The sequence below is a fragment of the Lactococcus cremoris subsp. cremoris NBRC 100676 genome, from assembly GCF_001591705.1.
Taxonomy (GTDB): Bacteria; Bacillota; Bacilli; order Lactobacillales; family Streptococcaceae; genus Lactococcus; species Lactococcus cremoris.
Window position 1 is genome coordinate 1 of sequence record NZ_BCVK01000005.1, and the last position, 57,671, is coordinate 57,671.

59 protein-coding genes, 2 tRNA genes, 1 other RNA gene and 6 pseudogenes (1 of these 68 running past the window's edge) are annotated in these 57,671 nt (G+C 34.9%); 8 read left to right on the forward strand and 60 right to left on the reverse strand.

Annotated features, from left to right (window positions below):
• Positions 1 to 181: 181 nt before the first annotated feature.
• From LLA01S_RS01240 to LLA01S_RS01330, 18 genes and pseudogenes are all read right to left on the reverse strand, one after another.
• Positions 182 to 607 carry a RinA family protein gene (locus LLA01S_RS01240; RefSeq protein ID WP_058203511.1) on the reverse strand — a complete coding sequence of 142 codons (426 nt, stop codon included), beginning with the start codon at positions 605 to 607 and terminating at the stop codon, positions 182 to 184.
• Between the two features lie 246 nt (positions 608 to 853).
• The gene (locus LLA01S_RS01245) at positions 854 to 1,318 is read right to left on the reverse strand and encodes a hypothetical protein (protein ID WP_023189037.1); all 465 of its coding nucleotides are present in this window, start codon (positions 1,316 to 1,318) and stop codon (positions 854 to 856) included.
• Between the two features lie 132 nt (positions 1,319 to 1,450).
• On the reverse strand, positions 1,451 to 1,744 hold the full coding sequence (locus LLA01S_RS01250; RefSeq protein WP_011676526.1) for a DUF1359 domain-containing protein: 294 nt from the start codon (positions 1,742 to 1,744) through the stop codon (positions 1,451 to 1,453).
• 287 nt (positions 1,745 to 2,031) lie between these two features.
• Positions 2,032 to 2,451, reverse strand: coding sequence for a dUTP diphosphatase (gene dut, locus LLA01S_RS01255; protein WP_061777709.1), 420 nt, complete (start codon positions 2,449 to 2,451; stop codon positions 2,032 to 2,034).
• Positions 2,448 to 2,759 carry a DUF7446 family protein gene (locus LLA01S_RS01260; protein ID WP_061777710.1) on the reverse strand — a complete coding sequence of 104 codons (312 nt, stop codon included), beginning with the start codon at positions 2,757 to 2,759 and terminating at the stop codon, positions 2,448 to 2,450. Before LLA01S_RS01260 ends, dut begins: the two co-directional genes overlap by 4 nt.
• Positions 2,756 to 3,331, reverse strand: coding sequence for a DUF1642 domain-containing protein (locus LLA01S_RS01265; RefSeq protein ID WP_061777711.1), 576 nt, complete (start codon positions 3,329 to 3,331; stop codon positions 2,756 to 2,758). Before LLA01S_RS01265 ends, LLA01S_RS01260 begins: the two co-directional genes overlap by 4 nt.
• Positions 3,324 to 3,530 carry a DUF1125 domain-containing protein gene (locus tag LLA01S_RS01270; protein ID WP_011676933.1) on the reverse strand — a complete coding sequence of 69 codons (207 nt, stop codon included), beginning with the start codon at positions 3,528 to 3,530 and terminating at the stop codon, positions 3,324 to 3,326. The genes LLA01S_RS01265 and LLA01S_RS01270 overlap by 8 nt, the downstream gene beginning before the upstream one ends.
• Complete coding sequence (locus LLA01S_RS01275; RefSeq protein WP_032950595.1) at positions 3,527 to 3,916, reverse strand: YopX family protein; 390 nt, start codon at positions 3,914 to 3,916, stop codon at positions 3,527 to 3,529. The genes LLA01S_RS01270 and LLA01S_RS01275 overlap by 4 nt, the downstream gene beginning before the upstream one ends.
• Positions 3,888 to 4,229 carry a hypothetical protein gene (locus tag LLA01S_RS01280; RefSeq protein ID WP_061777712.1) on the reverse strand — a complete coding sequence of 114 codons (342 nt, stop codon included), beginning with the start codon at positions 4,227 to 4,229 and terminating at the stop codon, positions 3,888 to 3,890. Before LLA01S_RS01280 ends, LLA01S_RS01275 begins: the two co-directional genes overlap by 29 nt.
• Positions 4,230 to 4,612: 383 nt before the next feature.
• The gene (locus LLA01S_RS01290; protein ID WP_232034962.1) at positions 4,613 to 4,792 is read right to left on the reverse strand and encodes a DUF1031 family protein; all 180 of its coding nucleotides are present in this window, start codon (positions 4,790 to 4,792) and stop codon (positions 4,613 to 4,615) included.
• Positions 4,793 to 5,212: a RusA family crossover junction endodeoxyribonuclease gene (locus LLA01S_RS01295; RefSeq protein ID WP_021165554.1), complete on the reverse strand. Its 420-nt coding sequence runs from the start codon at positions 5,210 to 5,212 to the stop codon at positions 4,793 to 4,795.
• Entirely contained in the window at positions 5,202 to 5,366 is a 165-nt protein-coding gene (locus LLA01S_RS12590) for a hypothetical protein (protein WP_061777713.1), read from the reverse strand. The genes LLA01S_RS01295 and LLA01S_RS12590 overlap by 11 nt, the downstream gene beginning before the upstream one ends.
• Before the next feature lie 8 nt (positions 5,367 to 5,374).
• Positions 5,375 to 6,265, reverse strand: a complete 891-nt coding sequence (locus tag LLA01S_RS01305; RefSeq protein ID WP_061777714.1) for an ATP-binding protein — start codon at positions 6,263 to 6,265, stop codon at positions 5,375 to 5,377.
• 9 nt (positions 6,266 to 6,274) lie between these two features.
• Entirely contained in the window at positions 6,275 to 7,081 is an 807-nt protein-coding gene (locus tag LLA01S_RS01310) for a phage replisome organizer N-terminal domain-containing protein (RefSeq protein ID WP_061777715.1), read from the reverse strand.
• A gap of 127 nt (positions 7,082 to 7,208) precedes the next feature.
• Positions 7,209 to 7,635: pseudogene (gene ssb / locus LLA01S_RS01315) on the reverse strand (single-stranded DNA-binding protein).
• Positions 7,628 to 8,386, reverse strand: a complete 759-nt coding sequence (locus tag LLA01S_RS01320) for a Rad52/Rad22 family DNA repair protein (protein ID WP_061777716.1) — start codon at positions 8,384 to 8,386, stop codon at positions 7,628 to 7,630. Before LLA01S_RS01320 ends, ssb begins: the two are co-directional and overlap by 8 nt.
• An 8-nt stretch (positions 8,387 to 8,394) precedes the next feature.
• Complete coding sequence (locus LLA01S_RS01325) at positions 8,395 to 8,793, reverse strand: hypothetical protein (protein WP_021165560.1); 399 nt, start codon at positions 8,791 to 8,793, stop codon at positions 8,395 to 8,397.
• Between the two features lie 97 nt (positions 8,794 to 8,890).
• Positions 8,891 to 9,127: a DUF1408 domain-containing protein gene (locus LLA01S_RS01330; protein ID WP_021165561.1), complete on the reverse strand. Its 237-nt coding sequence runs from the start codon at positions 9,125 to 9,127 to the stop codon at positions 8,891 to 8,893.
• Positions 9,128 to 9,229: 102 nt separating this feature from the next.
• Here LLA01S_RS01330 and LLA01S_RS01335 point away from each other — a divergent pair, with 102 nt between their 5' ends.
• Positions 9,230 to 9,508 carry a hypothetical protein gene (locus tag LLA01S_RS01335; RefSeq protein ID WP_011834777.1) on the forward strand — a complete coding sequence of 93 codons (279 nt, stop codon included), beginning with the start codon at positions 9,230 to 9,232 and terminating at the stop codon, positions 9,506 to 9,508.
• On the opposite strand, the gene LLA01S_RS01340 is transcribed toward LLA01S_RS01335, so the two are convergent.
• The 5 genes from LLA01S_RS01340 to LLA01S_RS01360 all read right to left on the reverse strand — a co-directional run bounded on the left by LLA01S_RS01340 (position 9,463) and on the right by LLA01S_RS01360 (position 11,621).
• Positions 9,463 to 9,696 (reverse strand): hypothetical protein, encoded by a 234-nt coding sequence (locus LLA01S_RS01340; protein WP_011834776.1) that lies wholly within the window; start codon positions 9,694 to 9,696, stop codon positions 9,463 to 9,465. The genes LLA01S_RS01335 and LLA01S_RS01340 overlap by 46 nt on opposite strands.
• 153 nt (positions 9,697 to 9,849) lie before the next feature.
• Positions 9,850 to 10,086, reverse strand: a complete 237-nt coding sequence (locus LLA01S_RS01345) for a helix-turn-helix domain-containing protein (protein WP_011834775.1) — start codon at positions 10,084 to 10,086, stop codon at positions 9,850 to 9,852.
• 12 nt (positions 10,087 to 10,098) lie between these two features.
• Positions 10,099 to 10,824, reverse strand: coding sequence for an ORF6C domain-containing protein (locus LLA01S_RS01350; RefSeq protein ID WP_021165562.1), 726 nt, complete (start codon positions 10,822 to 10,824; stop codon positions 10,099 to 10,101).
• A gap of 13 nt (positions 10,825 to 10,837) precedes the next feature.
• On the reverse strand, positions 10,838 to 11,077 hold the full coding sequence (locus tag LLA01S_RS01355; protein ID WP_023349341.1) for a helix-turn-helix domain-containing protein: 240 nt from the start codon (positions 11,075 to 11,077) through the stop codon (positions 10,838 to 10,840).
• Between the two features lie 340 nt (positions 11,078 to 11,417).
• Positions 11,418 to 11,621: a putative transcriptional regulator gene (locus tag LLA01S_RS01360; protein ID WP_021165564.1), complete on the reverse strand. Its 204-nt coding sequence runs from the start codon at positions 11,619 to 11,621 to the stop codon at positions 11,418 to 11,420.
• A 262-nt stretch (positions 11,622 to 11,883) separates the two neighbouring features.
• On the opposite strand from LLA01S_RS01360, the gene LLA01S_RS01365 reads away from it, so the two are divergent.
• Together LLA01S_RS01365 and LLA01S_RS01370 are read left to right on the forward strand one after the other, a co-directional pair.
• Positions 11,884 to 12,696: a helix-turn-helix domain-containing protein gene (locus tag LLA01S_RS01365; RefSeq protein WP_061777717.1), complete on the forward strand. Its 813-nt coding sequence runs from the start codon at positions 11,884 to 11,886 to the stop codon at positions 12,694 to 12,696.
• Positions 12,697 to 12,881: 185 nt separating this feature from the next.
• On the forward strand, positions 12,882 to 13,880 hold the full coding sequence (locus LLA01S_RS01370; protein ID WP_232034960.1) for a tyrosine-type recombinase/integrase: 999 nt from the start codon (positions 12,882 to 12,884) through the stop codon (positions 13,878 to 13,880).
• Between the two features lie 190 nt (positions 13,881 to 14,070).
• Here the strand turns inward: LLA01S_RS01370 and LLA01S_RS01375 are convergent, their stop codons facing one another.
• The 15 genes and pseudogenes from LLA01S_RS01375 to ccpA form a co-directional block, all read right to left on the reverse strand.
• The gene (locus LLA01S_RS01375; protein WP_032950572.1) at positions 14,071 to 15,045 is read right to left on the reverse strand and encodes a substrate-binding domain-containing protein; all 975 of its coding nucleotides are present in this window, start codon (positions 15,043 to 15,045) and stop codon (positions 14,071 to 14,073) included.
• Positions 15,046 to 15,056: 11 nt separating this feature from the next.
• A pseudogene (locus LLA01S_RS01380) lies at positions 15,057 to 16,006 on the reverse strand (ABC transporter permease).
• Positions 16,003 to 17,491 (reverse strand): annotated as a pseudogene (locus LLA01S_RS01385) (sugar ABC transporter ATP-binding protein). The pseudogenes LLA01S_RS01380 and LLA01S_RS01385 overlap by 4 nt, the downstream one beginning before the upstream one ends.
• Positions 17,492 to 17,509: 18 nt before the next feature.
• Positions 17,510 to 17,908, reverse strand: coding sequence for a D-ribose pyranase (rbsD, locus tag LLA01S_RS01390; protein WP_011834764.1), 399 nt, complete (start codon positions 17,906 to 17,908; stop codon positions 17,510 to 17,512).
• A 4-nt stretch (positions 17,909 to 17,912) separates the two neighbouring features.
• A pseudogene (gene rbsK / locus LLA01S_RS01395) lies at positions 17,913 to 18,833 on the reverse strand (ribokinase).
• A gap of 10 nt (positions 18,834 to 18,843) precedes the next feature.
• A complete protein-coding gene (locus LLA01S_RS01400) occupies positions 18,844 to 19,827 on the reverse strand; it encodes a LacI family DNA-binding transcriptional regulator (RefSeq protein WP_011676544.1) in 984 nt (327 codons plus the stop codon).
• Between the two features lie 134 nt (positions 19,828 to 19,961).
• The gene (purB, locus tag LLA01S_RS01405; RefSeq protein ID WP_011676545.1) at positions 19,962 to 21,257 is read right to left on the reverse strand and encodes an adenylosuccinate lyase; all 1,296 of its coding nucleotides are present in this window, start codon (positions 21,255 to 21,257) and stop codon (positions 19,962 to 19,964) included.
• A 214-nt stretch (positions 21,258 to 21,471) separates the two neighbouring features.
• The gene (gene aroD / locus LLA01S_RS01410; RefSeq protein WP_061777718.1) at positions 21,472 to 22,161 is read right to left on the reverse strand and encodes a type I 3-dehydroquinate dehydratase; all 690 of its coding nucleotides are present in this window, start codon (positions 22,159 to 22,161) and stop codon (positions 21,472 to 21,474) included.
• A 96-nt stretch (positions 22,162 to 22,257) separates the two neighbouring features.
• Positions 22,258 to 22,329, reverse strand: a tRNA-Gln gene (locus LLA01S_RS01415).
• Positions 22,330 to 22,433: 104 nt separating this feature from the next.
• On the reverse strand, positions 22,434 to 22,637 hold the full coding sequence (locus tag LLA01S_RS01420; protein WP_011676547.1) for a DUF2969 family protein: 204 nt from the start codon (positions 22,635 to 22,637) through the stop codon (positions 22,434 to 22,436).
• 241 nt (positions 22,638 to 22,878) lie between these two features.
• Positions 22,879 to 23,193: a thioredoxin gene (gene trxA / locus LLA01S_RS01425; protein ID WP_011676548.1), complete on the reverse strand. Its 315-nt coding sequence runs from the start codon at positions 23,191 to 23,193 to the stop codon at positions 22,879 to 22,881.
• Between the two features lie 96 nt (positions 23,194 to 23,289).
• Positions 23,290 to 25,620 carry an endonuclease MutS2 gene (locus LLA01S_RS01430; protein ID WP_061777719.1) on the reverse strand — a complete coding sequence of 777 codons (2,331 nt, stop codon included), beginning with the start codon at positions 25,618 to 25,620 and terminating at the stop codon, positions 23,290 to 23,292.
• A gap of 43 nt (positions 25,621 to 25,663) precedes the next feature.
• Entirely contained in the window at positions 25,664 to 26,224 is a 561-nt protein-coding gene (locus tag LLA01S_RS01435; RefSeq protein ID WP_061777720.1) for a CvpA family protein, read from the reverse strand.
• Between the two features lie 308 nt (positions 26,225 to 26,532).
• Positions 26,533 to 27,498 carry an NAD(P)/FAD-dependent oxidoreductase gene (locus tag LLA01S_RS01440; RefSeq protein WP_011676551.1) on the reverse strand — a complete coding sequence of 322 codons (966 nt, stop codon included), beginning with the start codon at positions 27,496 to 27,498 and terminating at the stop codon, positions 26,533 to 26,535.
• Between the two features lie 133 nt (positions 27,499 to 27,631).
• On the reverse strand, positions 27,632 to 28,627 hold the full coding sequence (gene ccpA / locus LLA01S_RS01445; protein WP_061777721.1) for a catabolite control protein A: 996 nt from the start codon (positions 28,625 to 28,627) through the stop codon (positions 27,632 to 27,634).
• Positions 28,628 to 28,840: 213 nt separating this feature from the next.
• On the opposite strand from ccpA, the gene LLA01S_RS01450 reads away from it, so the two are divergent.
• Positions 28,841 to 29,929: a M24 family metallopeptidase gene (locus LLA01S_RS01450; RefSeq protein WP_061777722.1), complete on the forward strand. Its 1,089-nt coding sequence runs from the start codon at positions 28,841 to 28,843 to the stop codon at positions 29,927 to 29,929.
• A 103-nt stretch (positions 29,930 to 30,032) separates the two neighbouring features.
• On the opposite strand, the gene LLA01S_RS01455 is transcribed toward LLA01S_RS01450, so the two are convergent.
• The 7 genes from LLA01S_RS01455 to LLA01S_RS01485 form a co-directional block, all read right to left on the reverse strand.
• Entirely contained in the window at positions 30,033 to 32,042 is a 2,010-nt protein-coding gene (locus LLA01S_RS01455) for a cell division site-positioning protein MapZ family protein (protein WP_061777723.1), read from the reverse strand.
• A gap of 181 nt (positions 32,043 to 32,223) precedes the next feature.
• Positions 32,224 to 33,378 carry a THUMP domain-containing class I SAM-dependent RNA methyltransferase gene (locus tag LLA01S_RS01460; protein ID WP_061777724.1) on the reverse strand — a complete coding sequence of 385 codons (1,155 nt, stop codon included), beginning with the start codon at positions 33,376 to 33,378 and terminating at the stop codon, positions 32,224 to 32,226.
• A 119-nt stretch (positions 33,379 to 33,497) separates the two neighbouring features.
• An RNA gene (gene rnpB, locus LLA01S_RS01465) (RNase P RNA component class B) lies at positions 33,498 to 33,880 on the reverse strand.
• A 133-nt stretch (positions 33,881 to 34,013) separates the two neighbouring features.
• Entirely contained in the window at positions 34,014 to 34,400 is a 387-nt protein-coding gene (gene gpsB / locus LLA01S_RS01470; RefSeq protein ID WP_061777725.1) for a cell division regulator GpsB, read from the reverse strand.
• A gap of 53 nt (positions 34,401 to 34,453) precedes the next feature.
• Positions 34,454 to 35,458 (reverse strand): DNA polymerase III subunit delta, encoded by a 1,005-nt coding sequence (holA, locus tag LLA01S_RS01475; protein WP_061777726.1) that lies wholly within the window; start codon positions 35,456 to 35,458, stop codon positions 34,454 to 34,456.
• A 1-nt stretch (position 35,459) separates the two neighbouring features.
• Entirely contained in the window at positions 35,460 to 36,038 is a 579-nt protein-coding gene (locus LLA01S_RS01480; RefSeq protein WP_011676559.1) for a hypothetical protein, read from the reverse strand.
• On the reverse strand, positions 36,035 to 38,302 hold the full coding sequence (locus LLA01S_RS01485; RefSeq protein WP_061777727.1) for an FtsK/SpoIIIE family DNA translocase: 2,268 nt from the start codon (positions 38,300 to 38,302) through the stop codon (positions 36,035 to 36,037). Before LLA01S_RS01485 ends, LLA01S_RS01480 begins: the two co-directional genes overlap by 4 nt.
• A 191-nt stretch (positions 38,303 to 38,493) precedes the next feature.
• On the opposite strand from LLA01S_RS01485, the gene LLA01S_RS01490 reads away from it, so the two are divergent.
• Positions 38,494 to 39,279, forward strand: coding sequence for a Cof-type HAD-IIB family hydrolase (locus LLA01S_RS01490; protein WP_061777728.1), 786 nt, complete (start codon positions 38,494 to 38,496; stop codon positions 39,277 to 39,279).
• A gap of 39 nt (positions 39,280 to 39,318) precedes the next feature.
• On the opposite strand, the gene LLA01S_RS01495 is transcribed toward LLA01S_RS01490, so the two are convergent.
• From LLA01S_RS01495 to udk, 3 genes are all read right to left on the reverse strand, one after another.
• Positions 39,319 to 39,711, reverse strand: coding sequence for a hypothetical protein (locus LLA01S_RS01495; protein ID WP_011676562.1), 393 nt, complete (start codon positions 39,709 to 39,711; stop codon positions 39,319 to 39,321).
• Positions 39,712 to 39,848: 137 nt separating this feature from the next.
• A complete protein-coding gene (gene pta, locus LLA01S_RS01500; RefSeq protein ID WP_015082685.1) occupies positions 39,849 to 40,829 on the reverse strand; it encodes a phosphate acetyltransferase in 981 nt (326 codons plus the stop codon).
• A gap of 215 nt (positions 40,830 to 41,044) precedes the next feature.
• Entirely contained in the window at positions 41,045 to 41,665 is a 621-nt protein-coding gene (gene udk / locus LLA01S_RS01505; RefSeq protein ID WP_011676564.1) for a uridine kinase, read from the reverse strand.
• A gap of 296 nt (positions 41,666 to 41,961) precedes the next feature.
• Between udk and LLA01S_RS01510 the strand changes: the two are divergent.
• Together LLA01S_RS01510 and LLA01S_RS01515 are read left to right on the forward strand one after the other, a co-directional pair.
• Positions 41,962 to 42,942, forward strand: a pseudogene (locus tag LLA01S_RS01510) (Gfo/Idh/MocA family protein).
• 57 nt (positions 42,943 to 42,999) lie between these two features.
• Positions 43,000 to 43,072 (forward strand) — tRNA-Arg (locus LLA01S_RS01515).
• 135 nt (positions 43,073 to 43,207) lie between these two features.
• On the opposite strand, the gene LLA01S_RS01520 is transcribed toward LLA01S_RS01515, so the two are convergent.
• Complete coding sequence (locus tag LLA01S_RS01520; protein ID WP_021165578.1) at positions 43,208 to 43,807, reverse strand: transglycosylase; 600 nt, start codon at positions 43,805 to 43,807, stop codon at positions 43,208 to 43,210.
• 670 nt (positions 43,808 to 44,477) lie between these two features.
• Between LLA01S_RS01520 and menA the strand changes: the two genes are divergently transcribed.
• The gene (menA, locus tag LLA01S_RS01525; RefSeq protein WP_014572273.1) at positions 44,478 to 45,437 is read left to right on the forward strand and encodes a 1,4-dihydroxy-2-naphthoate polyprenyltransferase; all 960 of its coding nucleotides are present in this window, start codon (positions 44,478 to 44,480) and stop codon (positions 45,435 to 45,437) included.
• A gap of 24 nt (positions 45,438 to 45,461) precedes the next feature.
• Here menA and LLA01S_RS01530 read toward each other — a convergent pair whose 3' ends face one another.
• The 11 genes and pseudogenes from LLA01S_RS01530 to LLA01S_RS01585 all read right to left on the reverse strand — a co-directional run.
• A complete protein-coding gene (locus LLA01S_RS01530; protein WP_011676568.1) occupies positions 45,462 to 47,000 on the reverse strand; it encodes a ClC family H(+)/Cl(-) exchange transporter in 1,539 nt (512 codons plus the stop codon).
• A 167-nt stretch (positions 47,001 to 47,167) separates the two neighbouring features.
• Entirely contained in the window at positions 47,168 to 47,401 is a 234-nt protein-coding gene (locus LLA01S_RS01535) for a hypothetical protein (RefSeq protein WP_014572271.1), read from the reverse strand.
• Positions 47,402 to 47,772: 371 nt separating this feature from the next.
• Complete coding sequence (locus LLA01S_RS01545; protein WP_011676571.1) at positions 47,773 to 48,087, reverse strand: bacteriocin immunity family protein; 315 nt, start codon at positions 48,085 to 48,087, stop codon at positions 47,773 to 47,775.
• 17 nt (positions 48,088 to 48,104) lie between these two features.
• On the reverse strand, positions 48,105 to 48,524 hold the full coding sequence (locus tag LLA01S_RS12815; protein ID WP_228763937.1) for a lactococcin family bacteriocin: 420 nt from the start codon (positions 48,522 to 48,524) through the stop codon (positions 48,105 to 48,107).
• 95 nt (positions 48,525 to 48,619) lie between these two features.
• Positions 48,620 to 49,453 carry an Rgg/GadR/MutR family transcriptional regulator gene (locus tag LLA01S_RS01555; protein WP_061777729.1) on the reverse strand — a complete coding sequence of 278 codons (834 nt, stop codon included), beginning with the start codon at positions 49,451 to 49,453 and terminating at the stop codon, positions 48,620 to 48,622.
• A gap of 36 nt (positions 49,454 to 49,489) precedes the next feature.
• Complete coding sequence (locus LLA01S_RS01560) at positions 49,490 to 50,230, reverse strand: demethylmenaquinone methyltransferase (RefSeq protein WP_011676574.1); 741 nt, start codon at positions 50,228 to 50,230, stop codon at positions 49,490 to 49,492.
• 98 nt (positions 50,231 to 50,328) lie between these two features.
• Entirely contained in the window at positions 50,329 to 53,034 is a 2,706-nt protein-coding gene (locus tag LLA01S_RS01565; RefSeq protein WP_061777730.1) for a YhgE/Pip domain-containing protein, read from the reverse strand.
• A 260-nt stretch (positions 53,035 to 53,294) separates the two neighbouring features.
• The gene (locus LLA01S_RS01570) at positions 53,295 to 54,728 is read right to left on the reverse strand and encodes a 6-phospho-beta-glucosidase (RefSeq protein WP_061777731.1); all 1,434 of its coding nucleotides are present in this window, start codon (positions 54,726 to 54,728) and stop codon (positions 53,295 to 53,297) included.
• Positions 54,729 to 54,846: 118 nt separating this feature from the next.
• On the reverse strand, positions 54,847 to 55,119 hold the full coding sequence (gene yidD, locus LLA01S_RS01575; protein WP_011676678.1) for a membrane protein insertion efficiency factor YidD: 273 nt from the start codon (positions 55,117 to 55,119) through the stop codon (positions 54,847 to 54,849).
• Positions 55,120 to 55,239: 120 nt separating this feature from the next.
• Positions 55,240 to 56,983 (reverse strand): annotated as a pseudogene (locus LLA01S_RS01580) (1-deoxy-D-xylulose-5-phosphate synthase).
• A 148-nt stretch (positions 56,984 to 57,131) separates the two neighbouring features.
• On the reverse strand, positions 57,132 to 57,671 hold the final stretch of the coding sequence (locus tag LLA01S_RS01585) for a sensor histidine kinase (protein WP_061777732.1). Its footprint extends 831 nt past the window's final position; the window shows 540 of its 1,371 coding nt (coding positions 832-1,371); its start codon lies off the right edge, out of view; the stop codon is at positions 57,132 to 57,134.

Sequence of the window (57,671 nt, forward strand, 5' to 3'; positions counted from 1 at the left end):
AACTTAAATCTCCTAATTAATTTTATTAACTAATAATATCATTAATTAAAAGAAAAATAAATCACCATTTCTAACGTTTTTACTTTTTACATTACTTCATAATACAAGTATATCAGCAAAAACAAGGGTCGAGGTTCCGTTTTTAGGCAATTTCGTGCTAATTTTTGTCCAAAAATATGCCCTAAAAACAGTGTTGCATTTGTCGGTAGATATCATTTCTAAACTTATAGAATATTGTCTTAGCTTTTTTCAAGCCAATATCTTCAATTCCTTCGATATCTAAATATTGCATTACTTGGTACCAGTACAAGCCAGCATATCCACTATATTTTAGCTCAATAACTCTTTTTTCATCAGGAATCAAAGGCTTAAACCAGAAGTCTAATATCTCTAGTTGCTCCTTAAGTTTAAGGTATTCTTCGTCACTCTCAAGCTTTTCTTGATTTATAACATGACTCAACTGTTCCGAACCACCAGAATAAGCTGTACGAATGCCTAAGTTATCAACTTTTTGCTTATAAAGATATCTGCTTTCAATTGATTTTATTCTGGCTTCAAGTCTGCCATTAACGTAATCTCCAATAATTCTATCTAACTTATCTGCCATTCATCAAATTCTCCTTTTGTGGTATAATTAAGTTAGAAAACTTCTTGCCGAAGCCCATTGCCGTGGGCTTTTTTGTTTAATTAATTAATTTAAAATATAATGATATTAGAAACGCAATCCCAAATAATATATTAAAGGTTGCAGTTCCAATACTTATTGGACTTCTTGGCTTTCCAATTGCGTAAGGTGTAATGAACAGGCCAATAATCATTAGTAACACGTAGGCTATGATAATTATATTTGCAATCATTTCTTTTCTCCTTTAATCCCTGCGTCAGTAACAATAAATGTATCGTTATCTCCCATATAGACTGAAATCTTATTTCCAGTTTTATTATCGGTTAAATCAACTTTACGACCAGACATTTTATAAGAAAATGAACCTGTATATTCATAAAATACATCTCCCTTATAATCTTTAATAATGATAGTACGCTGTTGATTCATATCATATTCAATTTTGAGATTCTTCTTGGCCATGTTATATGACGATGAATTAGTATAATTATGATAATATGATGAACCGGATAGTCCAACTAAAGTTAACGCTACTAAAGCTACTAAAACAAAAACTCCATAAGCGACATTATTTTTTCTGTTTTCTCGTAATACTGAACCTAGAATAAACAATCCTAAACCTAGTAATACTCCGATTACCCAAATAATTGTCCAGATAATCCATGACGTTGGTGTTGGTGTGATATAAAACATTTCATTTTCCCTCCAGTTGAGTTTAGCGAGTTCCTAGCTCAGTATGATATAATACGTATGACCAAAAATAAAATGAAAAAGTATTATTTTTTACATGCGAAGCTCGAACCTGGTCAATTCGGGCTTTTTTGTTTACTTAATATCAATTCCAAGTTCTTTAGCCAACTCATTGATAAGAACCGTATTATCTTCAATATTTTGCTCCAACAAAGGGATGAGCGTTCCAACATTAATCTTAACGGAACATTTTAAAACTCCTCCCAAGTTTAATTCAAATTTTGTATCCGTAGATATATGATTATTTTTAAAATCATCTAAAACAATCTTTTGATTTCTAACATGATGAATCAATTTTTGAAGCCTATCAATTTTAGTTTGTGTTTTAGCGATTTGTTCTGAAAAATCAACAGTAATTTCTTGTGGCATATTTCTCCTCCAGTTGAGTTTAGCGAGTTCCTAGCTCAGTATGATATAATATAACTGACCACAAAAAAATATAGAAAATATTTTTTATCACACCCGCTCGAATTTGGTCAATTCGGGCATTTTTATTTTGGAATAAATTATTGGTCTGTGTGCTATAATGGTGATGACCAAAAATAAAAATCGAAGTAATCTTCAGTATTTCGCTCAAGCTAGGTCAGCTTGGGCTTTTTTTCATTCAATCCCTCCCCACCAGTCATTGACCAGCGATATTAGTTTGTCGGTCATTCTCAAACCTCCCCAGTGCTACCAAATCCGCCTGTACGCTTTCCATTTGCGTTGTCATCGTCTATTGTAAGGTATTTGACAAACACCCCTTGCATTATTCTTTGACCTTTAGAAATGGTTACAGGCTCTTTTGAGATGTTCATAAATAAGCCTTTAAATTCTTGCGGATAGTAATCTGAATCGATAATTCCTACTGAATTAATCAATGCAATGCCACGCTTAACTGGATTACTTGAACGGTCGTATAATTTCAATACTTCATCATCTCCAAGTTGAACAGCTAGCCCAGTGCTTACCATTTTAATTTCATCAGGTTGAATCGTAACTGTTTCACTTGCTGAAATGTCATATCCTGCGCTATGTTTTGTCGCTCGTTCTGGAATAGTCGCATTTCCGTCTAGTTTTTTAAATCCTCTTGTCATTCTCCGTCCTCCACAGGCACATCAGTTCTCAAGTATCCTACTTCATCACACCATTTTAAGAATTGAACTCTTAGCTCATCTGGAATAAAAGCAAGGGTGACAACTTTATCACTAGCAGACCAAGAATAAACAGCACTACCGTTTCTTTCAGCATCTTTTTGCATGTTTTGGACAGTCGCTCGAAGAACATCTTCTGTTATAACTTTCCGTTTAAGGCTCATCATCCCGTCTTTATTTATTGTTGTTAAATAAATATCATTTGAAATAGCTGCATTTGCTATAACAATATTTTTATAAACTTCGCTCATTTTTCTACCTCCACAGGCACAGCAAACTGCCAGTAACGCTCATCAATTGACTTGATTTCTTGTTCTGTTAATTTTAATGCATAATCTTTTCCTTTTGTAAATTCTGAGATTATTCCACTTTCCGCTTTTGATACGAAGGTTGAATCGCTGGTTGAATCGCTTAATCCAAAAACTTTTGGTAAATCAATATAGAACAGCTGCGGTTTTTCGACTGTGTAGCCGATATTTCGAGCAATAATATATTTTTCTGGATTATTTTTAACCCACAATCCGGCTTCTTTTAAATCTTTATCATTAGCAGTGAATATATCCTTCAAAGTTTCTGCTATGCTGTTATCAATTTGTTCATCCCATGCAATTGCGTCTGCCACACACTCAGGCACGACTGGCAGGGCTTGCTGTTGGAGTTTCAGCTTATCTTCAAGAAGGAATGCATATTCTTTCCATTCTTTTAATGTTTGAGCACCTTCTGTAAATTTTTTAGCTAATTCAGTGAAATCTACATCTCTTTTAGAAAATGGGTCAATATATGCTTTTTTTGGTCTTTTTACTTCTTCTTCAAACTTAGTCATTTTTCGTGTCCTCCAAATAAATATTTAAATCGAATTGATTTTTAATTTCAGTTTTTTTGATTTTATGGAAAAGGAAACTTGCAGAAAATACTTCGATATCATCTCCAAATTTAAAACGGATAATCATATTTCCATAGCAATCTTTTACATTAACTGTCATTCCTTCTGAAATTGTTTTTAGTAAACTTTCAACTGTCATTTCTTATCTCCTTCCAATAATTCAGGGTTCTCATAGATATTTCCGATGACTTCATAATTCAATTTATTTGTACTCGCCCAGAATTCTTGCCGATATAACCTATTTCCTTCAAAAATAATTGAATATCCATATTTTGGAGAATATTCAAGATAACCGATTTTGTCATCAGGAGCTAAGAATATAGCATTCAGTTTTAAAATGTCACCTTCATAAATTTCAACGCCATTTTTATCTTTTAATCCTGTTGACTGCATAAATTCAACGTCTTCATCAGCGCCAGTACAGAAATGGTCAAAACGATAATTAATGCTATCGTCGAAATATTCAACCTCTCCATAACTCATACGCTCATCTTGTTTATCCCAAGCTCTTAATTTTGGTATCATCTAGCTGCTCCTCTCCCATAAAAACCATATCAACGGTTTCGTTGTAAAGATCGACTCCAGGGCTATTGAATGGAAATTCATCACATTCAGGACAAGAGATACTATCTACTAAATCAGGAATTGAGTCAGTGAATTCAAGTGCAGTAATAAAAGTTGGAGCGTTGATATAATATGCTTCTTCTCCACCGCCTTTTATTTCAGCTTGATAATATTCTTCACTTTCATAAGCACCTAAACTTACTGGGTGAAGTTGTTGAGTAAAGTAATGGCAATTTACATATTCAATTTCTTTGTTGCAATTTTTACACTTCATCTCATCCCTCACTTCACAACTCTGTCAAAGAGTTCACATGCATGGTATCTTCCATTTATTTTTACAATTCTAAAATCATCACGCTTAACTGATTTTTTAGTGAACTGGTCTTTTTCAACCGTTATGTATTTGTCAGTAACTTCGATAACTTTTAAGAATTTTGTGTCGCGGAAGCATATTTTATCTCCACGCCTTATTTCATTTTTGCTGAACATATTACTACCTCATATTTTAGCTTCTAAGCGCTTTTGCCTAGTTCGTGATAAATTTTATCCATGAAACAGTTTAAGCGCTCAATGTAACCGTAATTTTCATGAATTATAGCTATCCAAACACAACTAATGATTCTGTCAGTTGCTTATCCATAAAATTAAACAGTTGATTCAAGTCATATCTTTTCCGTTGTTGAAAACAGATTTAATATCTCGATAAATTTCAACCAGCTCATGACTTCCTTTAGTTCTAACTGTGATATAAACCGAATTACTTCCATAACCGTCATATCTTGCTTTCTTAGCTAAGTTAAACAATTTAACAGTTGGTATGATTCTGAATGCTGTCATTCAAACCTCCTCGATATCAACTTCAAGACGATAAGCTTTTGTTCCAGAAAGTCCGCCATATTGATATTTTGTAAATTTAACTACTTCGTGATTATCATCTGACCAAAGCCCTGATTCTGTAAAGCCGTCCATAATCGCTTTTAAGGTCGGTTGTAAGTTGTCTGGGTCACTTCTTCGTTTGGTTGGTGTAAAGACTGTCAGCGTAACGCTACAAGTCCGTGTGCTATCAAATAACGGCAATTTCTTTAAGCTGTTTAATGGATTTCGCACTTGATTAAAAGTAATTCTCTTTAATTCTTGAATTATTTTCGCTTTTTGGTGGAAATGCATCCTGTCATTAGAATTCAAAATCAATTTTTTACTTTTTGGAACATCTTTTGATTTACTGATAGCCCGATATAATTCAAATTCAAACTTCACTCGCTTCTCCAAATCTAACAATTTCAGGCATCTGAGCCATGCGATTAAGAATAAAAATAATCTCATGCTCAGATTTCTCTGCCAGCTTCTGCTTTTTAATTCTTCCGAGTGGGTAATGTTCGTTTTCCCACTGCTCAATGATTATTGTTTTCATTGCTTCTCCTAGAATGGCAACTGACTAACACGCTTATCTTTAATATTTTCAAAATTGAATGCTTTTTTTCCAATACCTCTGAACAAACGGCTATATGTCCTGTTATGATATTTTTTTCTTATTTCATCACTTTTTAGATTAGTGGTAATAATAGTCTTAGTCCTTGCATCCAAAACTTCTGTCAGTAAAGACATCGACCATTCTGTTATTTTCTCGCTTCCAATATCATCAATAACTAATAAGTCAGTATTTCTAAAAACTTCCATGAAGTATTCAGTTGAATAAAAGCTGTCTTTATTATCAAAACTATCTTTGATTAAGTGAAGAACCTCTGACCAACTTGCAAAAATAACGGTTAAATCAGTATGCTGCAAACAATCTTTTAAGATGCTCATGGCTAGGTGACTTTTCCCTGTTCCTGCTGGCCCGCTTACTACAGTATTTCCCTCACCGCCAGTATAATAATATTCAGATACTTCTTTTGCGAACGCCAAAGCTCTCTTTTCTTCGTCAGTTACTGCATTAAAATTTTCAAAACTTGCTTTTTTTATTGTCATATCTCTCACAATGCTATTGCGATTAAGCCTTTTGACAAACTCAGCTTTTTTCCTACGTTTAATCACTTCTTCAGTCTCACGATAGACAACATCGGCATAACCACAGTTCATAATCAAAAAAGGTTCATGTCCACTCAATGCTGTTTTTTCGTTATTATCAAATTTATTTTTCTCTTTAAGATATTCGTAGAATTTAGAATAACTTTTTGAAACTGCATCGCTAGTCATCTTATTATCCGAAATGAATTTTTCTATTTCTGGACAAGCGATAACTTTATCAGTCATTGCATTAAATTTATTCATATCAACAAATTTTCCAATAACATCTCCGATACTTTCCATTTCTTCCTCCTAAAATGGCAATCCAAGATCATCATAAGGCTGTGCTTGTTCTTGGCGCATTGGTGTCTGGTTAAGGTAATTATCAAACTTCGTTCCGAATAAAGTTGACGGTTGTAAATATTTTTCTGCTGGTTGACCATTTATTGTTTTGCCTGTCCAGTCAGCAACTTTATTATCAACGACCTTCTTAAAGTCATCTAGTTTATAATCCTCATTCCACCTCGCTTTGATAAAACGTTTGTGAGCTTCAGTAGTTCTAAAACTTCGCCCTATTTTTTCATTCAAGTAAGAAATAATTTCAGAATATGGAATAACATCGTCAGATTTATCTGACATAGTATTATTATTCTTTTTCTTATTCTTACTCTTATTCTTATCTTCTTCTGTTGCGTCACGTGACGTCACGCTAACGTCACTATTTTCTATAAGCTTCTTACGCTCTCGATACTTCTTATTACGCTCAGCATTTAATTTTCTGATTTTCTCCATTCCATCAATGTTTTGGTGCTTTTCCCAATTACTGATACCAATCATGTTGTTATCATATATCTCAATCAACCCAAAGTCTCTGAATGTTTTAAGAGCCAATCTTACAGTAGAAACAGGCCTATTACACAAAGCAGAAATCATTTCATCAGTATATGGAATATGATTACTTAAATAGACAAGCCCAGAATCATTTGTTTTTCCCGCCAAGCTAAGCAAGTAAACCCATATTCTAAAGATCGCATCATTTTCTGGCATTTCATCAATCAACTTCATTTTTTCATCATCGAAAATATTAACGCTCAATTTAATCCAACTAATTTCAACCATTCGATATCCTTTCATCTATATTTATTTCAAGTTTTATTTTTCAAATTAAAAGCTGGCAATGAGTGTTTATGTGCAGGCACTGAATACTCATGGACTTTACGGTCGTTACGCCACCCTCCAGCACTTGTTAGAATGGTAGGTCATCATCTGAAATTTCCATTGGATCACTTCCAAAAGAATCGTTATTTTGTGGTTTTGCAGCTGGATTACTAACTCGTTCACCATTTGCTTGATTACTTTTTTTCTAGTACTTGGAAATTACTTGCGACAACCTCCGTAATATAAACCCGTTGCCCTTGTTGATTCTCATAGTTGCGAGTTTGAATACTACCAGTAACTCCAATTAATTGACCTTTATGAGTCCAATTGGCCAAGTTTTCGGCTGATTTACCCCAAATAACACAATTGATAAAGTCAGCTTCTCTTTCTCCATTAGCGTTTTTAAATGCTCGATTAACTGCAAGAGTAAAAGCGGCAACTGCTTTATTTTGTGGTGTATATCTAAGTTCAGGTTCTTTAGTGATTCGCCCTACTAGAATGACATTGTTAATCATTTTGTTCTTCCTTTTTTATATCTACGAATTTTTCGATATCATTGTATGCTTCATCAAGTGGCATTTTTAGCCAATCATTTTGTTCATCAATACTTGCCCCATAGTTTTTCCCGGCAATAATAGCCATTTTATTAACTACAGCTTGAAGCTTTTTCTCATCAAATTCTTTTTTATCTTTACCAACAACATATAATTTAGGTGGAGTTGGTACCTCTTCTTCAGTAAAGTCAGCTTTTGTATTTTGAACCTTTGAATTCTGAGGTAAAGCCCAACTTGGAAGCTGTGGATTCTTCCACCAAAAGTTCTTTTTTGAATTTTTATCAAAAACTTTGTTCCAACCATCAGTCTTTTCAAGTGATGTTTGAGCAAAACTGGTAGGTAAGTCATATAAATATCTACCTACTCCCCATTGGACAGCTGCTCTCTTCATTGATCCAGATAATCCACCTTTAACTGCTTCAACCTGAGTATTTTCTGCGCCATCCCATTTGGTGACCCATTCGTCTCCAAACTTAACAGATATACCACATAATGTCCCACCATCAGGAGCTGTTTTGAATTCGTTCTTCCATCCGGAAATTCCAAAAACTTCATCAAAACGTTCTTGAACTGCCCGATTATCCATATAAGCAAGAACCATAGCCCAAGGTTTACCTTGTTTAGAAAATCCTGATTGTTGAACTCTCCAAACTACTCGGTCTGGTTGCAAAGGTTTTTGTAAGGCAAGCATTTGTTCTTCATAATCTGCCATAATTTACCTCACGCATCCCATTTAATTGACTGGGCTTTTGGATTTTCAACAATATAAGGCTGGATATCCTCATAAACAGATTCTCCATACTTTTTCTCTAACTGATTAATAGTCAACGGAACAACACTATCAAGCCCATACTTTCTAATTAAAGCCATTTTAGCAGCGTTATCCATTGCAAGTACTCTTGTGTATTGTTGTTTTGAATAAGAGAGTCGTGAAAATAGTTGACCTTCATCAAGGCGTTTCTTGACTTCTTTTTCGGCTTCTTTTTTTAATTTATCTATTCCTTTTGTTGCTGAAAGAAGATTAGTTAAGGTACTATTATCAAACTTTTTAAGCATTTCAGGATTAAGTTGAAGAACTTCTCCTGTTTCATTGTCCAAAGGGACTAATTGTAATTCCATAATGTTCTCCGTTTCAAATTTCTAGGCATTCGTGGTATAATTTAAGTAGAAGTTTTGGCGAATTTCCTACTTGCTCTGCGTGCCATGCAGGGCTTTTTTAGTTCCAAACTTTTTTCCAGTCTGAAATACATTCGTTAAGCATTGCAGCTTTATCATTAGCAAGCTCTTGCTTATTCTTTTTGCGTGAAGTCATATAAAGACTTCCGTCTGGTCGTTCCCAAGTTTCAAAGACCACTACTCCACGATTTTCTCGTTTGATTAAATCATGATAGATTTGTCCAACTGGTGTTGGAATTAGTCGAACTTTACGACCGTTTATGATTGCTGTTTCCATTAATTTCCTTTCTATGTATGTGTTTTAATCCTCCGAGTGCTATAATTACTGTGAGCAGATATTTGCGGTATTTGCTTAGTTTTATGGAAAGGAGGAAAGTTGATGTCTGTTAAAGTACATTTTTCTAATGGTGAGTCAATCGTTATTTCTGAAGAAACCAGAATAAGCGCTTGGAATTCATTAGATAAAGATCCTGATGGATATTATGCCGAAGGAGTTTTTTCAGGTTCTAACATAGACTCTCCAGATTTAGGAACATCATATCAACATATTGGGCTGATGGGACTTTTTGGTAGTACTGACTGGTTTGCTATCGGACTAGATTTTAAAACTACTTATAAAACTTCAGCAATTGTTTCGTTAGAAGAAACACCGTGGTAATCTAAAATATTATCTATTGATAATTTGATAAGCTCGTTTGTGGCCCTATCAGCTGTATAAAACAGTTGCTCTTTTAGCCATTTGCGAGCTTTTCTTATATCACCATCATTTTGCTTCAAAGCAAGATCTGATGTTTTGTTAATTATTTCTTTATAGTTGTTAGCTAACTTTTCTATTTCTTTATTCAAAATCTCTCTTTTCTAGCGGAGTACCGCATTTAATTTCTTAGCAATGAGCTTTATTGCTCTAATGTTTTGTGTGATTAAGTCGTGTACCAGATCAAACAGGATTTCGCCCGTTTCTGGGTTGACTATGTATGTGTAGGTCATGAGAACCTCTTCTTATTTGATAACTGATTGGCGCTTTTTAAGTTCTTGCTTATACTCAGGAGTATTTACAAACTGCATGAAGTCTCTGATTTCTTTGTATCGAAATCTCCGTCCATTCATGAAAATACCAGACTTAAATTGTGGAAATAGCTCCATTGCTTTTCTACGTCGATAAACTGTTTGATCATGGATGGAAAACTTTTCCGCTACTTGCTGAGTAGTCAAGTAATCATCATCTTTATATTCCATCTGATTTCCTCTCTATTCTTCAAAGTCAAAGCTAGTTTGTGAGTTCAATCCACGAATTTCAAGCGTTGTATTGAATGATGGTTGCCACATATCAAGATATTCTGTTGCTTCGTCATAACGGCTTAATGGAATATCGCTATATTTAACAACATCGAAGCGATTGTTCAAATCTTTATAAAACTCTCTGAATACCTTAGCTCCTAATTTCTTATGAGCATTTGAATACTTACCGCCAGTAAACATATAAACTTTGCTTGCTACTTTCTTTTGCAAAACTTTAGCTTTATTTGAAGGAAGTCCGAATCGGTCAGTCAAATCAAGAACTGAATTTTCGATTTGTTCGACTTTTTTATTCAAGTTCACGTTTCCTTGAGCGAGTAATGCAATTTGTTGTTCAGGAGTTTGCGGTAAAAGCTGTTGTTTGAGTTCTTTTTCAACTTCAATGAAATATTGACGGGCTTGTTTCCCTTTTTCGTTACGTTGAATCATGGAAATTTCTTTTGCCACGTCAAGTTTAAGAGCGTGATTGATAATAGTTGTAAATGGATTTCTAGGATTATTGGTTTCACTTTTTTCTGAAACCAATACAAAGTCAATGTTTTCAATGAATCCATACTTGCACATATCTTTGAACCATTGCGTGTATGGTGTTTTTACTCCTAAAAATTCATGTAGTTCACGACCGCTTACTACTTGGTCGTTGTTTTCGTTTTGTGTGATTGTAATTAATTGATTCATTTTTGAATCCTTTTTAACTAGCTTTATACACATTTTGTGTAGTTTTGTCGTAAAAAATATCATTCAATGATCTTGGACCAATGAATGGTTTCAGGTAGTTGCGGATCGCAAACATTTCTGTCGCTCTCCAATCATACTGACCTAATTCTTTACGTCTATACTGTTCTTCGCTCAAACCAATAGCTTTGGAGATTTGTTTTTGCGAGATTTTATAATCTTTTCGCAGAGCAATTAATTCTTTTTCTACTGCCATACTGGCTCCTTTCTTTTAAAAAATTTCTGCATACGCAGTAAGGGAAGTTCAGGAATCGAACCTGTTCGCCAGTCTTCCCTGCTCATTGTGAGCGATATCATAACTCCGTGCTATAATGTAAGTGACTAAACTAAAAAAAGATTTTGAAACTGTCAATGATAAAATAAGAGATGTGGCTAAGAAATATGACGCAAATATTAATCAAAATGAATAGTATAAGCACAAGCGCTAATCTATTAATATATTCATGAATAGTTGAATCTTTAGCAAGTCGCTCTAAAGCCATGCGTTGTAATAGATATAAACATATCATTTCTAAAAAGAAATTTTCTGACATACATTATACGACTCTTTCCGCCCCTCTGGGGGCTTTTTGTTTTGTCAGTTCAACTGCTGCTTTATAAGCGTTTGACCATTTAAATAACTGAGGCAATAAAGAGTCTTTGATAAATTGAACAGAAAAATCTTTTAACAGTTGTTTTTTGTACCACTCAACACTATGCTGCTGAATAGTTTCTCTGTAATGCGTAACTACTTGTTCCATTAGAACCTCCATTTGCCTGCGAGGGCTTTTTATTTGCCAAACTTGCTACTTACGTCGCGGTGGATACGTCGTGTACCGTCATTTGAGCCTGTTCCGTCTGCCGTACTGAATGCTCCATGTTTGTTCGCTTGTTTGACTTTATGAGTTAATTATACTACACAATTTGTGTAAAGTCAACAAAAAAACAGTAATTACTAAAAAAAGTTTGCAAAACGTGTAATTTTCTTTTATAATACATATATAAAACTTCGAAAGGTTCGATATGGACGATAGAGAAATAAATAAATTTGTCGGAATGAAAATAAAAGAGTTTCGCAAAAATAAAAAGTTGACCCAGCAAGACTTAGCTGATTTGGTCGGAGTGAAAAACAGCGCAATCTCTAATTATGAACAAGGAATTAGGATTCCTAAAAGAGATTTCTTATTCAGGGTTGCAAATGCCTTGGGCGTTTCAATAGACGAATTTTTTCCTATACAAAGTGAAGAAACATCTTCTACTCTATCCGAAATAAATAAAATCAGTTCACAACTCGAAGAAACAAGACAAAAAATAGTTTTAGAGACTGCAAATCATCAGTTAGATGAGCAAATCAAAAAGAAACGTTTATCTTTCTTCTCTAATAAAGTTGATTTCGATAAAATCAGCAATATTGTTCCTTATGACCCTAATAAAGAAGGGTACGCCCCTGTTATAGGAGAAATCGCAGCAGGAACTCCAATTCTGTCCGAACAAAATTTTGAAGGTATGCGCCCTGTTTATGGTAAATACGCTGGCCGTGATGATATATTTTGGCTTAGAGTTAAAGGCGAAAGCATGGAAACAGAAATACATGACGGTTCTTTCGCTTTAATACTGCAAGACCCTGACCTTTCAGAAGGTTCTATCGGAGCTGTTCGCTTCATAGACGATAACGAAGCAACTCTAAAATGCGTCTTCTATGAATATGATGAAAATGGCTATCCTCTCTGTTTAAGACTTGAACCATTAAACCCTGATTATCCGATTCAATATGCTGATGAGTACAATCCAGCTGTAATAGAAGGTAGATTAGTCAAAGTAGAACAAGATTATTAAAAAAAGCCCAACCTTTGATTAGGTGGGCATTTTTAGAAAGGATAAAATTATGTGGGTAGAAGATTTAGCTAATGGTAAATATAAGTATTGTGAGCGCTATACAGATACAAAAGGCAAGATAAGGAAAAGTATCAGTAACACTAGATAAAAATAGCTCTAGGGCGCAAAATGAAGCTTCTAGGCTATTGTATAATAAAATAGATGCAAAGCTTGAAAAAGAAAAACAAAAAATTGAAGATGAGCAAAATAAAATAGCTTCTATCACTTTTTGGGAAGTCCAAGATGAGTATTTTTCAATTTATGAAGAAACAGTAAAAGCTAAAACTGCCTCACTAAGAGATACAGCAAAGAAAAAAATTAGAAGTTTAGTTAGTGAAGAAACCTTATTATCGGATGTTAACTCTGTTTTTATTTTAGAGATATTGGAAAAACTATATTACAAAGAAAATTATTCTTATTCTTATATCAAGACACTTAAAGCTTCTTTTAACATGGTTTTAGATTATGCTATATCAAAAGAATATCTAGCAGTTAATCCTATTTCTAATGTTAAAATCAAAAAGAAAGTCTTAACCTTAGAACAAAGGGAAAAGAAAAAAGAAAAATATCTTGAACGTAGCGAATTAAAACAGGTCATAAAAGATATGGCAGTAATTGATAAATCAACCTCATTATTAATTGAATTTATGTCACTTACAGGTCTAAGATTTGGAGAATGTGTAGCTATTCAAATAAAGAATATTGAGAATAATGTTTTACATATAAATGGAACTTGGGACAGCGTTTCTAACTCTAAAACAACAACTAAAAATATTTATTCAGATAGAAAAATCACGCTACCCAAAAGATGTCTTCAAATAATCGAAGAATATCCTTTAAAATATCCAAAGGATAAAATAAGCAAAGATAATTATATATTTATTTATAAAAACAATAAACCATATAACATTTCTGTTGTGAATAGCAGACTAAAAAAAATAAATTCAGCTAAAAATTTAAGTACACATATTTTCAGGCATACTCATATTGCTTTATTAACTGAGCTTGGAATACCTTTGAAGTCTATCATGGAAAGAGTGGGTCATAATAACCCTCAAACAACTCTTTCTATATATTCTCATGTAACTGAAGAAATGAGCAAAAATATAATAGAAAAACTAAATGAAATAGACCTCTTAAATTAGAGGTCTATTTTTTAAAAAAGGGGCAGAAAAAGGGGCAGAAATTTGATAATATTTAATTATCTTTGATAACTTTTAAAAACACCATAACTACTAAACACCTTTATTTACCTAGCTTTTGATAACTTTTCATAACAAAAGCTATTCTATGATAATCTATATCAAACTACCCTAGCGACAGAGTTTTTTCTTTTTACCATTTGTGTTCATCAACATTATCTTTATCCACAAGATAAATTGGCGAATTAATGATATGATCTATTTTTTTACCTTGATAATAATCATAAGTAGCTTGCAAAGCCATTTCACCAATCTTAGCTGGTTGTTGAGCAATTGTCGCGGTCATAGTTCCTGCTTTTATGGCATCATGAGTCTCAGATTCACCATCAATTCCAAAAATAGCAATTTTTTGCCCACTTGCTTGAACAGCCTTAGCTGCGCCAAGCGCCATTTCATCATTTTGTGCAAAGATTGCTTGACCATCTTTATGAGATTGCAGCATATTTTGAGTGGTATTCAAACCAGTAGTCCGGTCAAAATTTGCAGATTGACTTGATAATATATTTAATCCTAAGGTCTTAGCTTCACTATTAAATCCTTTTCCACGATCTATAGTTGCTGAAGCACCTGGTGTTCCTGAAAGTTCGAGAACTTTTACATTTTTCCCAACCAATTTTTCAACCGCTTGAGCAGCCATTTTACCTGCTGCAACATTATCAGAAGCCACCGTTGTTAAAACAGTTCCACCATTTGCTCCTCTATCCATAGCAATTACTGGAATATGAGCATTATTGGCAGCTTTAATCGCTGAAACAATAGCATCATAATCAACAGGATTAATTAAAATCGCATCTACATTTTGACTGATGAAATTTTGGACATTATTGAGTTGAGTTGCCGAATCATTTTGAGCATCAGAGACAGTCAATTTTGTATTTTTTTCTTTGGCCATTGATTTTATGGCATTGTTCATCGAAACAAAGTAGGGATTGTTCATTGTTGAAATAGAAACACCAATATTTAATTCATTTGCTTTCTTGTGTGCGACCTCTTCTACTTTTTCTTTTCCATCACGACCGGGAATTCCGGTATAAAGACTACATGCGGTCAAAGTTGAGACTGCTAAAGTAGCTACAAGGGCAAAAGTTAATTTTTTTACTAATTTCATATTCAACTCTCCTATTTCCGTTTGCTACGAATGACATCTATAAGAACCGCAACGAGAATAACTAATCCTTGGATAACTTGTTGCCAAAAGGCTGATACACCGATAATATTTAAGCCGTTATTTAGAACACCAATGATTAGTACCCCAATCATAGTTCCAAACATCCGACCTTTCCCACCCATTAAAGACGTTCCACCGAGGACAACCGCAGCAATCGCGTACATTTCATAACCAGAACCTGCTCTTGTGGCGTCGCTGATGATAAACGAGAACTGATGATTAAACCAGAAATTGCCGACATCGCTCCAGATAAAGTATAAATTGCGATTTTTACTTTATTGAGCTTGATCCCTGAAATATAAGCTGCTTTTTCATTTCCACCAAGAGCATAGACTGATTTACCAAAGTCTGTTTTATGAAGTAAAATCCATAAAATAATGAAAACAAGAATCATTAAAATAACAGGGAAAGGAATTCCTAGTAGATAACCTTGTCCAATATAGGCTAAGAAATAGCCATCCATGTGTTTAGTAATTGGATTACCATCAGTAAAAACAAGTGTTGCTCCGCGATAAACCATTTGAGTGGCTAAAGTTACAATGAAAGGTGCCAGTTTCCCATAGGCAATAAGTGCCCCATTAATCGCCCCGAGAAAGGCTCCAATAATTAAGGCACAAAGTACGGCAAGTGGTAATGGCATTCCTTGGGCAATAAAACCTACAGAAACTGCACTTGAGAGGGCTAAAATTGCACCAACTGACAAGTCAATGCCAGAAGTCAGAATTACAAATGTCATCCCGAAAGCAATAAAACCATTGGCCGTTACTTGTAAAAGCAAATTGAGTAAATTATTTGCCGTCATAAAGTTGGGATTGATACATGTAATGATAATCATCAAGACAATTAGAGCAATCATTGTCGTTAAAGAACTGAATTTTTGAGCTAAAACTTTCACACTCATTTTCCTCCTGTTGCGAGCTGCATCACATTTTCTTGTGTTGCTTCTTTTTTATTTAAAAACCCGGCTATTTTACCTTCATGCATGACTGCAATTCGGTCAGCGACACCAAGTATTTCAGGTAAATCACTGGAAATCATAATGATTGGAACCCCACGTTCTGCGAGTTCATTCATCAATTGATAAATCTCTCGTTTGGCTCCTACATCGACTCCACGTGTTGGTTCATCTAAAATTAATACTTTAGGTGCAATTCCAATCCATTTAGCAAGTACAACTTTTTGTTGATTCCCTCCCGATAATGAGCCAACCATTTGTTCTTCATCTGTTGCTTTAACATTGAGTCGCTCAGAAAGTTGTTTAACGAAAGTTGTTGCAGTTTTATCATCGAAGAGTCCGTGATGAATAAAGTCCTTTGTACTTGGCAGAGTAATATTATCTTTTATTGAAAAATCAAGAACAAGCCCTTCATCTTTTCGGTCTTCGGTTAAAAAGCCAATTCCTGCTTTAATCGCTTGTGCTGGGTTATTGATAGTTAGGCTCTTTCCATTAATTTTTATTGTGCCTGATTTTAGCTTGTCAATTCCAAAAATTGCTCGCATGACCTCGGTTCTACCAGCTCCCATGAGTCCTGCAAAACCAAGGATTTCACCTGAACGAACTGAAAAGGAAATATTTTTAAAGTCAGCTGTGGATAAATTTTCTGCTTCGAATACAATTTCTCGAATTTCAGCATTTTTTTGGGGATAATAATCTGTAATTGAGCGACCAACCATTTTCCGAACTAACTCATCAACATTTGTCTCTTTTGTTTTTTTAGTATCAATGACCAAACCATCACGCATAACTGTCACACAATCGGTAATCTTAAAAATTTCTTCCATTCGGTGAGAAATATAAATAATACCAACGCCTTGTGCTTTAAGGCCTGCGATAACAGAAAATAAACGTTCTGTTTCTCTTTCTGTCAATGCGGCTGTCGGTTCATCCATAATCAAAATTTTCAAATCAGATAAAAAACTTTTAGCAATTTCAACCATTTGTTGCTGACCAACTGACAAGTTCCCGATTTCTTTATCTAAATCAATAGTTACTCCCAATTGTTCAAAAGCAAAAGTAGCTTTTTTACGCATAGCTTTTGTATCTAAAACACCAAATTTATTTTTTATTTCTCGACCAAGAAAAAGGTTCTCTAAGACTGTTAAATCAGGCCATGTATTCATTTCCTGATGAATAAAGCTAATGCCAAATCCTTCTGCCTCTTGAGGCCTCTTGAGGATTCTTGAAAGTTTTATCCTCCTTATCAATCTCAATTTCTCCACCAGAAGCTGGGAAAAGTCCAGTCAGAATATTCATTAGCGTGGATTTTCCAGCACCATTTTCCCCCATTAAGGCATGAACTTCTCCAGAATTGATAGTTAAATCAATTGCTTCGAGAACTTTGTTGGTTCCAAATGATTTAGAAATGTTCTTCATTTCTATTTTCAAAATTGACTTCCTCCTTTTTCACAAAGCAACACCTGATTGTAAAATAATATTAGAATAAGGTGTATTTTCTCCTGTTCTTACAACTGCTTTGACATCATGATTCATTAATTTTAAGGTCTCATGACTGACAAAAACAACTTCAACATCTGCTGACAGTTTTGTCAGTAAAATTTTTAGCTGCTCAGGATTATTTTCTTTTATCTCGTCAGCAAGATAAATCTTTTCAACTAGAATATTTTCTAAATAAATATCCAAAACTTCTTGAAAAGTAGGTTTCCCACGTGTCAGTGCTAAATCAATTTTTTTGACACCTGATGGTACCGGTAAGCCTAAATCTCCAATACAAACTTGGTCAGTATGTCCCAGATCATCAGCGATTTTTGCAAGCTCACTATTCAATATTCCTTCTTTTTTCATAAATTCAAAGTCCTTTCTTTTCCTTATAAAAATTAAGATTAAGCTCTTTTAATTTATCTTCAACTTCTGCTAGAATTGGCATTCCACCTTGAGCACCAAATTTATGAATAGATAAATGGGAAGCAACCACTGCCAATTGGATAGAATCAACGATTGATAGATTTTCTGTCAGTCCAAAAGCAAAAGCTCCATTGAATGTATCCCCTGCTCCCGTCGTATCTACCACTTTAGCTTTAATTGCTGGAATTTTTTGAACCCCATTACCATTATGGAAAATCACTCCTTCACTTCCTAAAGTGACAATCAGGCGATTCGCATATTTAGCAAGAATTTCCTCCAGAGGCTCATTCGGAAAAAGCTCCTTACATTCGTGTTCATTAGGCGTGATGTAATCTACAAATTCAATCATTTCTAAATCCGTTTTTCTTGCTGGAGCTGGATTATAAAGGACTTTTATCGCATTTTCTTTACAAAATTTAGCGACTGCAAGGTTAGTTTCATGAGGTATTTCATTTTGTAAAACCACAAGTTAACTGTCTTTAATTTTCTCCCAGAAATTCTCTAAATAATCAGGGAGGACTTCATTATTGGCCCCAGGAATAATGATAATTCGATTATCGTCATCAAATAAAGTAATTTGGGCAATCCCTGTCGTTTGTGGTACCGTTCCTACACCATCAAAAAGAACAGCATTTTCTTTGAAGTTTTTTAGAATAGTTTCTCCAAAAGCATCATTTCCAACTGCTCCAATCATATTTACATCATGGGGAGCTAATCTAGCAAAAGCAACGGCTTGATTTGCTCCCTTGCCACCAGGAACCATCGCAAAATTTTCTCCAAAAACTGTTTCACCTGCTTGTGGAACTCTTTTTGTGCTTGTCACTAAATCCATGGAAATACTTCCTACAACACTTACTTTTGTCATTAATTTTTCCTCATTCTTTTCTTTTTTGTCGAATTGTTTCACGCGCTACATAATGAACAGGCAGCTCAATCTTTGATTTCTCAATAGGCTGATCAGTTGCTATTTTATAAATAAGTTGAGCCGCTTCAAGTCCCATTTGGTAAGCGGATTGATGAATAGTTGAAAGGGCTGGATAAATAAATTGGCTCATTTGTATATCATCATAACCAATAATTTGAATTTCCTCAGGAATCTTCTTATCTAATCGATGGATTTCATGAATATAAGCCATGGCGTGAATATCTGACGGTGCAATGATACTATCAAAATTTTCCTTATTAGCAAGAACTTCTCGCGCCTCTTTCTGGATTTCTTCAAAATCATAACTTTGACTGTAAAAGGCTTTAAAATCAACTTTCTTTTCTTTTAAATAAGCAATACTTGCTTTAAAACGATTATTAATATTTGTGGCATTCAAAGAGCCACTAACCACAGCAACATTTTTGGCTCCAGCCTCTACAATAACTTTTGCTGCTAAGCGTCCGCCTGATTCATTATCCGAAAAAACACCATAGTTACTTTTATGTCCAACTCGGTCCACAATGACTGATGGAATATCCAAATCAGGAAATTCTTCTTTAAAATCATGAGTTGAAATAATACCTGCCGCATTACTTTGTAAGAGAACTTTCAAGTAATCATGTTCTGATTGATGATTTTCACCAATATTACCAAGCATCACTCGATAGCCTTTTTCTTTTAAAAATTCTTCTGCCCCCTTTGCAAGCATGGGAAAGAAGGGATTGGAAATATCTGGCAAAAGCAAACCAACGAGTTGATTCTTCTTCGTTTTTAAAGACTGAGCAGAGAGGTTAGGGGTAAAATTTAATTTTTTTATCGCTTCTTCTATTTTCTTTCTGGCTTCATCACTGACATACCCATTTTGAGCAATGAAACGCGAAACTGTAGACTTTGAAAGACCTGCTTCAAGTGCAACTTGTTTAATTGTGGCCATGGATTCCTCCTTTCAACTGTGGGAACGTTCTCACATTTACATGTATGATTGTATCCGTTTTCATTTATTTTGTCAATCCTTTTTATATTTCGTTTTAATAACAAAAAAACCTACTTTTCAGTAGGCCTTTTAAATCAATCAAAGACACGGTTAAAAATTTCATCTACACGAGTCAAATGATAGTTATAATCAAAAGCTTTATCAATATCTTCATCATTCAAATAATGACGAATTTGTTCATTTTCTTCAAGCAATGGTCTAAACATGACTTGCTCATCCCATGATTTTGCAGTCAATGGTTGAACTAAATCATAAGCAGCTTCACGAGTCATTCCTTTTTCAATCAACATTAACATGACATGTTGACTGTAAATCAAACCAAAAGTGGCATCCATATTTCGTTTCATATTTTCTGGAAAGACCGTCAAATTTTTAACAATATTGCCAAAACGATTGAGCATATAATCTAATAATTCTGTTGTATCTGGTGCAATAATCCGTTCAGCAGAACTGTGAGAAATGTCCCGCTCATGCCAAAGGCTAACATCTTCAAGGGCTGTAATCGCATGACCACGAATAACACGAGCAAGTCCTGTCATATTTTCAGAGCCAATTGGGTTACGTTTGTGTGGCATTGCTGACGAGCCTTTTTGACCTTTAGCAAAGAATTCTTCAACTTCACGTTGTTCAGATTTTTGTAATCCACGGATTTCAGTCGCCATGCGTTCAATAGAAGTCGCAATTAGCGCCAATGTTTGGAAGTATTCTGCGTGCAAATCACGTGGCAAGACTTGTGTTGAAATTTCTTGTGGACGTGTTCCTAATTTTTCACAAACATAAGCTTCAACAAATGGAGGAATATTGGCAAAAGTTCCCACAGCACCAGAAATTTTCCCAGCTTCAACAGCTTTAGCCGCATGTTCAAAGCGTTCAATGTTCCGTTTCATTTCGCTGTACCAAGTGGCTAATTTCAAACCAAAAGTTGTTGGTTCTGCATGAACCCCGTGTGTACGCCCCATCATGACCGTATACTTATGTTCCAAAGCCTTAGTCTTCACAATTTCTGTGAAATTTTGCAAGTCTTTGCGTAAAATATCATTGGCTTGTTTGTAAAGATAGCCATAAGCTGTATCCACAACGTCTGTTGATGTTAGACCGTAATGGACCCATTTACGTTCTTCACCCAATGATTCACTGACAGAACGTGTGAAAGCTACCACATCATGACGAGTTTCTTTTTCAATTTCAAGAATGCGTTCAACATTAAAAGTTGCCTTTTCACGAATTTTTTTCACATCAGCTACTGGGATTTCTCCAAGCTCTGCCCAAGCTTCATCTGCAAGAATTTCGACTTCAAGCCATGCTTTATACTTGTTTTCTTCTGACCAAATTTCTGCCATTTCTGGACGTGAATAACGACTAATAACCACTTTTTACTCCTTTTGTTACTGACAGAATTCCCTCGGTGCTAGCCCTTAGAGCTGTCAGTAAATTATTCCTATATTTTTAATCTTCTAATGAACGAAACGTCCTTTTTCACTAACTATTATATCATTTTCAAGTCTAATGCATTTGGAGATTTCTGTCAATATTAATAAAAGTAAAAATATTATCTGTCAAAACCGAACAATAAGCATTCAATCCTTAAGCCAACTCATTTTCTAAAAGATCCAAAATCTCTACTGTTTCCTTTAATGAAATTTGTCCAGGAGCGCTTAAGTTTTCCAGACCTGCAAAAGTCCAACAAGAGCCAGTCAAATAACCTGAAATTCTTGAAAGACGTCCCAAATCACCCATTGCCATACTGATAAAATGATTTCCATATTCTAAAGTCATATCGCGAGTAATCTGCAATAAATCAAGCACATCACATTCACGTTCAGGCATCACAGCCACTTTCACAAAAGCCGTTCCTTCTTCATGCATTTTAATCAAACGACTGGTCAAATCGGTCGGAACTTCATCAAAGTTATGATATGAAAGGACAATTTTTTCACGATAATTCTTTAAAGCAGCAAATGAAGGCCCATGACTGAAATATTCAACATCAATATAATCTGGTTCAAACTTTAAAATTTCTTGTAAAATCTGTAAATATTTTTTCTCAGAAACCTGAATATTTCCACCTTCTCTTACCGTTCTTAAAGTAAATAAAATCTTGCTCTCTTTAAATTTTTCAAAGAATTTAGGGGCCATCTCAAAAATATCATCTGCTGACAAAAAATCGGCACGCCATTCAACAATATCTGCTGAAAGATAATCACTGACAGAAACTTTCTCAAGCTCTGTTAACTCTGTCAGCATTATTGGAACAACAATTTTTGTTCTTCTCATAAACTTCTCCTTACATTTTCATAAATGCTTTCCCCTATTCTAGCATATTTTAGTAAAAAGAAAAAAGGAAACAACGTTTCCTTTAAATTTTTTTTACTGGGGTAGCTGGATTCGAACCAACGCATGAGGGAGTCAAAGTCCCTTGCCTTACCGCTTGGCTATACCCCAAGATCGCTGGATGACGACAAGAAATATTTTACCAAAAACCCTCATAAATTTCAAGTTTTAACTTATTTATTTCAAAGAAATATCAATAATTTTTTATAATCTCTTTAAATAGATAGATTATATTCCTTGATTGCTTCTTCTAAAGCAGCCTCAAATGAAGACACTGTCGCAATTTCTTTTCCAGAAAGACTGACCACAAAATTTCCTGATTTTTCTTTAATTTCAGCAATTGTTTTTTTCCCACTTTTGATAACAGCTCCATCAGCTGTATCAATGATTTCAAGTTCTGTATCTTTTTTCTTTGACATCTCAAACTCCTTATCGTTTTTTAAGCTCTATTTCTAAGTGCTTAATCTTTGATTTTTGAAAATTTTCTTCCTCAATCATAGCATTTTTCAACCAATTTGTCACGTTCATATTACTGACAGACTTCCCAGCAAAAGTAGGACTATAGCACAGTTTTGCTATCAGAATTTTCACAATAATAGAAGATAAAAAAAATACTGACAGCCTTTATTTCAATAAGAAAAATTCTGTCAGTAAATTTTATTATGATAATTCAGCAACCACGGCTTTAAGTTGAGCTTTCGTTTGAACCCCAACAATACGTTTTACTTCTTCACCATCTTTTTTGAACATCAATGTTGGAATAGACATAATTCCAAATCCTTGAGCTGTTGCTGGATTTTCATCAACATCCATTTTGCAAATCTTAAGTTCTGATTCATCAAGTTCTTCTGAAAGTTGTTCCAAAATAGGCGCTTGCATACGACATGGACCACACCAAGTTGCCCAAAAGTCAATCAAAACAAGCCCTTCTTTTGTTTCTTCATCAAACGTTGCATCAGTAATATTATATTCCATTATATCTCCTTCATTGAAATAATTTTCTTCAGTAAGACTATTCTAGTGTAAATCACTTAAAATTTCAAGGAAATAGATTTTCAGATACTTTATTTTTTATTTCAAAATGGCAATGGTTGCTCCAGAGCCTCCAGCATTGATTGGCGCATATTCATAAGATTTGATATGACGATGTTTTTGAAGTTTTTTCTGAACCATTTCTCGAATGACACCTGTTCCAATCCCATGAACAATCGTAATTTGAATTAGATTTGCAAGTAAAGCCTGATCAATATAATTGTCCAATTCCAGTTCTGCTTCTTCATAACGCATCCCACGTAAATCTAGCTGTGCTTTAACCTTAGAAGTTACTTTTTTGCTGACATTTTTAGTTTTTGCTTGAATTTGTTCAGGAGTATCAATGACTTCAAACTCTTCTTCACTTAAACGAGTAGTAATTGAACCCATTTGGACTGTCCAACGGCCATCTTTTTCTAAACGAATCAATTTTCCGCGCTGACCATAAGAAGTAACATTGACCTCAGCCCCTTGCTTAAGTCCTCTTTGTGCCTTGGCTTTTTTCAAAACCTTGTTTTTAGAAAAATCAATGGTTGGCGCTAAGCCCTCAAGTTCTTTTCTAGCAGCGATGATTTCATGGGGCTTCAATGCCGCTTTATCATTAAGATTTTTCAAGATTTCTTGAGCCTCAAGACTCGCTTTTTTAACTACTTCTTGAGCTTCTTTTTGGGCTTTTTCTAATTCAAAGTCACGTTCGCGGTTAATCTGATTATAAACTTTCGTCAAATCTTTATGTAAACTTTGATTTTCTCGTTCAATTTTTTTGATATTTCTTGAACTTTCAATGACTTCACGCGTTTTTTCTTCCAACTTTTCAATCATTTGATTGACATCATGTTCGCTCCCAGAGATTTGCTGACCAGCCTCAGAAATAATCGTTTCCGGTAAGCCCAAACGTCTAGAAATCTCTAAAGCATTTGAACGTCCTGGCACACCAAGTTGCAAATGATAAGTTGGCTGCATTTTATCAATGTTAAATTCCATACTGGCATTGATCACTTGCTGAGTTTTCACACCATAAGCTTTCAGCTCTGGATAGTGGGTACTTGCCATTGTTTTAACATTTCGTTTTCGTAAATTTTCAAGAATGGCAATCGCAAGTGCTGCCCCTTCTTTCGGGTCAGTCCCTGCTCCAAGTTCATCAAACAAGACCAAACTATTTTCATCAGCCTGAGCTAAAATTTGTACAATATTCGTCATATGACTTGAGAAAGTTGACAAACTTTGTTCAATTGATTGTTCATCACCAATATCAGCAAAAATGTCATCAAAAAGATGAATACGGCTGCCATCATCCGCTAAAATTGGCAAACCTGATTGAGCTAAAATAGTAAGTAAACCAACTGTTTTCAGGGTAATAGTTTTACCACCTGTATTCGGCCCCGTAATGACAATTGTATTGAGTGTTCTGTCAAATTTAATATCATTTGCCACAACCATTTTTGCATCAATCAAAGGATGACGAGCGGCAAACAAGATAATATCTTTATCATTTGTTAAAGCGGGCAAGCTTGCCTTATTAGCTGCCAGATAAAGATATTTCGCCCGAACAAAGTCAATATGTCCAATCAGCCAAGCATTTTGCCGAATATCAAAACTATAAGGCTTTAATTCTTCAGAAAGTTCCCGATAAATTCTTATAATTTCTTGTCGTTCTTCAATTCGTTTTTGATTAAGCTTATTATTAAGTGAAACTACCGCATTCGGTTCAATATAAAGCGTTTGACCAGAAGCGGACATATCATGAACGACTCCGGCAATTTTATTTTTATTTTCTGCTTTTACAGGAAGAACTTGACGGTCATTTCGAATAGTGATGACATTTTCACTCAAAGATGAGAGATTTTTTGTCAGCATTTCTTGCATAATTTTACGAATTTCTGACTGATGACTCTTGATAGAGGCACGAATGTGCATCAATTCCAGACTTGCATTATCGTAAAGACTACCGGCATTATCAAAGATTTCTAATTTCTTAATCAGCCCTGATAAATCAACCAATTTTTCTAAAGTAATATTTAGTGATGGTGTTTCAACATTTTCAGCTTCGTCAAAAAAACGTTGAATATTGATTCCAAGTTGAATCACTTTTTTTATTTCAACAAATTCTTTTCCTGAAAGACTCGCTTCAAGCTCCAAGCGTCGCAGAATCTCAGTTAAATCATTTGTTTTCCCTAAATTTAACAAACCATTTTCTTGAGTCAATAAGCGAAAATCAGCAACCTCATCAAAAAGGAGCTGAATCTTATCTTTATCGGTCAAGGGGACTAAGTCAGATAATTCTTTCTGACCCTGCGCTGTCGTCAAAGCATTCATAAACTGCTCTTTAACTTTATCATATTCCAATATTTGGAGAATTTTTTTATTCATTATAGTTATATTTCAATTTATTTTTGTAGATTTGTCCCTAAAATTATTCGAGTGGATTAATATGGACAATATTTTCAATAAACAGGTTTTGCAAGATTCCTGATGAAATCGGTGTGTGTAAAACCACAAAACGTGCTAGAAAGCTAGCATCCAGCTGACTTTGTACAGTGGCAATTGGAACTAAACTAAGTGCCGTAAGTAGCATTTGTAATCCGAAATAAGTTGCTGCAAAGCCTAAAACTCCAGCAATAATCTTCCCGTTTTTTCCTAAAGGACTGAGTGCAAAATGCAAAAACAGACCAATAAGACGAACAATAAGATAAATGACTACAAAAATTGCTAAAAAAGCTATACTCGCATAAAAGGCTTCATCTAATTGGAAAAGAAGTTTATCACTAAAAAGCAAGAGATGTGAATTTTGCGTCGCATTAGAGAAAAGGACCCAAACACTGAGTTGTTGAGCTAATTCTTTATAATTATTTGCGGCAATAAAGGCTGCAAGTAAGGTTCCCAAACTATAAATGACTTGTAATATCAAGCCTCGTGAATAACCAACCATAAAAGCCCAAATCAAGGCCACTAAAATAATCAAATTTAATATCATAAAAATTCCTAATTTATTTTTTCTTACCCTTATCAAGGTGAGCGAGCAGACCAAACTAATTTATACAAATAAAACTAAGCTTTAGTCAAATTTTCTTTCTCTATTATACCATAGCCTGTAAGACGAAACAATCTTGTATCGTACTCCATAGATTATGCCAGCAAAACGAGAATCTTAGTCTCTTATTGAGAGACTAATGAGGTAACAAGGAAGTTCGCATAAGAACTTCCAAATAACCACGGACAACCGAGTATTATACTGAATATCATAAAAACGTATCCCTTGGAATACGTTTTTTATATTAAAAATTAAAAAATAGATGACGAATGTCCCCCTCTGAGTGGGTGGTCAAATTCAAGTTTTTTCGTCATGGCATTAATTGCATGTACCGCCTCACCAAAACCGACAGACATTAAAGGCATTTTCCCAGCATAATCACTTGCATCTCCCGCAACATAAAGCCCTTCAATATTAGATTGCATCATTGAATCGGCCTTAACACGACCATTACGACTGACCTCTAAGTTTTCAGCTAGGCTCACCTGATTCGTTAAAAAGCCATAATTAACTAAGATTTTATCAATGGAAAAATTCAAATTTTCTTCAGCCTTCACTTTTTTTAGTTCTAAATCATTCTCATTAAAATTTGAAAAAGTATAAGGGGTGTGAACTTGAATACCAGAGTTCATCACTCGATCAACTGTCATTTCATGACCACGAAAGGCCGTTCTTCTGTGAACCAAATGAACTTCTTTAGCCACTTTTTCTAGCATTAATGACCAGTCTAAAGCTGAATCTCCCCCACCAAAGACAGCAACATTTTTCCCTTCAAATTCTTTTAGTGAAGTGATAAAGTAAGAAATTTTTCCTTCATTTGCTAAGTTTTCTTCATTATCAATTCCTAATTTTCGAGGCTTTAAAAGTCCTGCTCCGGTTGTTAGTAATACTGCTTTGGCTTTTCTATTTGATTTATCGGTAATTACAGAAAAAATTCCATCTTCTTTTTCAATTTTTTGAACGCTCTCTCCAAGAAAAAGGCGATGAGAAATTTGTGCCAATTGTTCTAAAAGATTTTTCGTTAAATCAGCTCCAGTTACAGCGGGTAAACCAGCGATATCATAGATTAATTTTTCAGGGTAGAGATTTTGTGGCTGACCGCCTGCAACTTGCGCTGATTCAATTATTGCAACCGATAAACCACGCATTCCTGCATAAAAAGCCGCATAAAGACCAACAGGACCAGCTCCAACAATAATTAAATCTAACTCTTGCATATCAAACTCCTTGAAACCTTATCGATTTTAAGATAAAGTCATTTTCTATTGTCTATCTATTATTGCGACTTTTCTTGTAAATGTCAAATACTTTTTACTTTAAATAAAAAAAGCCCCTAATTGGGCTTAATTTTTATTTAGTTGAACGACGAGAAATGATTTCATGGTCCAAGACTAATTGGTTTTGCTCAACATCTTCTTTAAGCATTAATTTTGTCAAAAGACGCATTGCTACAGCCCCTAAATCATAAAGCGGTTGATTAACAGAAGTTAATGTTGGATAAGTATATTGAGTAATTGGTGAGTTTGCACCAGAAATGATTTCAAATTCTTCAGGAACTTTAACTCCTTTATCCATCATCGCAGACAAGAGACCAACGGCTACCGTATCATGTGAAACAGCTGCAGAGGTTGCTCCTCTTTCAAGTAAGCGTTCAGCAAGTGATTTGCCTTGTTCGTAGCTATAATTACCTTCAAAAACAAGATTTTCATCAAACTCAATATTTGCTTCAAGTAAAGCTTCTTGATAACCAACCATACGTTCAGTGTTTTCAACATCTTTCAATGAACCCATGATGTAAGCAATTTTCTTATTTCCATTTTCGATTAATTTAGTTGTTGATTGGTAAGCAGCCAAATGGTAATCAATATTAACTGATGGAATTTCTTTATCCCCATCAATTGTTCCTACTAAAACAACAGGTGTTCTTGAATTTTTAAGGGAAGTTCTAATTTTTTCATCTAATGATGAACCCATATAAACAATTCCGTCTACTTGTTTTGACAAGAAAGTTTCTAAAACTTTTTCTTCTTTTTCAACATCATTATCACTATTAGCTAAAATCATGTTGTATTTATACATGGAAGCGATATCATCAACTCCGCGGGTAATAGCTGCGAAGTATGTTGAGGTGATTGTTGGCAAGATAACACCGACTGTTGTTGTCCGTTTACTTGCAAGTCCACGTGCCACAGCGTTAGGACGATAGTCAAGCTCAGCAATAGCTTCTAAAACCTTCTGGCGCGTCTTTTCCTTCACATTTGCATTTCCATTCACAACGCGACTAACGGTTGCCATTGAGACTCCGGCGACACGTGCCACATCATAAATTGTTGTTGATTCTACCATATTTGGCTATCCTCTTTCTTTTCTTTTTATTCATAGTATTTATGAAAACCATTTTCATTTACAAATTATATCATGAACTGTAAACCTTTTCAACCTTCAAGTGTGTTTTTTTACGTGATTTTTCAATAAAAATAGCGTAGAATGGGTATATAATGTTTTTTATTTTCAGGAGAATTTAGAAAACTTATTTACATTAATATTGGAGGAACCATTTTGAGCAAAATTGAACGTATTTCAGCCTTTCTGAATGATAAAGAAGTCGATATGACTTTCATCACTAATCCGACAACTCTAAATTATCTAACAGGGCTAGCAATTGATCCCCATGAACGAATTGCTGGTTTGATGATTTTTAGAGATTCTAACCCTATGTTATTCACCCCTGCCTTGGAAGTTGAAAAAGCTAAAGAACATACAAGTGGCCTAGATATTTTTGGTTATGACGATTCTCAAAACCCTTGGGAAGTTGTTAAAAACCATGTAAAATCAGAAGTCAAATCAATTGCTGTTGAGTTCTCAGATATTCCTTTAGCTAAAACAGAAGGTTTGAAAGCACAATTTAGTGATATTAATTTTGTGAACTTGACTCCATTAATTGAACGGATGCGTTTGATTAAATCAGCAGATGAAATTGAAAAAATGAAAATTGCTGGGGATTTTGCTGATAAGTGTTTTGAAATTGGTTTTGCTACTGCTGCCGAACGTAATGGCGTCTCTGAATCTGACATTGTCGCAAAGATTGAATACGAAATGAAACGTATGGGCGTTCCTCAAATGTCATTTGATACGTTAGTACTATCAGGTGCTCGCGCAGCAAATCCTCATGGAGGACCTGAAAATGTCGAAATTCAAGAAAATAAGCTTCTGCTCTTTGACTTAGGAGTGATGAGTGGCGGCTATGCATCTGATGCAACACGTACCATTGCTATTGGTCAACCTAATGATTTTGATGCTGAAATCTATAAGATTGTTAAAGAGGCACAACAAGCGGCAATGGACTTCATCAAACCAGGTGTGACTGCTCAAGAAGTTGATGCGGTTGCTCGTGATTTGATTACTAAAGCAGGTTATGGTGAATACTTCAACCATCGTCTTGGGCATGGTATTGGAATGGATGTTCATGAGTATCCATCAATTGTGGCCGGAAATGACCTCGTCATTCAAGAAGGAATGTGTTTCTCTAATGAGCCTGGAATTTATATTCCTGGTAAAGTGGGCGTTCGTATTGAAGATTGCCTTTATGTAACTGATAATGGTTGTGAAAGTTTCACTCATACTGACCATGATTTATTAATCTTCTAATAAAATAAAATTAAAAACTTTCGCCAAATTTGGCGAAAGTTTTTTACTGACAAATAATTTTTCAATAGAAAAAATAATCATCGCAAAGATGATTATTTTTATTTTATTCACTATAATCTAAATTATCAGCATGACCAGAGCCATTACCAACAAAGAATCCTGTTTTTGCATTGATTGAGACTAAGTAACGTCCATCTGGTGCATAAAGATTATAATATCCACTAACAATTCCTGCAGGAAAACCTTGACTACCATTGGTTGTATGAATGGCAGTCGGAACTAAAATGTAATTATCACCTGTAATATAGCCGCGTTCGCGTGCTTTATTAAGCACCATTTCTTTAATTCCAGCCCCCCATGTAAAGGCAGGATCATTTGGATTAATACCAGCTTGTGGTTGAACCCGTGCCGCTGAAACTTCTAAATTCACTCCATTAGAGCTCAAACCATTGCCGTTTGTGCTGGCATTGGCATTTGAATTTGTAGAAGACGAAGCATTCGTTGTAGAACTGCTTTGACTTGTTGTACTTGATGAAGAGGTTTGAGTTCCTGCTCCTTGATTCGCTTTGGCTTCTGCCGAACTTGCAGAGGCTTGGGCCGAGCTTTCTTTAGCCACTTGACTTTTTGCTAAATCGATAGCCTGAGTTAACAATTTATTCAAAGTTTCATTACTCGTTTTAGGAGTTTCTGGAATTTTGACATTAGTCACTATTTTGGCAGCTGAATCAAGTTTTCCATCAGTAATTGCGGCACTTGTAAACAGGGCGTTTACTTTCTTAATGGCATTAATTTGGTCTGTAAGACTTTCTGTTTCTGATACTGCATTTGACCAAGCCATTGAATTTTTGTGACTATTAACTAAAGTTTCGAGCGCAGCTAAGTTTTCAAATTGACTATTTTTCAAAACATTATGTGATTTATCAGTAAAGAATGAATCATATTGTTTTTCAAATTTATCTAAGTCAGTCTGACTACTTTTCATTGTTTGAACAGTTTTAGGTTTTTGATGATTATTATACTGTGCAAATCCAACCGCACCAGCTGCAATTAAAACAATAGCACATAAACCAATGATAATCGGTGTTTTTCGATTTTTAGCTTTTCCATCAGTTGTTTTTTCCTCAGCTGATTCTTGAGGTTCTTCTTGGCTTTCGGATTTAGGAGCAATTTTTTCTGACGTCAAAACGGGAGCTACCTTATCAGCTGTAATCACTTTATCAGGAATATCAGCTGTATTCTCCTTAGGTTCTTGAACTAAGTCTGTAGGAGCTTCCTCTATTTTAGACGCTTCAGGTGTCTCCTTGGCTTCTTCATTTAAATCAGAATTTTTCTCTTCTTCTGGTTCTTTTGGTTCAGCTTCTGATTTTTCCACTTTTGAAGTTTCTGGACTTTCATCATCCTTCACTTCCTCCATAGGAACTTCATTTGCTGACATCATGATTGGGACAGTAACTTTTTCTTCTTCTAAAGGAAGCTCTTCTACTGGTTCATCAATTTCTTCTATTTTCTCAACTGATGGACTTTCTTTTTGCTCTGGCAATGTACTGACAGGAGCATCAACCATCACAACGGGGTCTAAGACAAGGTCATTTTTTCCAGCTTTTGCTTCTTCTGACTTTTTGTCAGTAACTTTCTCAGTCGCTTTTTCTTCTGGTAAGTTTGATTTTGACTCAATCTTCACTTCATCAGTCTCACTTTTATTTTCTACTGCTGAAGTGCTTTCTGAGTCAGTATTTTTTTCAATTACTGCTTTGTCTTTTGAAGCGTCTTCTGCTTCTTGTTCAAGAACTTTCTCCTGAACTTCTGCTTTATCTGCTGATGGCTCGATATGTTCTCGCTCAGACTGAATAAATTCATCTAAATTTTTATTTTTAGCATCTTCAATTTCACCGCGATGCTGACGAATATATTTATCTAAAACAGATTCATTTTCTTCATTTTCTTTGTCAACTCGTTTTGATTCTTCGACAATTTCACCCACAGTAAAATTTTGTAAATCTTGAAGTTTCAAAGTTTTTTCGCCAATTTGTTGCTCAGATTTTTGGTTGTTTTTATTCTTATTAGTATTGTTATTTTTGTTTTTATTTTTGTTTTTTTTATTTTTGTTTGACATTTTTCCTCCGAATAAGATTCCCACTATTCCAATAAAATGGTGAATCAGACAACGAGAGTTGCTCAAACTCGTCTGAATCAATTTATTGACAAACTTCTGTCAGTAAATTAATTTCACTGACAGTTATCATAAACAAAATAGCAAGATGCTAGTTCACACGATAATATCTGTCAGTAAAAAATTATTTCATCCGTTTTCCGAAATACATATACAAATCTGTTCTTAGTATTCCGTTATAAAGTTTGCGTTTTTTAGTTGCTTTTGCACCATAGTATTTTTCAAAAGCGACATCACTCGTCAAAATGTATTTACTCCAAGTTTCAAGTGGTGCAAAGGTTTTACCCATTTCACCATAAAGAGCCGCTACAGCCTCTTCATCTTCCAAACGCACCCCGTAAGGTGGGTTAGAAACTAAGACACCATCAAGCTTATCTGTTCTAAAATCTTGAAGTCGCATTTGCTTATATTTTATCACATCTGAAAGGCCTGCCGCAAGTGCATTGTGCTTCGCGATTTCAATCATTTTTCCATCAATATCAAAACCTTGAATATCTAATTCTAAATCTGTCAGAACTTGTTTTTGAGCCAAAGCTTTTTCTTGTTTCAAAATTTCTTCATCAAACCAAGGCCATGCCGTAAAAGCAAAAGGACGATTCATTCCTGGAGCCATGTTCAAAGCCAACATTGCAGCTTCAATTGTAAATGTTCCGGACCCACAAGTTGGGTCAACAAAGGCACGACTTGGATTTGCTAACCAATTAGTTAGTAAAATAATTGAAGCAGCCATGTTTTCTTTTAAAGGGGCTTCTCCTTTTTCTGAACGGTAACCGCGTTTGAAAAGCGAGTCACCAGTCGTATCAATCAGTACAGTTGCCATATCCTTGTGCAAGGCAATTTCGATAGAAAATTTTGCCCCATTTTCCGGAATGGGTACTCCTTCAGGACGATGATATGTCGTTTGTAATTTTTTTACAATAGCTTTTTTTGTAATACTTTGAATTGACGGTTCATTATGTAAAGTTGACTTCACTGATTTTGCTTTACTGACAGGAAATTGACAGCCAAATGGAATGAGCTCATCCCAAGGTAAGTCATAAACATTTTCAAACAATTCCTCAAATGTTCTAGCTTTAAATTCACCCACAACGATTTTAACACGGTCAGCAGTTCTTAACCACAGGTTAGCTTTAGCAATTTCCGCCAAATCTCCTTCAAAGAAAACTCGTGAACGGTCATCAATTGAAACATTTTCAATTTCAAGATTACGAAGTTCGCGAGCAACTAGACTCTCCAAACCACTTGAAGACGTGGCCAATAATTTGAATTTCTTTTGCATTTTTTAATCTTTCCAATCTCTGTATTATTCTTACAGACTGAGATACTATTCTATTTCACGTTACCAATTATTTATCAAAAAAAGCCGAGGCTAAAAGCCCCAGCCTGTGTCATACAGTTTTCTATAAGCCATGTTTTGTTCCAGTTCAATCCATATCAATGAATCTCCCCTTCGATAATCATCTGTCTGCCAAAATTCTTAATTTCAGCCTCAACCACGCCTTCATTTGGGCTAGTCAAGTGCCCCGACCATAAGTTTGGGTTGCTCGCTTGAGGGGTTTACCACGTTCCATTCTTAGCGTTTCCACTAAGACTCGTCTCTATGGCACTTTTACAGGCTATTCACGCATATCAAAAGACTTAGCGTTTTGGCCAGCCGTTAGGCATGACGCTCCTACCTAGGTTTATTGTTTGACCTAGCACAATCACTGCGTGCATCTCAGCAACGCGCGAGCATGGACTTTCCTCACGATTCACAAAGAATCGCGCGATTATCCGAAAACTGTTTTTTCAAAAATTAAGCAGAACTATAAAGCTCTTTTCCAAAATCCTTGACTTCACAAATCTGTGAAGCTTGCTATTTCCCTTATTTCTAAGTCCACAGCAAAACATAAAACACTTTAAATTTTATATTTTTTAGTTGTTTTCACTAGCGATGCCATTAGGGACAAAAACAGCTTGTTCTAAACGATTGATTCGTTTGAGTAAATCAAAATTACTTGGATTACGCATTTCCACTTTTGGTTTACTTGAACGTGCTTGAAGAACTTGGCTTGGATCAAAGCGTTGTGTATCATCAAGATTTGCTTGATTTGGTTTAGAAACTTGCATTTCCAATTCAGCAATCTTTTTCTTCAAAAACTCATTTTCTTCTTGGAGACGCAATGTTTCTGTCTGATAAGTTTCATAATCAGCAATAACGTCATCAAGGAGTTCATCGACTTCTTCTTTATCGTAACCACGCATCTTTGTAGAGAAGTCTGCTTCATAGATATCTTTAGGCGTAAATTTAAATGTCGGCATTTTTACCTCTTCATCATCATTATAAAATGTCCATTATTTATGATAACAGATTTTCAGTTTTTTTTCAAGGTCAACTTGATTAATAGGATATCAAAAAGATAAGCTTTATCAGCTGCACTCGTTTTTATCGCAAAATCGAGTTGAATTAAATCAGCAAGTCCTTTTTTTAAAGAACTCACTTGCAATCTTCGGACCAATTGATTAGCCAATTTCACTGGATAAGGGTGCATTTTCAGATATGAAACCTGTTGATTTTCTTGCCAACCCTTTTCTTGAAAAAGTTTGACTTGCAAATACAATCGATAAGAATTAGTCAAAATCGCTAAAATTTTAATTAAATCTTCTCCTTGTAAAGTTAAATCATGAACTAAATCACGCGCTTCATCAATTTTTCCTTTAAAAATTAAGTCAGTCAAGGCAAAGATATTATCTTGTAGTGATTTTGGAACTACTTTTTCTACATCATCTACCGTGACTTCACGCCCTAAAGCATAAGTTTGGACTAAATCAATATTTTGCTTCACTACTGAAAAACTGTCATTAGATTTGGCTGCAATTAGACTTAATACAGGTCGTGGCAGTGAAGTTTCATGACTAAAATATTGAATGAGTTCTTGTGTTTTTAATTCCTGTGCTTCAAGCAAAGTTGCTTTGGCTTTTAGTTTTTTGACAACTTTTAGACGACTGTCCAATTTTCCATAGAGTACCAACACAAGCTGGGTGGTTTCCGAAGGATTATCTAAAAAATTTTCAAAACGCTTAAGCTGTTTTTCATCTAAAATAGTTTTTTTAGCCGTTGTTAAATTGACCAAGTTTTCCAAAATAACTAGACGAGAATCAGAAAAGAAGGGAAGGGATTCCAAGTCTTCCAAGGCTAAATCGCTATTATTAGGCGTTAAGTCATAGTAGGATTGACTTAAATCTGTCGGTTCAAAATTTACAAAAGTCAATAACTGGCTTTTTAATTCTTGAACCATTTCTTTTGACTCACCAAAAATTACTAAAATTTGAGAGAGCCCTTTTCTTTTGACTTCGTTAAATTCATCAAATACAGTCATATTAATTCCTCAACAACATTATTAAAGCAAGTCCCACTAAAACTATCACTAGAATAAGCAAAGCAAAACCTATGCAGCCAAACTTAAATAGCTTAGCAAAACTCGATTTTGCATTTCTGACAATCTCATTATCAGGTACGGCAACTCTTTCTTCGATAGATTTATATTTTTCGTTGGGGTCGAAAGTGGCATAAGCTCCACCAATAAATCCCTCATCTTCCGTCATTTGATTTCCGTGCAAGGCATCATTCCATGTAATTGGCCGATATGACTCCACTCCCGGAATAAATGTTTGAGAGGAAGTGATATTTTTATCTACTTTTAATTCTTCATAAAGTGCTTTAACTGGGGCTTTCATTCCACCCTTTAAGATTTCATCATCAGCAGGTCGATTCCAAAATTCTAAGCGCATATATAGCTGACCTAAAATTTGTAAAACAGGTTCTTTGCGCTCATTTAAAACCAAAGCATCCGCTAAAACATTTTTTTCCTTGCTTGAAAGTTCTTTATTTTGCTCATCTTCTCGTAAAATTTCATAGATTTGTAGAAAATAGTGACGATAATATAGTTCTTCACTCATTCTTCTACTCCTCCAATAAATTCTCCATCCGGACTAACAAGGACTTTACGAGGAGTTGTTCCTTTAGCAGGACCAACAATTCCCTGCGCTTCTAGCTCATTCATCAAATCAGATGCGCGATTGAATCCAACTTTTAAAGCTCGTTGCAATTGAGCCGTTGAAGCTTTTTGAGCAATAATAACCATGTTTCTTGCCTCTTCAAACAACGGGTCTCCTGAGCCTGTATTTGAAGCCCCAGTTCCCACTTGGTTCTCATCCACTTCTCCAGGGTCAAAGCTTTCATCATATTGTGCCTCTGATTGATCTTTAATAAAGGTCACAACAGCTTCCACATCATCATCTGACAAGAAAGCTCCTTGCAAACGAACTGGGTGGTTTTCGTCAATTGGTTTAAAAAGCATATCTCCGCGACCAAGTAATTTTTCCGCACCATTTGTATCTAAAATTGTTCGTGAATCTGTTCCAGAGGAAACCGCAAAAGTGATACGTGAAGGAACATTTGCTTTAATTAATCCGGAAATAACGTCAACAGATGGACGTTGGGTAGCCAAAATCATATGAATCCCTGCCGCCCGTGCTTTTTGACCGAGTCGAATGATGGCATCTTCCACTTCTTTACTTGCAACCATCATCAAATCGGCCAACTCATCAACAATAACGACAATCAAAGGAAATTCAAGCATTTTTTCATCTGATTCCGCATTGTATTTTTGAACTTTCTCATTGTAACCAGCAATATTTCTGACACCATAACGGCTGAAAAGTTCATAACGTTCTTCCATTTGGTCAACAACTTTTTGAAGCGCTCTGGAAGCTTTGCGAGGATTGGTTACCACTGGAATCAATAGATGAGGTATATCATTATAAACAGATAATTCAACCATTTTAGGGTCAACCATCAAGAATTTGACTTGGCTAGGCAAAGCCTTCATCAAAATTGAAGTAATAATTCCATTAACTGCAACTGATTTACCAGAACCGGTCGATCCTGCAACCAATAAATGGGGCATTCTAGTTAAATCAAAAGTTCGAATTCCACCATCTAAAGACTTACCAAGCGGAATTTCAAGGAGTTTACTAGGATTAGTTTTACCTGCTTCCCACATCTCACGAAAACCAACCATTGCAACTTCAGCATTTGGAATTTCGACACCAACTAAAGATTTACCAGGAATTGGCGCTTCAATCCGAATATCTTTTGCTGCTAAAGCAAGGGCTAAGTCATCTGACAAATTAACCACACGAGAAACTTTTGTACCGGTTGCTAATTTGATTTCATATTTGGTAATTGATGGACCAACAACTGCTGATTCAACATTGGCACCTATTCCAAAAGATTTGAATGTTTCTTCTAAAATCCCAATATTCTTGCGGACATTTTCCCGTTCACCTGATTGATTTTTGACAGGGACTTCGGCTAATAAATCAATGGTTGGTAGTTTATAATTTCCATTGTAATTATTAGTATTCATGAAATTCACTGGTTCATCATCGACTGGATTTTCTTCTAAAACTGGATTTTCATTTTCTTCAAAAGGCGCTTCTGGAATATTGATTGGAATTTCCACAGGTGCTGAGGTAAATAATGAGTTTTCGGCTTCAGGCAAAATAGTTTGTGGCTCCGGTATTTCTTTTTCTTCTTCCAGTTTTTTAAGAGCTTTGACGGCTTTTTTAGCTTCTACTTTTTCTGCACGTTTTTCTTTCCATTTTGCTAAACGCTGATGCAAATCTTCACGCATTTTAGGAAAGAGCCCTGGAATCATGAGATAAATAGCAACAAGCCAGAGAACAGCAGCAATAATATAAACCCCTATTACTGAAAACAAGGATTTGGCGGGTTCAGTAATGATTGCTCCGATAAGTCCTGAACCAACAAAATGAATCACTCGACCGGCTGTTAAATCAGACCAAATAAGATGGAAAGTTTCATTAAGTCCCTGATGAAGTCGAATTTGAAAGACAAACATTAATCCAATAAAAGTTAAAATAATAGCTGGAATAATTCTTTTATTTTCTTTCAAAAATTGCTTACGAAAAACTGATAGAATCATTATTGCTGCCACTAAGAGAAGAAAAATAATGGCAAGTGAACCAATAAACAGGCGAACAATATTATAAAGTAAGATTCCAACAATCCCTAAGCGAGCAAGGGCAAATAAGATTAAAAGAAGCCCAACAAAAAAAGCAATCATTTTCCTTGTTGCGGCTTTTTTCTGTAGTTCTTTTTTGGTATTTCTTCTAGTTGTTTTTTTCTTTGCAGGCATTTTTTTACTTTCACTAAGAGTTTGAGATTACTGACAGACTTGTCAGTCAAATTATTATTTTTAAATGGTTTATTTTGAATATTCGTTTTGTGCAAATACTAATGACAGTCTTGTCAGTATTTTGAATCATTTAATTAAAATGATGGATAATTCCACTTACAATTATATCATAAATTTGATACAATAATTTTATGGAAAATATCAATGATTATAAGGCTTTGGCCTTCTTCGATTTAGACGGAACTTTGCTTAACAGTCAAAGTAAACTTGAACAAGAAGTCATTGAAGGAATTCACCGCATTCGTGAAAATGGTGTCTTGCCTTTTATTGCCACTGGTCGTGGTCACTTTGAACTGGATGAAATTATGGCTACAACAGGGATTACTGGAGCTATTGCTATGAACGGTCAGTACATTGTTTTAGAAGGTGAAACAATCTATAAGGAAGAAATTCCAACGGCAAGTGTTGAAAAATTACTAGATGCCGCACAACCCCATTCAGAAGCCCTTTCTTTTTACGATAGCCAAGGTTATTGGGTGAGCGAACTCACTGATTTAGCTAAAAGAGCCTATTCTTACACTCACATGCCAATGCCTCAAGTAGATGCTAGACGTTATCTTTCCCAAGAAGTCAACATGCTTTTGGTTTTAACGAATCATCTCAGTCAGGTTGAGTATTATAAAGAACAAGTGCCTGAACTCAACTTTTTCATGAATTCTCCTAGTTCAATTGATGTGACAAATAGCACAACTAATAAAGGCACGGGAATTAATCATGTCAAAGAAGTTTTGAATTTCACTGGTCAAACCTTTGCTTTTGGCGATGGGCGTAATGACCTTGATTTATTCAAAGCTGCTGACCACAAAACGGCAACGGGAAATGCAGTGCCAGAACTAAAAGAACTAGCTGATTTCATCTCTACTGAGAATACAAATCATGGAATCATCAATGCATTCAACCATTGGGGAATCTTATAATAAAAAAAGTTACTGACAAAATATCTGTCAGTAACTTTTTTATTTATTTTCGAGTACTTCTCGTCTTCGATAGACAAAAGCTAGAATGAAACAAATGGCAACTGGTAAAGTTAAAATTAAACCTGCTCCGTTAAAAACTGAGGCGAGTCCGTAAAAAATTCCAACGACTAAGAAATAAATTCCCCAACCTTTTTCTTTATTCAACCTAGCAAAAGCTATCCAATTAAGTACAAGCAAAGCGATTAAAATTAGTCCCGCAATCATTGCTGCTGTAGATAATAAGTTTTTATCAAATCCAGCATCTTGAAGTTCTGTCATAATTTCTGAACCAGTTTGCATGGAAATAATCATCCAAAAACTAAGGAGTCCCAGCAGAACAAGAATTGTAAAAATGATTGACCCAATAAGAGCAAATATTTTTGATTTAGTCATTTTTTCTCATTTCCTTTTTTATTTTTTAATTATAACATTTTTAAGCCAACAAAAAAAATCCGCCTCAAAGAGCGGATTCCTAAAAATCTTGTCAGTAATGATTTAATTTTTAAATTTACTGACAGAATTTCAATCTATTATTTTAAAGCTTGAGCAGCTGTGATGATTGCAAGTTTATAAACATCTTCTTCGTTACAACCGCGTGAAAGGTCAGAAACAGGCGCATTCAATCCTTGTAAGATTGGGCCAATGGCTTCAAAATTACCTAGACGTTGCGCAATTTTGTATCCAATATTCCCTGATTGAATGTCTGGGAAGATAAAGACGTTTGCACGACCAGCAACTTCTGAATCAGGTGCTTTTTGACGTGCAACAGCTGGGACAAAGGCAGCATCAAATTGAAGTTCCCCATCAATTTCAACTTCAGGGTGACCTTCTTTAACTAGTGTTGTTGCTTCAACCACTTTATCCACATCTTCTGATTTACCAGAACCTTTAGTTGAGAATGAAAGCATCGCAATTTTAGGGTCAATATCAAAGAGTCTTGCAGTTTCGGCTGAGGCTACGGCAATATCAGCAAGTGTTGGAGCATCAGGTTTGATGTTAATTGCACAGTCACCAAAAATATATTTTTCATTGTCATCACGACCACGAACCATAATAAAGGCACCAGAAACTGATTTTACTCCTGGTTTTGTTTTAATGATTTGGAGAGCCGGACGAACAGTATCAGCAGTTGAATGAATTGCACCAGAAACCATTCCGTCAGCAATTCCCATATAAACAAGCATTGTTCCAAAGCAATTTGGGTCTTTCAAAATTTCTTTTGCTTGTTCTTCTGTAACTTTACCCTTGCGACGTTCAACAAATGTTTCTGTCATTGTTTCAAAACGTCCACAATTTTCTGGGTCGTAAATCTCAAAGCCTTCTGGGTTAATTCCACGTGAAATCAATGTTTCAGTGACTTCTTTGACATTTCCAATAAAGACAGGTGTAATCAATCCATCGGCATTAAGACGATTTGCAGCACCTAAAATACGTGCATCAGTTCCTTCAGGAAAGACAATTTTTAAGTCTTTTCCACTAATCTTTTGTTTCAGTGATTCAAAAAGTTCCATTTTAACAATATCCCTCGGTTACAAGTTTCCTATAACCCACCGCTTTAAGTTGCGGATTTCCTTTCTGCAATTGTTACGAATTAAGTATACCATACTTTCACAAAAAAAGTAAGCATTACCATTATTGCTATTTAAGGACAAGAAGCGCTTTTATTTCAGTAATTTTTCACGATATTCACTAAATAAAAATTAAAAACTGTCAGCAGACAGTTTTTTTAGTCATTTAGAATACTAGCAATTTTTGTCGTTATAATATCGACACCAACTGTATTAGAAACACCTTCAGGTATAATGACGTCAGCATATCTCTTAGTAGGTTCAATAAACTGATGGTACATTGGCTTGACAGCTTCTAGATATTGTGTAATTACTGAGTCTAGAGTTCTTCCTCTTTCCTCAATATCTCGGCGAATTCGACGAATGATACGCACATCATCATCAGTATCCACAAAAATTTTGATATCCATTAAGTCACGCAAACGCTCATCTTCTAAAACCAAAATTCCTTCAACAATCAAAACATCAACAGGCTCTTGACGGTAAGTTTCTTGAGAGCGAGTATGCTTAGCATAATCATAAATCGGGATGTCAACCGCACGTCCGTATTGAAGCTCTTTTAATTGAGCAATTAAATAATCTGTATCAAAGGCTAAGGGATGATCATAGTTCGTTTTTGTTCGTTCTTCAAAAGTCAAATGCGATTGGTCTTTATAGTAGCTATCATGCTCAATCATCGCAATTCTTTCATTTGAAAAAGTTTCTAAAATAGCATGTGAAACACTTGTCTTTCCACTTGCCGAACCGCCAGTGACACCAATAATCAACGTTTTCTTCAAAATCAAATCTCCAAATTTTCTTCTATATATTCTACCACAATTTTTGGGCTTTTTGTCATCAACTGACAATTTTTTATTTTTTAAGCGTTCACATCAAAAACTCTTAATTTTACTGACAAAAGCTCTTAATAAGTGACATAGAATCTTTTGAATTCTTATTTTTATAATTTATTTACTTAAAATTCAATAGTAGAGCAATGACCTTTAAGAAAAAATTTGATATAATAGAACAAGATTTTAACAGAAATTTAGAATCTTCTAACGAAGATTTCTGTCCACCTATAAAGGAGAATTTGATGCTAAAACTTGGAGTAATTGGAACGAGCTGGATTGCTCGCTCATTTATTGATGCCGCACATATGACTGAAAAATTTCAGTTTTCTGCTGTTTATTCACGTCGTCTTGAATCCGCTGAGCAGTTTTCTGCCGATTTTGAAGCAATTGAGAAATTCGATAATCTTGCTGATTTTTTCAAAGCTCCACTTGATGTCATCTACATTGCTAGTCCAAACGCTCTTCACTTTGAACAAGCAAAATCCGCAATTCTAGCTGGCCATAATGTTATTGTTGAAAAACCAGCTTTCTCAAATCCTACTGAATTGACAGAAATTATTGGGCTTGCAAAAGCAAATAATGTCTTCTTCTTTGAAGCTGCTCGTAATATTCACTAACATTCATTTTCCATCATCAAAAATTTTCTTGCTGACAAAACAATCAAAGGGGCCGATTTTACTTATTCAAAATATTCGTCAAAAATGGCTCCCCTCTTAAAAGGTGAACTTCCAAATAAATTCAATCCTAAATTTTCAGGTGGACTTTTAGCTGACCTTGGTGTTTATCTCTTGTACGCTGCAATTTTCTGGTTTGGAAAACCCCAAAAAGTAACTTATGACGCCGTTATACTTCCTTCTGGAGTAGACTTAGCAGGTGTCGGTATTCTTGACTATGAAGATTACAAAGTTTCCATCAAATGTGCTGGAAACGTAAATAGCTATCTTCCTAGTGAAATCTATACAACTGATGGAACTTTGATTTTGGATGGCGTTAATGCGATTACTTCAGCCAAATTCATTGCTATGGATGGTTCAGAATCTACAATTGACATTGAAGCCCCAAAACATTCTCTTTATGATGAAGCTCTAGATTTTGCCCATATTTTAGAAAACAAAGATTTTACTGCAAGCTATGAACTGCATCAATTTGCCAATGAAGTTTCTGAAACCTCATATCAAATGCGTCAAAGTGCTGGCATCGTTTTTGATGCTGACAATAAATAAATTCCTTTAAAAGTTACTGACAGAAATATTTTTTAAGTCTGTCAGTAACTTATCTCTGGTCTCTTAGTTAAATTGGATATAACTACCGCCTCCTAAGCGGTGATTGCCAGTTCGATTCTGGCAGGGGCCATCTAAATAAAAAAGAACACCAAATCTGGTGTTCTTTTTTATACTCAATCGATTACCAATTAACTTGACAATGATTGTTATGAGCCGCTAAGTTTGATTTATTGTTCAAATATTAAAAGACGAATTTTATCAATGCTTAGTTATAAACTACCCAACTACCTGCTGGAAGTTTGCTTGCCATTGCAATTTGTTCAGCCAGAGTCATACCTGCGTATTCACCATGACCCAATAATTGGAAGGCACCGTAAGCACCTGAACTTGAATTCACACTATCAGCCATCCCATTTGATTCATGAGTGATGATATAAGCCCATTCACTAGCAGAATAGCCCGCTGCATTAGCTGTATTCGATGCCATATAATTAGCAAGAGCTTGGATGTCAATTTGTCCAGAAGTTTGGCTCGTATTAAGCCCACCAGAAACACTTTCTGCTGCTTGAGCAGGTGCAGCTGATGTAACTTTAGTAGGTTGTTCTTCAGTAGTCTTAGCAGTAGCAGAAACTTGTGTTGTTGTTCCTGTCAGAATATTATTAACTTCTGTTTGGATTGCTTTTACATCAAAACCTTTTGTTTTAAGGTTAGTGACACGAGCGTCTCCATTACCGTAATTTCCGTTAATAACTTCTATAGCAACTTCATGAGTTGATTTAGGTGTATCCGCATGAGCGATTCCGCCCCCAATAAACATGAATGATGCAACTAATCCAGTTGAAATAGCAACTTTACTTAATTTCATTTAGACCTTTCGATTTCGCCACTAAGAACATTCCATAGGACTTGATCAGCCCAGTCTATCTTCTATCATCATGGTTACTTCCCATACACATCATAAAGTCCGAACGCTTGTGTAGGATTACCGTAAGCAGTTTAACGTCATTGCACGCTATGGACGTTTCGAGATTCATTTCTTGCAAACTAATTGATCAATTTAATTTGTAAGTTAAAAAACTATTTAATATCAGCAGTAGAGTTTATCTACCACTCATGAGGCACAATTATATTATCCATTACTTAACCGAACCTTAAAAAAACTGCTAAAAAATCCTCACAAATCCGACTATAAAGCCTTTTCTTTCAAATTTAATTCTAATATTGTATTATCCATACTACGTTTTGAAATCTTTCTAAAACGCTCCCACTTCCCTTCGAATAATCATATTTTGGGCATTTCCACATAAACCCTTTCAAAGCGACTTTGCTTTTCTTCATTGATTCTTAGCCTATAATCAGTTATAATTACAATAGAAATGAAAGCACTCCAGTCAAATCGCAAACTTCTGCCCACAATGATACTTAAACTTTTTTAATATTATTAAAATGCAGAAACTTTTTTTCTCAAAAAACAAATAAATAAAAGCCGTAAAATAACGGCTGTTTTTATTAAAAATATATTTTCAGGAGTTTTTATGTCTCTCAAATCTTTTTTAGAGCTCGTCGAAATTAAAACAAAAATTGCGAGTATTTTTCCTTATCTCATCGGTATTCTTTTTAGTATAAGCTATTTTAAAATTCTAGATCTAGGACTTTCGCTCTTATTTTTGGTGGCTATGCTGCTTTTTGATATGACCGTAACTGCTATTAACAATTATCAGGATTACAAAAAGGCCAAAGATGAAAATTATAAAAAACAAGAAAACATCATCGGTCAAGCTAACCTTTCAACTAACCTTGTTGCCTTTATAATCCTTTTGATGTTAGCTCTGAGTCTGATTCTTGGATTCTCCCTCGCTTATTTTGTGGGTTGGCTCTTCTTTTTACTTGGTGGAATTGTCTTCTTCATTGGTGTTTTTTATACCTATGGGCCCATTCCGCTTTCTCGAATGCCACTAGGAGAAATATTTTCCGGTGGTACAATGGGCTTTGGAATTTTTGCAATGGTCATTTTAATTAATACTTCTCAAGACCCAATTTTTAGTCTCAATCTTGATTTTACAAATAATACTTTTAGCTTAAACGGCAGTATTTTTGCTGCTATTGCTATGATTATTGCCAGCTTACCTCTTATTTTTACCATTGCTAACATCATGCTCGCCAACAATTTACGTGATTTAGATACAGATATTAAGAATCACCGTTATACATTGGTTTATTATATTGGTCGCCCTTATGGCATTAAACTTTTCCAAATTTTGATGTATGCTTCTTATCTTGCTATTATCCATGGATTTTTATTTAGAATTTTTGAGTGGCCAACTTTGCTTAGCTTGCTTACCTTCCCTATCATTAGAAAAAATCTGAAAGCACACGAGCATCAAGTACCAAGTCCGCGAAGTTTTGTTTACTCCTTAAGAAACATGGTCTTATTTAATAGCGCCTATGCCTTTAGTCTACTTCTCTCAATCATTTGGCAATATTTAACAAAATAAAAAAAGTGATAGATATCACTTTTTTTATTTTTCATTCAGAACCAGACGAAGCTGCTCACGAGCAAGCACTTCATCTTCCCTTTTAATCAAAAATGTGAGATAATCTCCAGCCTGTAACTCGGTATCTCCATGTGGAATAATATCTTTTCCAGAACGATGCACTGACACAAGTAAACAACCATCTGGTAAATTTATCTCTGATAATTTCTTGCGGTCAGCAATTGAATCAAATTGAACAATTGTTTCAAACATCATCTGTTTATCAGAATCATCAATCTCTATTTCTTTTTCTTTCAACATTTTTTCTAGCAATGAATCATAAATTGGTTCTGCTTTTAATAAATCTGCTACAACGTATGCAATCAATGAAACAAATGCCAAAGGAAGCAAATGGTCAAATGACCCTGTCATTTCCACTAAGAGCAAAATGCCAGTCATTGGCGCTCGCACGATAGCAGTAAAGGTTCCTGCCATTGCCAAAATCACTAGATTGGCAAATAAATGACTTGGTAGATGAAAAACTGAAATCACAATTGTAGCAAAGACAGCACCCAGACTTGCTCCTAAAACTAATAATGGGAAGAAAATTCCGCCAGGAACACCTGAAGCATAAGAAATCATTGAAATAAGATACTTTCCAATGAGGACTAGACAAAGAAAACCAAGCCCCATGCCCAAACTAAAAGAATCCATTAAGTGATGGCCACTTCCAATTATACTTGGAAAAACCAAGCCTGTCACTCCGACGATTAAAAGCGTAATTAAAACGCGTAAGAAAGGACTTTTAATTTTCTTCATCAAACTTTGGCTTGTTAAAAGGGTCCAATTATAAAAAGCACCAAAGAACCCTAAAATAATTCCTAAAATAATAAGCAACCAATAATTTGACAGGTCAATAGAACCAACAATTTGAAAATGAAAAACTGGTCCGCTCCCAAACATTAATCGTGCAACCATATCAGCAACCATTGCTGAGGTCATACAAGTGAGTAAAATCAAAGGAGAGAAATATTTAAAGACTTCTTCCAGAGTGAACATCACACCTGACAATGGCGCATTGAAAGCCGCAGACAAACCAGCAGATGCCCCAGAGGCAATTAGAATCCTTTTATGGCGTTCGGTTTCGGCCAATCGACTAGAAACCATTTGACCCATTGAAGCTCCAAGTTGAACCGAAGGTCCTTCACGACCAAGAGAAAGTCCCGCAAACATTGCCAAAGTTCCCGCGATAAATTTAGCAAAAGCAGTCGTAAACCAATTGTTTTTAAAATAACCCTGCAACTGACCTTTGACTTGTGGAATTCCTGAACCTGAACTCATTGGATATCTTGTCATTAAAAAACTAATAAGCAAAGCCAAAAGAACAAGACCCAAAATAAGAAGGGGAATAAAAATAAGATGTGAACTGGTAAAACTATAAATACCCAAGCCTAAATTTTCAGCTTTTTCCAAGGCCAACCGATAAAGACTGGTCAAAAAACCCGCAGTCAAGCCCACGAGTACACTTAGAAAAAGCAGATAAAGATTTTTATTTGTTGATTTTTCTATATCTTTTAATTTCATTACTACTTCCCTACTAACGCTTATTTTAATAAATTTTTAAGCAAGATTATTATACCATAAAATAGATTCCTTATGTTTTGTACTTTTAATAATATACACACCCCTGTATAAATTTACTCAAAAAGGTACTCAATCGAGTACCTTTAATTTTTTAACTACAGATTTACTTAAAGTTTTCTATCTTTCCAAAAAAGGAATAAACCAAAGAGCATCATCAAATAAAATGGAAGTGTCAATGCAGTAATTTCTAATGGTATTCTCACAACAAAAATAAGAATAATGAGAGAAATAGATAAGACTAAACCTCTATACTTAAAAATTGATTTTGGAATTCGTGGCCAAACATAGATTTGTAGAAGAAATGCGATGACGACAATCGCCAGCCATAAAACTAAAAACATCACTCTACCTCCTTGTTAAGTTTAATTCTCTATTTTTTCATCAGAATCTCGTTTACTATCATGTATTAACTAATAGATACCTAAACCAATTAATAGAATAGAGAATAAAACTACTGGAAACAAACTACCTTTTTTTACAAAAACAAAGAAACTAAGAAGTATTACCGACGAAGCAATGATAATCAATCCTCTTTTGCTTCGGCCATAGCTGATAAAAAAAGAATCTTTATATTTTTTTCCTATTAAATAAGCCCCCCAGATTGTCAAGAGCATAACGATACTCAGCAACATTTAAAGCCTCTTTTCTAAAGTAATCAGATTATGCAGTGTAAATAAAATTATTCATCTGAGTTTTACTCTAATAATCTACATCACTTTCTTTTTGGTGGAAATTGAGAAATTCCTGTCAACAAAGAACTTCCTTCTCCCCAAGCTACTTTTCTTTCAGCTCGAAGTTCCTTATAAAAGCTCAAGACTTCTTGAGAAAGTTGAGAACTAATAACCAAGGGAAGTAAAGCATTTCTGAAATGTACTAATTCAAATTCAAAGTTTTTACTTTTTTCAATTCGTTCGCGATAGTCCAATAATATTTCTTTCTCAGATGATTTAAGTTCTGACTCATTTTTCAGAAGTTCATCAATTCGTTTTAGGATTTTTTCTTTATTTTCTTTTTCCTTTTTAAACATGTTATATTTTCTCCTTTCTACCAGTTTACTCCTTGAGCATTAAATACGTAAATTGCGGCTCCCATTGGACCTCTCGTTTGAGCAAAAACATACTTATGATTTACTTGGTCATAATAAAGTACTCCAGAAGCAGTGTTTTGAATAAATGTTAGATTAGAAGTATTGGTCCAATATCCACTATCTGAACTACCACCTTCAAATTCCATATTCATCCGTGGTAGTATTCTTAAAGGAGTTGTTACATCTTGAGAATTCGAAACAACTGAATCGGCAGACACTGATATTGAGTAAAATTCTGAAAAAACTGCTAAAGCTATTAGGATTACATAAATTTGTTTTGGTTTCATAAGAATTTCCTTCTTTCTATTATATTTTTGTACAATTTTGTTCATCCTATTAAATTTTTTTAATATATTTCTCTTTCCATTAATTTTCAAGCGCGCTTTCTTTTATCTTCAACTTCATTTTATCAGAAAAAAAGTCTCCTTTTTAAATCATTGCAGAAATGCAACGAAGTAATCTGGAGACTTTTTTATGTTAATAATTTTCCTAAAAGCTTTTGATATCGTTTTTGATAATAATCTGCTAAATCTTCATAACCAACTTGCCGAAAAACTTCAATGGCCTTTTTGATTTGCTTTTCGGCTATTATCTTATCTTTGAAACAATAGCTATAAAAACCATGCGCCAAATTTCTTAGATTTTCAACATAGAGGTCGTAGAAATCCTCTTTGGGGTAACTTTTTTGCAAGATACTTCTAGCTGAGTCACGAGCTCCTTTTGAGGAAAGCAAAACGACCGCTCGATACGAAGATTGAAGAACTCTTCTGCGATATTTAAAAACACCATATAAATGTTTACTCTTCCCCCAGAGTTCTTTCATCAAATACATAATTTCTCGTTCACTGAAACTGCCCAAAGTCAGATAAAAAATCGAAAGTTCAAAATATCCCCATTCTCCAACATCATAGAGATATTCAACCACATCATCAGCTTCCCTTTGTGTCAGTATATCATAACGACTTTTAGCACAATAAGCAAGCATTTTTGAATCATATTCCATAGCTTCTAGATAGAGATTGTGAAGTTTATCGACGTCATCTGCAATATCCGCAAGAATTATATCTTCTAAAAATTCTTCTTTATAATCCATTGAAAAATTATTGATAAAATGTTCATACTCAGCTAAAGTCACATTCATCTCTTGCAAAGCACTATCCAAGCGTTCAAAACTTATCATGGTTTGACCTAATTCAAATCTTGATAAACTCGCTTTTGAAATACCTATTTCTGAAAAATGAGAAAGCGAAAAATTCTTTTGTTCTCGTAGTTTTTTAAAAATTTCCCCATAACGTTTATAAGGCATATTTTTTCCTCGAAATTTTTCTTTTTTATTGACCGATTACTTTTTACCAATACGAATATTTGATTTAGGTTTTTTGGATTTAGTGGCAAAATGGCTTGCGATTGCTCCACCACCATGTTTTTGATATTCTACGGCAACAAAGCCAGCTTTTCTAAAAAGTTCTTCAAGCGTCTTGGCATCTGGAAAATCTTCTGCTGATTTTTGAAGCCATTGATATTCTTTTAAAGATTTGGCAAAAACTTTACCAAAAAAGGGCATGACATTTTTAAAATAAAGTTCAAAAGCTTGTTTATAAATTGGTAAGGTTGGGTGTGATGTTTCGATACAAACCACTCTGCCCCCTGGTTTTAAGACACGAAAAATTTCTTTTAATACAGTAAGATAGTCAGGTGTGTTTCTTAGCCCATAACCAATCGTAACTACATCAAAGCTTCCTTTTTCAAAAGGTAAAGCCATCGCATTTCCTTGTAGAAATTCAATGTTTTTCTTCGCTTCTTCTTTAAGTTTAGCCTTAGCAATTTCGAGCATATTTTCTGAAAAATCAAGACCAATTACTTTACCAGAAGGGCCAACACTTTCAGATAAATCAAAAGTCCAGTCTCCAGTTCCACAACACAAATCAAGAATAGACAGACCAGTTAAATCTCCCATTCTTTTCATTGTTTTAGCCCGCCATAAATCATGCTGTTTAAAACTGATAATGGCGTTCATTTTATCATAATCTGATGAAATACTATTAAAGATTTCTTGCACACGTTCTTCGTTTACTTTAGTCATAGACTTATTATAGCACAACTTCTATGCTACTATTTACTGATTATGATTGATAAAATATAAAAAAATTACTGGCCACAAGGTCAGCAATTTTTTATATTTTAATGGAAGAAATGACTCTTACTTCCGATTTCAGAAATTTTCTTCGTTTTATCTTCAAAGTGTGGGAAGAGAAAGGCCCCAATTGCAACAAATACAATTGATACTGCCACAAGGATAATTATTGCAAACCAAGCGTTTGGCCAATAAATCCCTCCAGCCGATTCTCGTAAAAGATTAACAGCGTGGGTAAATGGTAAATAAGGATTAATGGCTTGGAAGAATTTTCCAGAAACTTGGATTGGATAGTTCCCACCACCACCAGAAATGGAAAGTACAAGGATAATAATCGCTATTCCTTTACCAACATTACCAAATAGCGCGACTAGGACATAAACCATAATCATAAAGGCGATGGATATCAGTAAGGCAAAGAGGACGCTGTAGAATGGGTCTCGTACATCTACCCCTAAACCAAAGTAGTTTCCTAAGGTTACAATCAAGGCTTGAGCAAGTCCAATGGCTACGAAACTTCCCATTCGAGCAAAGAATTGTTCACGTTTAGAATAACGTTTTTTATCTTTATCTGATAGATGAACCTCTGTTGTTGCCAAACTTGAAAGTAAGACTGCACCGACCCACAGACAAAGCGCTGTGTAAAAAGGTGTACTTGCCGAACCATTGTTGGCAATAGGATAAACTTGATTTTCTTGCACTTCTACTGGTTGGGTCAAAAAGTCACTCTCTTTAGTAGCATCAAGTTTTAGAAGTTTAACAATCTCTCCTAAATCAACTTCTTTTTCACCTTTTTGAATGGCTGTTGCTGCTTTTTGAATGCCCGATTTGATTTCAGGCCAGTCATTTTGGATTAAACTATTGGCTTGATTCAAAGTAGACTCGACGTCAGGCATTTTCTCATTTGCCATTGTTAAGGTATCTGTTAAATCTTTACGAACACCAGCATAATCATTTTTAAAGAAATCAGAAGCTGTGCCCAACTTACTTTTAAGGATAGGGAACTCATTTTTATAAAGACTAGCCCCTTCATTAATTGCATTGACAATTGTCGTCATATTTCCATTTAACATCAAGTTTGCATCATGAATTTCTTGTTTGATGGCTGGCATTTCACCTTGATATTTTTCTAAAATGGTAATAGCATTAGAAACTGTTTGACTTGTTGAATTTAGTAAAGCTTCAAAGTCAATTTGTTGAGCCTGATTTAATAAACCTTTGGCATCAGTGATTGTTTTAGTCAGTGTTGTCAAAGCGTTACTGATAATTGAGTTAATTTCATCTGGATTGATTTGATTTGCGATATTAGCTATATTAGTAACTAAACTATTAATTTCGTCCAAATAGTTTTTAACATCAGAGACATTACCAGTTTGAATCAAATCGTTAAGATGATTCATTCTGTCACTAAGGCTTGAAAGTAAGGAATCTAAGTTAGTTAGTTTTTCAATAACTGAATCTAAATCATGACTTCCGTTACTTTCTTGAATTTGCTTAAGGTAATCAACTGTTGTTTTAATTGACTGTCTTTGTTGATTAATATTGGTAACAAAGTCAGTGATAAGGCTATTAATTTGTTGCTTTTCTTCTGACGTAAGTTGATTATCATCTATCGCTTTTTCAATTGTTGAAATAATTGTTGACGTATCACTAGAAAAATCTTTAATAGATTCCAATGCCACTTTAACACTACTTGTAATTGACGGAAGTGCCTGTTGCATTTTTGTTGCAGCATCAAGGGTTATTGTCCCTAAACTATCTGCATCTTGTCCTAATTTTTGAATGTCTGGCATTGATTTTTGAACTTGATTGATGATTTGCAAGCCGTCTTTTGCTTCTTGAATTCCTTGGGTCATAGTACTTTCAACTGACGCAAAGTCTTCATCAATCATCGAAATTTGTTTACCAGCGTTTTGAATTTCAGGAATTTTTTCTTGAAGAGTCAAAACAAGTGACAAACTTTTATCAATTTCAGGCATTTTATCATTCAAACTAATTACTTTTTGACCTAAAGAATCAACTTCGGGTAAATAAGTAATAAATTCGTTAGCCTTAGCCAGTTTTTCTTTGATTTCTGGCATTTTACCATGAAGGTCAACCACTTGTTGGGTGTATTTGTCAATGGTTCCTAGATTATCGTTTGTTGATAAAATTGCTGACTTAACCTTTTGAATGCTGACCATATTTTTATCAATATCGTAACCAATCGTATTAAAGGTTTTTAAGAGTGTACTACTTGCCGTATTAATAAACTCTTCAGAAATCTGTGATTGAAGAGATGAAGCACCCTTAGAGGTTATTTTGGGAGCAATAGCATTTATCTTTTCATTAATAGAATAAACTATTTGTGGCTTTTTAATATCACCGGTTGTAAAACTTAAAAGGTCTTTTGAAAAATCCTTTGGTAAGTAAATTCCAGCATAGTATTTTCCGGATTTAACTCCTTTGTCCAATTCTGCTTTAGAATCTACAAATTTCCAACCTAATTGATGATTTTTCTTTAAATTCTTCAGAACTTCATCACCAATGTTTATGGTTTTATCTTGAAAACTAGCAGGTTTATCTGCACTGTAGACTGCAATTGGCAATTGCGAGGTATTGGCATAAGGGTCCCACAAGGCTTTAATGTTAAACCAAGCATATAAAGAGGGAATTATCATTAAGGCAACGATTAAAAAGGTCGCCACAGGATTTTTAAAAATTCGTTTCCAGTCTAGGGCAAACAACTTCCAGGTATTTTTTATACTTTTCACTTCTTATCCTCATCATTCTTATCTCACTTGTAACTTTTTAAATTTCTTAAATATCATCGAGGCTTTTTCATACTTCATGACTGCGGATTTAAAAATTACGCAATACACGATTTTATCATATTTCATAAAAAAGTTCTAGCACTGCTTCCTTTTAATGGACACTTGCCTAACTATTGTAAATTTTTCTTGATTGATAAAAAACTCAAATTCAAAGAAATGTTTATTTGATAAAAAAAGAGGGAAAATCCCCCTTTTATCAATCATTCATTTGTTAAATCTTCACCATTACTTGCAATCATTTTTTTATACCAATCAAATGACTTCTTAGGTGTTCGTTTCAAAGTTCCTTTACCGAAATCATCTCGGTCAACATAGATGAATCCGTAACGTTTACTCATTTCACCAGTGCCTGCTGAAACCAAGGCAATACATCCCCAAGAAGTATATCCGAGTAGCTCAATACCATCAAGTTCAACCGCTTTTTTCATTTCTTTGATGTGAGCAGCCACGTAATCAATTCGATAGTCATCTGCTACAAAACCATTTTCATCTGGTTTATCTAGGGCTCCTAAACCATTTTCAACAACAAACAATGGTTTTTGATAACGATCATAAATAGAATTCATTGTAATTCGGAGTCCAATAGGGTCAATTTGCCAGCCCCATTCACTTGCCTTTAAATAGGGATTAGTGACAGACTCAAAAATATTACCAGCTGACTTATCTGCGTCCTTGTCTTTTATCTTAGCCACTCGACTAGAATAATAGCTAAATGAAATAAAATCAACAGTATTTTCTGCTAAAATTTCTAAATCACCCGCTTCAATTGGAAGTTGAACATCCTCACGTTCTAATCTTTTTAGAAGATAGTTAGGATATTTCCCACGCGATTGAACATCAATGAAAAAGAGATTGTCATGATTTTGTTTTTGAGCTTCCAACACATTTTCTGGATTACAATCAAATGGATAATATTCGCCAGCGGCCAACATACAGCCAATTTTATTTTCTGGATCAATTTCATGAGCTATTTTTGTTGCCAAAGCTGAAGCCAAAAGTTCATGATGAGCAGCCAAATACTTGGCTTGTTCTTTATTTTCCCCTTCTTCAAAGACAAGTCCTGCCCCCATGAATGGAGCATGGAGTAGCATATTAATCTCATTAAATGTCAGCCAATAGCGAACCAATCCTTTAAAGCGAGTAAAAATTGTTCTCGCCAGATTTTCATAAAAGCCAACCATTTTTCGGTTACGCCAGCCCCCATATTCTTTAATCAAATGAACTGGACAATCAAAGTGAGTAATGGTAACTAACGGCTCAATTCCTAAACGTTTGCATTCTTTAAAAATATCTTCGTAAAATTGCAAGCCTTCTTCGTTTGGTTCTTGTTCATCTCCTTTGGGGAAAATTCGTGTCCAAGCAATTGACATTCGATAGGTCTTAAAGCCCATTTCAGCAAAAAGGGCGAGGTCATCTTTCCAATGGTGATACATATCAATCGCTTCTTTTGCAGGATAGAAATGTTCCTCGTCAAATTCAAGGTGCTTCATTTCCCCTGTAATAATTGGAAAACGGTCTTTTCCGTGAGGCACAAGATCAACGTTAGCAAGTCCACGTCCTCCTTGATTATATCCGCCTTCACATTGATTAGCTGCGGTAGCTCCGCCCCAGAGAAAATCTTTACTAAATGGCATAATAGATGACACTCCTTTTTTATTCTTTTTTTCATTTTACCATTTTTTAATTGTTTTTGATATCGATTTCATCTTGTTTTTTATTAGAATTTTTTCAATAAATAAAAAAGACTCAAAACTATTTTGAGTCCTCTTCTTCTTTTTTTTCAGGCTCTGCCCAATTACGACGGAGACTAAAATGTTTTGGAACTAAATCATAACCTGGTTGGCAAAAAGGGTGACAACGTAAAATCCGTGCTGTTCCCATCGCCAATCCTTTGGCTGGTCCATGTTTTTCTATTGCCTGAATCATGTAATTGGAACAGGTAGGATAATAGCGACAGGCTGGGGGAAAGACTGGAGAAATCCAACGTTGATAGCCATGTACTGCTTTCACTAATACTTTTTTCATCTATTTCACTTTATTATTAAGAAAGAATCTATACTTATTCTCCTTAATTTTACTGACAGACTAGTCAGTAATTTATTTTTTACTGACAGAAATGATTGAGAACTTTGTCAATAAAAGTTTTTATTTTGAAAGGCTCAGAATATCAGCAACCATCAATTCAGGGGTAAGGTGGTAGCGGTCATAAAGTTCAGCAACAGGAACAGAATCATTAAATTCACGTTTCGCTCCAAAATTTAAAACTTTCACATCATATTTCCCGAGGAATGAGGCTACTTTTTGACCAAATCCTCCGTCAAGAATTCCATCTTCGATAGTGGCAATCACTTGATGATTTTCAACTAAGTTTTCAAGGAAAGCTTGGTCCAAATCATTGATGAAAATTGGATTAACAAGTGTAGGATTAACTCCATTTTCAGCTAAAATCTTAGCGACTTTTTCACCATGTGAATAAAGTCCACCAAGAGCCAAAATGGCAACTTTTTCACCAGCTTTTGTCATTTGATATGAACTCGTCGAAAAATCTGTTAGAACTGTTGGACGTGATTCTAATCCATGTTCTGGCATTTGAATAACGACTGGTTCTTCATGTTGGTCAAGTGCCCAATCGAGAATTGAAATGAACTCTTCTTCAGATGTTGGAGCAAGATATTTGATATTTGGAATGTTTGAAATCCAAGTCATGGCTGATGAGCCTTGGTGCGTTTCATCTGAACCTGAAATAACCCCACCTTTAACAATGACAATCGCTGGTTCTTCATTAATTGCTAAATCATGCCAAAATTGGTCATAAGCTCGTTGCACAAAGGTCGAATTGTGGAAAATGATTGGACGAGCACCAGCTGCAGCCATTGCCCCACCAAATGTTATGGTAAATTGTTCGGCAATTCCAGCATCAATATAACGGTCTGGATATTTAGCTGCAAATTGTTTCAAGCCAAAAATTCCAGGGATTGCTGCATTGATAGCTACAAGTGGCAAACCTTCTGAAACTTTTTTGTCCATGTAATCTAACATGATAGAGCTATAAGATTTGCCAGAATCAGTCACTTTCGATTGACCTGTTTCAAGATCAAAGGGCATATGCCAGTGGAAAGCTTCCTTTATTTTCAAGGGCTGGTTGGTAACCGCGACCTTTTTCAGTATGAATATGAAGAACGATTGGATGGTCAATATCTTTTACTTCTTCAAATAAGTTGACAAGTGATTCAATATCATTTCCATTTTCTAAATATTTATAATCTAAACCAAATGTTTTAAAGAAGTTATTTTCAGCTTGACCATTTGTCTCCCGAAGTTCGGCTAGATTACGGTAAAGTCCCCCATGGTTTTCAGCAATTGACATTTGATTATCATTGAATAAAATGATCAGGTTTCCTTGGAAATCTCCAGCGTTATTGAGAGCTTCCATAGCAAGTCCACCTGAAATTGAACCATCGCCAATTACCGCAATAATATTTCCTTTATCCTTTGTCAAATCACGCGGTTTGGCATAACCTAAGGCATTAGCAATGGATGTTGAGGTATGTCCAACCGTGAAAAAGTCGTGCTCAGACTCTCTTTGACTGGTATAAGGAGTAATGTCATGGAAATGTCCATCAGTAAATCCATTTTTACTTCCAGTCAAAATTTTGTGTGGATAAGTTTGGTGGGAAACATCCCAAATAAACTTATCAACTGGTGAATTGAAAACTTTGTGAAGGGCAATTGTTAATTCAGTCACGCCCAAATTTGGACCAACGTGACCACCGACATTTGATACTTTGTGAAGGACTGCTGCTCGAATTTCTGAAGCTAATTCTTCTAATTCTTCATTTGAAATATTTTTTAAATCTGCTGGGCTGTCTATTTTTTCTAAAACTGACATTTTTGATTTTTCTCCTTTATAGATTTACTTAGTTTTTACTGACAGTATTCGCCTTTAAAAAACTAGTAAATTGACTGACAAAATTGTCATAATTTGGATGATACTATTATCTTATCATAATTTGTCAGTAATTTTTTTCTCTCATATTTTACAACTTTTGGAAAATTTTTGCAGGATTTGAAATTGTGCTGTCCACACGAATCTTGACAATGAATTTTGTTCCTTTAGGTTTATTATCTTCAACTGTTATTTTCCCATTATAGGCTTCAACAATTTGTTTGGCCAAAGAAAGTCCCAAACCTAAGCCACCTTTTTGGCGAGTTCGTGCTTTATCTACTCGGAAAAATCGGTCAAAGATTTTTTTCTTATCTTCATCAGAAATTCCTTCACCATTATCAGCAACTGCAAAAGTTAGGAAGCCACCATTTTTTATCACGTCCACCGAAATTTCACCTTCACTGTCAGTATATTTCAAGGCGTTATCAAATAATATCGTCAGCAGCTGCTTAATGAGCGCTTGGTCCAAATTAACTGTGCCTTCTAATTTCAAGTTTCCTGAAAACTTTTTGCCTGCATTTTCGGTAAGCATTTCATAACTATTGAAAATATTTTCAAAGTAGGTTGCCGTTGTGGGCTCTGGTTCAATCTTTATTCCAGAATCCCGTCTTGTCAAGTTCAACAGATTTGA

Coding starts and splice junctions, on each gene's coding strand:
- LLA01S_RS01240 (WP_058203511.1), bottom strand. CDS start 607: ATGGCAGATAAGTTAGATAGAATTATTGGAGATTACGTTAATGGCAGA.
- LLA01S_RS01245 (WP_023189037.1), bottom strand. CDS start 1,318: ATGTTTTATATCACACCAACACCAACGTCATGGATTATCTGGACAATT.
- LLA01S_RS01250 (WP_011676526.1), bottom strand. CDS start 1,744: ATGCCACAAGAAATTACTGTTGATTTTTCAGAACAAATCGCTAAAACA.
- dut (WP_061777709.1), bottom strand. CDS start 2,451: ATGACAAGAGGATTTAAAAAACTAGACGGAAATGCGACTATTCCAGAA.
- LLA01S_RS01260 (WP_061777710.1), bottom strand. CDS start 2,759: ATGAGCGAAGTTTATAAAAATATTGTTATAGCAAATGCAGCTATTTCA.
- LLA01S_RS01265 (WP_061777711.1), bottom strand. CDS start 3,331: ATGACTAAGTTTGAAGAAGAAGTAAAAAGACCAAAAAAAGCATATATT.
- LLA01S_RS01270 (WP_011676933.1), bottom strand. CDS start 3,530: ATGACAGTTGAAAGTTTACTAAAAACAATTTCAGAAGGAATGACAGTT.
- LLA01S_RS01275 (WP_032950595.1), bottom strand. CDS start 3,916: ATGATACCAAAATTAAGAGCTTGGGATAAACAAGATGAGCGTATGAGT.
- LLA01S_RS01280 (WP_061777712.1), bottom strand. CDS start 4,229: ATGAAGTGTAAAAATTGCAACAAAGAAATTGAATATGTAAATTGCCAT.
- LLA01S_RS01290 (WP_232034962.1), bottom strand. CDS start 4,792: ATGACAGCATTCAGAATCATACCAACTGTTAAATTGTTTAACTTAGCT.
- LLA01S_RS12590 (WP_061777713.1), bottom strand. CDS start 5,366: ATGAAAACAATAATCATTGAGCAGTGGGAAAACGAACATTACCCACTC.
- LLA01S_RS01305 (WP_061777714.1), bottom strand. CDS start 6,265: ATGGAAAGTATCGGAGATGTTATTGGAAAATTTGTTGATATGAATAAA.
- LLA01S_RS01310 (WP_061777715.1), bottom strand. CDS start 7,081: ATGGTTGAAATTAGTTGGATTAAATTGAGCGTTAATATTTTCGATGAT.
- LLA01S_RS01320 (WP_061777716.1), bottom strand. CDS start 8,386: ATGGCAGATTATGAAGAACAAATGCTTGCCTTACAAAAACCTTTGCAA.
- LLA01S_RS01325 (WP_021165560.1), bottom strand. CDS start 8,793: ATGGAATTACAATTAGTCCCTTTGGACAATGAAACAGGAGAAGTTCTT.
- LLA01S_RS01330 (WP_021165561.1), bottom strand. CDS start 9,127: ATGGAAACAGCAATCATAAACGGTCGTAAAGTTCGACTAATTCCAACA.
- LLA01S_RS01335 (WP_011834777.1), top strand. CDS start 9,230: ATGTCTGTTAAAGTACATTTTTCTAATGGTGAGTCAATCGTTATTTCT.
- LLA01S_RS01345 (WP_011834775.1), bottom strand. CDS start 10,086: ATGGAATATAAAGATGATGATTACTTGACTACTCAGCAAGTAGCGGAA.
- LLA01S_RS01350 (WP_021165562.1), bottom strand. CDS start 10,824: ATGAATCAATTAATTACAATCACACAAAACGAAAACAACGACCAAGTA.
- LLA01S_RS01355 (WP_023349341.1), bottom strand. CDS start 11,077: ATGGCAGTAGAAAAAGAATTAATTGCTCTGCGAAAAGATTATAAAATC.
- LLA01S_RS01360 (WP_021165564.1), bottom strand. CDS start 11,621: ATGGAACAAGTAGTTACGCATTACAGAGAAACTATTCAGCAGCATAGT.
- LLA01S_RS01365 (WP_061777717.1), top strand. CDS start 11,884: ATGGACGATAGAGAAATAAATAAATTTGTCGGAATGAAAATAAAAGAG.
- LLA01S_RS01375 (WP_032950572.1), bottom strand. CDS start 15,045: ATGAAATTAGTAAAAAAATTAACTTTTGCCCTTGTAGCTACTTTAGCA.
- rbsD (WP_011834764.1), bottom strand. CDS start 17,908: ATGAAAAAAGAAGGAATATTGAATAGTGAGCTTGCAAAAATCGCTGAT.
- LLA01S_RS01400 (WP_011676544.1), bottom strand. CDS start 19,827: ATGGCCACAATTAAACAAGTTGCACTTGAAGCAGGTCTTTCAAAGTCT.
- aroD (WP_061777718.1), bottom strand. CDS start 22,161: ATGAGAAGAACAAAAATTGTTGTTCCAATAATGCTGACAGAGTTAACA.
- LLA01S_RS01420 (WP_011676547.1), bottom strand. CDS start 22,637: ATGTCAAAGAAAAAAGATACAGAACTTGAAATCATTGATACAGCTGAT.
- trxA (WP_011676548.1), bottom strand. CDS start 23,193: ATGGAATATAATATTACTGATGCAACGTTTGATGAAGAAACAAAAGAA.
- LLA01S_RS01430 (WP_061777719.1), bottom strand. CDS start 25,620: ATGAATAAAAAAATTCTCCAAATATTGGAATATGATAAAGTTAAAGAG.
- LLA01S_RS01435 (WP_061777720.1), bottom strand. CDS start 26,224: ATGATATTAAATTTGATTATTTTAGTGGCCTTGATTTGGGCTTTTATG.
- LLA01S_RS01440 (WP_011676551.1), bottom strand. CDS start 27,498: ATGCAAGAGTTAGATTTAATTATTGTTGGAGCTGGTCCTGTTGGTCTT.
- ccpA (WP_061777721.1), bottom strand. CDS start 28,627: ATGGTAGAATCAACAACAATTTATGATGTGGCACGTGTCGCCGGAGTC.
- LLA01S_RS01455 (WP_061777723.1), bottom strand. CDS start 32,042: ATGTCAAACAAAAATAAAAAAAACAAAAATAAAAACAAAAATAACAAT.
- LLA01S_RS01460 (WP_061777724.1), bottom strand. CDS start 33,378: ATGCAAAAGAAATTCAAATTATTGGCCACGTCTTCAAGTGGTTTGGAG.
- gpsB (WP_061777725.1), bottom strand. CDS start 34,400: ATGCCGACATTTAAATTTACGCCTAAAGATATCTATGAAGCAGACTTC.
- holA (WP_061777726.1), bottom strand. CDS start 35,458: ATGACTGTATTTGATGAATTTAACGAAGTCAAAAGAAAAGGGCTCTCT.
- LLA01S_RS01480 (WP_011676559.1), bottom strand. CDS start 36,038: ATGAGTGAAGAACTATATTATCGTCACTATTTTCTACAAATCTATGAA.
- LLA01S_RS01485 (WP_061777727.1), bottom strand. CDS start 38,302: ATGCCTGCAAAGAAAAAAACAACTAGAAGAAATACCAAAAAAGAACTA.
- LLA01S_RS01490 (WP_061777728.1), top strand. CDS start 38,494: ATGGAAAATATCAATGATTATAAGGCTTTGGCCTTCTTCGATTTAGAC.
- LLA01S_RS01495 (WP_011676562.1), bottom strand. CDS start 39,711: ATGACTAAATCAAAAATATTTGCTCTTATTGGGTCAATCATTTTTACA.
- pta (WP_015082685.1), bottom strand. CDS start 40,829: ATGGAACTTTTTGAATCACTGAAACAAAAGATTAGTGGAAAAGACTTA.
- LLA01S_RS01520 (WP_021165578.1), bottom strand. CDS start 43,807: ATGAAATTAAGTAAAGTTGCTATTTCAACTGGATTAGTTGCATCATTC.
- menA (WP_014572273.1), top strand. CDS start 44,478: ATGTCTCTCAAATCTTTTTTAGAGCTCGTCGAAATTAAAACAAAAATT.
- LLA01S_RS01530 (WP_011676568.1), bottom strand. CDS start 47,000: ATGAAATTAAAAGATATAGAAAAATCAACAAATAAAAATCTTTATCTG.
- LLA01S_RS01535 (WP_014572271.1), bottom strand. CDS start 47,401: ATGTTTTTAGTTTTATGGCTGGCGATTGTCGTCATCGCATTTCTTCTA.
- LLA01S_RS01545 (WP_011676571.1), bottom strand. CDS start 48,087: ATGTTTAAAAAGGAAAAAGAAAATAAAGAAAAAATCCTAAAACGAATT.
- LLA01S_RS01555 (WP_061777729.1), bottom strand. CDS start 49,453: ATGCCTTATAAACGTTATGGGGAAATTTTTAAAAAACTACGAGAACAA.
- LLA01S_RS01560 (WP_011676574.1), bottom strand. CDS start 50,230: ATGACTAAAGTAAACGAAGAACGTGTGCAAGAAATCTTTAATAGTATT.
- LLA01S_RS01570 (WP_061777731.1), bottom strand. CDS start 54,728: ATGCCATTTAGTAAAGATTTTCTCTGGGGCGGAGCTACCGCAGCTAAT.
- yidD (WP_011676678.1), bottom strand. CDS start 55,119: ATGAAAAAAGTATTAGTGAAAGCAGTACATGGCTATCAACGTTGGATT.